Here is a 50,496-nt window from a genome sequence, read left to right as displayed (position 1 = left end):
GGAATTTTACAAATGTTTTGTTTTGACGTTTTCCTCGCTGCGGGATTTAACACATGTTATGTTTTGACGTCTTCCGAGCCACGATATTCCGTCTCCGCGAACGGCGTGAGCCGTAGGGGCGTGAGGAATCACGTGCCGCCGTTTGTCTTCGGACTCCTGACGTGGCGTGGGATTTCGCCGCCCGTCGTTTTTTTGATATGAATCATCGGAAAAACCGCATGGTGTTTTCCAATCATCGTCATTTTGCATTCCCGACGCAGGGGGCGTGATGAGCACTGCTTGGGTTTCCGGTTTGATGTGCCTTTTCATTTTCGTTTTACTGAATATTTAAAATTGAATTTAAAATATTTCTGTTTTCCGGTTGTCTCACGTCACATTCCTGTCTGCCGGGTTTCGCATGTCGGATGGTTCTTTTCCGAGCAATTCCACAAGAAACATTTGTGTGAAAACTGCAAAAAAGCTATACAAAAATAAGAAAAAGCGAGTTGTGATTTTCAAAATTTACAAGAGAAAGGCCATTTTAGATGTATCATTACACCCTAAAAGACTTAATTTCCCCCTAAAAACGCTTAATGAAAGCTTGGAAAAGAGCAAGTAAAAACGTATCTTTGCATCCATTATAAAAAAAATGAAAACGACAAGCATGAACACCCGTCATCTCACCGAAAAGACTTCGGCCTTTCTCTGGTCGCGCGCCGAGAACACCATCGCCCGGCATCGCGTCATCGTCTATTTGCTCCACTCCGTCCTCGTCGTTGCCGTCGTCTCGATGCAGTTCTTGGGCTTGGGCGGCTCGCACGACCCGCTGCCGCTTTCCATGAGCGGCATACATCTTGTGGTGTGCCTCCTTTCGCTGTCGCTCTATCTCGCGCGGCGGCTCACGCTTTCGCAGGCCTTTTCGCTCACGGCACTCGTGGCGCAGTGTACCATCGCCGTGCGCTTGTTTTATTTCTCCACCGTGCGTCCCGAGCATTTTCAGCAGCTCATCCTCATCAATCAAATAACGTCGCTGCTGGCGGTCTTCTTCCTTGTGATGAGCTTTGTACGGTTCACCCCCTTTGTCGTCTCCGCCATCAGTCTGGTCGACTACGGCTGTGTGGCGGCCTATCTTCACGAAGCTTCGCTTTGGCGCCTGTTCGGCTTCTTCCTGTCCGTGCAGCTTTTCCTCTGTGTGCTGGGCGAACTGCTGCGGCGCAACGTGATGAGCGTGTCGAAGGAGAATGCCGACCTGCGCTACCGTGAGACGGCGCTGATGCACGCCGTCAGGCTGAACAAAGGGGAGATAGAGGCCTATCTGCGCATGAGCAGCAACGACCACCCGTCGCCCGAGAACATCGACCGCCTGTTTTCCATGCTCAAGCCCGTTTCGCAGCGCAACCTCGTCAACGCCGTGCGCCTGCATCTGAAGAACCACTTGACGGACGACGGCGACCTCGCCCAACACTTCCCTTGCCTGACCAAATCGGAGACGGACGTCTGCCGCCTTGTCCTTGCGGGGAAGAAGCGCCGCGAAATCGGCCTGCTGCTCGGCAAGACGGAAAACAACGTCGACGTGACGCGCAACCATATCCGCAAGAAGCTCAACGTGCCCGCCGACCAAGACTTGCAGAAGTTTCTCACAAATTTATTGATAGAAAAGGGATATTTGGACAAGGGGGGAAAGGAATGAATGAAATGTCCCGAGATTCCTTCTGATCGTTACATAGCAGCGTGGAGTGCGGCCGCACCCCACGCTGAAATTAAATTGATTGTATGGACGGCAAACATGAAAGTAGGAGGTAAAACACCTGTGATTGGTGTTTACCTCCTACTCTATTTATGTGCGGAAAATGTTTGCCGAACAGTAATATCTACAAATATAAGGAATTGACAAGCGTTCTTCAATCTTCATCCTTGCTCTCTGCTTCGTGCTCGGCAATGAGCTTCGTCTGAAGCTCATTGGGTACAAGCTCATAGCTGGCAAACTTGGTTGTAAAAGATGCACGACCACCAGTCAACGAGCTCAAACTGATGGAGTAATTGGCCAGCTCTTTCAGGGGAATCTTGGCTTGGAGCTTCTGGTAGCCGGCCTCGCTGTCCATGCCCATAATCAAAGCGCGCCGACCTTGGAGATCGCTCATCACATCACCCATGAAGTCGGAGGGAACAAACACTTCCAAATCGTAGATGGGCTCCAGAATCTTCGGGCCGGCAGCCTTGAACGCGTCGGCAAAAGCATGACGGGCCGCCAACATGAAGGAGAGTTCGTTGCTGTCTACGGGGTGCATCTTGCCATCGAAGACGATGACACGCACATCACGGGCGTAACTTCCCGTCAATGGGCCATGTTCCATGCAATCCATCACACCTTTCAGGATGGCCGGCATGAAGCGTGCATCGATAGCTCCACCAACAACAGAGTTGATGAAAACAAGCTTTCCGCCCCACTCCAAGTCGATTGCTTCCTTGCCTTTGATGTTCATCTTGAACTCCTGGCCGCCAAAGTTGTAGGCAACCGGATCGGGCATACCCTCGGCGTAAGGCTCTACGATGAGGTGGACTTCACCAAATTGGCCTGCACCACCACTTTGCTTCTTGTGGCGATATTCGGCCTTCGCGCCCTTGGTGATCGTCTCACGATAAGGAATCTTGGGTTCGCCAAACGTGACATGAAGCTTTTCGTTGTTCTCCAAGCGCCATTTCAGCGTGCGGAGATGAAATTCTCCCTGCCCATGAACAATGGTCTGACGCAGTTCCTTGGACTGTTCTATAACCCATGTAGGGTCTTCCTGACGCATCTTGAGGATGGCAGCCATCATCTTTTCGGTGTCTTGCACATTGTCGGCCTTGACGGAACGGCTGTATTTCGAGTTGGGATACTTGATGAAGTCGAAGCGCCATTCCACATCTTTCCCATTCAAAGTGTTGCCTGTCTTGACGTCTTTCAACTTCACGGTGCACCCTATGTCGCCAGCCATCAGCTGTTCGACAGCGATTCGGCTTGCACCGGCACTGGCATAAATCTGTCCCATCCGCTCACGACTTCCTCTGTCGGCGTTGAACAAATCGTCTCCAGGCTTGACACTGCCACTCATCACCTTGAAGTAGCTCACTTCTCCGATGTGCGGCTCCATACCCGTCTTGAAGAAGTAAAGGCTTTCCGGACCGGCTGCATCGACGGCAATCTCCTCGCCCCTCGTATTGTGCGGCTTGGGCATTTCGCTGACAAACGGCACCACGTTGCCCAGAAATTCCATCAACCGCTGCACGCCCATGTCCTTGCCTGCACATACGCAGAAGACGGGGAAGATGGAACGAGTCACCAATCCCTTGCGAATACCTTCTCGCATTTCATCCTCGGTCAGAGCCTCTGTCTCGAAGAACTTTTCCATCAGGCCTTCGTCGTTCTCGGCTGCCGCCTCGACCAATGCCTTATGAAGTGCCATGGCTTTGTCCATTTCCTCTGCGGGAATGTCTTCGCGCTTCGGCTCGCCACCGTCAGGCGACCATGTAAGTTTCTTCATAATCAGGACGTCGATGATGGAATTGAAGCCCGGCCCGGTGGAAACGGGATATTGCACCTGCACACATTTGGGGCCGTAAATATCCTGCATCGTCGATATGATGGTGTCGAAATCGCATTTTTCCGTGTCCAGCTGATTAATCAAGAAAATCACCGGCTTCTGCAGCTTCTCCGTATAACGGAAGTTGTTCTGCGTACCGACTTCTGGGCCATATTGCCCATTGATGACTATTACAGCCTGGTCGGTAACATTCATGGACGTTATAGCCCCACCTATAAAATCGTCACTGCCGGGGCAATCGATGATATTGAGTTTCTTGTTGTTCCACTCCACGTGAAAAACCGTGGGGAATACAGAGTAGCCATACTCCAGCTCTACGGGAAAATAGTCGCTGACCGTATTCTTGGCTTCAACACTTCCCCGACGCTTAATAATGCCAGCTTCAAATAACATACTTTCGGCAAGGGTGGTCTTGCCGCTGCCCGCACTGCCAAGTAAGGCAATGTTTTTAATCTCATTTGTTTGATAAACCCTCATATCAAAAGATTTAAAGTGTTAGTAATATTATGATTCATGGCTAAAGCTACCTGCTGATTGCATGCCCGGTAGCTGCTCGTGACGTCTAAGTTATACTTTTTAACGGCATATCCCAAAGAAATGAATTTAAAAAAAGCGATATTTAAAACATATTAGTATTTTTGCATGGTTTTTCTCCAACTCGCATCATTTATACCTTATATAATATAATGGCAGGACTTTATATTCACATACCTTTTTGCGCCAGCAGATGTATCTATTGCGCTTTTTATAGCACTACGTCTGTCGCTGTTGCGGAACAATACGTAGAAACGGTATGCAAGGAGATGCAACTCAGAGCGCACGAAATAGAGCGTGTCGACACCATTTACCTGGGGGGCGGGACGCCAAGTCTCCTTTCTGCCGACAGTCTTCACCTATTGTTCACAGAAATAGCGCGGACTTTCAAGATGGGAAACGACGTGGAAGTCACCATGGAATGCAATCCCGATGACATCACACCCGATTTTGCAAACACATTGAGAAGCCTTCCTGTCAATAGAATTTCGATGGGTGTACAGTCTTTTGACAATGCACGGTTGAAGTTTCTACATCGCAGACACAACAACGAACAGGTGTATTCGGCCGTTGAAAGATTGCATGAAGCAAAAATCGACAACATCAGCATTGACCTCATCTTTGGTTTCCCTGGCGAGACGCTGTCCGATTGGGAGAACGACATCGATGAAGCTCTTCGCTTGGATGTGCGGCACATCTCTTCGTATGGTCTGACATACGAAGAGAAGACGCCGCTAATCAAGTTGAAACAAAAAGGCCTTGTCAAAGAAATCGATGAAGAGACAAGCATTCGGATGTACCAGCTGCTCATCGACAAACTCGAAGAAGCAGGTTTTGAACACTACGAAATCAGCAATTTTGCAAAAATAGAACGGCAAAGGGATGGCAAACTCAAATCATACCATTCCCGCCACAATTCAGGCTATTGGAAAGGGATTCCTTACTTAGGATTGGGAGCGGCTGCGCACAGCTACGACGGGAGTAACAGAAAGTGGAACGTGGCCGATTTAAAACAATACATGGTCAATGTCAATCAGGGGACAATACCCTGTGAAAAGGAGAGCCTGAATACCGAAGCACGATACAACGACTGCATTACGACCGCCCTTAGAACAAAAGACGGAATAGACCTTGAATGGTTGCAAAACACATTTGGAAGAAATTACCTACAACATCTGATGAAGGAAAGCAAAACATATCTCGACGCAGGTCAGTTGGCTCTGACAAGCAATCGGCTGAGATTGACTCGAAAAGGAATCATGATAAGCGACATGATCATGAGCGACCTTATGTACATAGACTAATCCCCTTTCATCCTCACGAATCTTGGAAAAATATTGTATTTTTGTTCCATCAAACAGCCATAATATATATTAGAAGGTATGCAGAATAAATTTTCACGGACTCAAATGCTTCTTGGAAAACCAGCCATCGACACATTGAAAGGCTCACGTGTAGCCGTTTTCGGCATTGGAGGTGTTGGTGGATATGTCGTGGAGGTGCTGGCTCGCAGCGGAGTTGGAGAATTGGATTTATTTGACGACGACCTGGTCTGCGTCACAAATTTAAATCGCCAGCTGATCGCTCTTTTGTCTACTGTTGGCAAATACAAAGTAGACGTGGCAGCCGATCGCATACACGACATCAACGAGAAGTGTATCGTCCACAAACATCGCTTTTTTTATTTGCCACAAAATGCGGATGAAATCGACTTGTCGAAATATGATTATGTAGTTGACTGCGTTGATACCGTTTCGGCAAAACTGGAATTAATCAAACGTTGCCACGCACTTGGCATACCTTTGATGTCAAGCATGGGGGCGGCTAACAAACTCGATGCGGCAGCCTTCGAAATAGCGGACATCAACCAAACGGAAATGGATCCGTTAGCCAAAATCATCAGAAAGAAACTGCGCAAACTGAATATTCCAAGACTTAAAGTGGTTTACAGCAAAGAAGAGCCGTTGAAACCGATAGAAGACAATACTTCAGCCGGCTGCCATTGCATTCAACCGGACAGCGACATGAGAGCGGGGACGAAGCGTCGCAGCATTCCGGCCAGCAACGCATTCGTTCCTGCGGCAGCCGGATTGATATTGGGCGGCGAAGTAGTAATGGACCTCATCAAAAAGGCCAACACGATGAGAATCCTTCCGGAAGAAGCGGAAACTAATGGGTATGCCCACCTTGCTTCTGAAAAGGCCCTACGACAAGAACAAAGACACCGGGAACTGGAAGCAAAAGGCATGGAGATTGATTGAAAAAGACTTCTTGTATTTCAAGCCGCTTATGGTGAAAAATGCAGGCTGTCCGCCGCGCATGATTTAATATAAGAAGAAAAACAATACGAAAAATTTGGCCAATCAAAATAAATCCCATATCTTTGCACACGCAATTTAGGGAAGAGCTCTCTTAGAGCAAACGGGGTGTAGCGCAGCCCGGTAGCGCTCCTGGTTTGGGACCAGGCGGCCGCAGGTTCGAATCCTGTCGCCCCGACTTCGCATAATTTTGGTGTCTTAACCGAGCGGTTAGGTAACGGTCTGCAAAACCGTGTAGAGCGGTTCGACTCCGCTAGACACCTCAAAAAAAGGAACCATCATTGGTTCCTTTTTCTTTTCCTATCTTTTGGCAAACTGAATACAGACGGGATGCGGCAAGTTGATAAGCCTGCCCGTATCCTCCAACATCCCAGACCGCTTGTCGATGCGGAATATTTGTATCATGTCGCTGTCACGACATGCTGCCAACAAATAACGACCATTCGGTGTTATGTTGAAGTTTCGGGGATGAATGCCTGTCCGCTGATAGCCGACTTTTCGTAATTTTCCATTCGACAACACTTGAAATATAGACAGGCCGTCATTCTTCAAACGGTTGCTTGCATACAGGAAACGTCCGTCTGGAGTAAGATGAATGTCAGCTCCTCCGCGTGCAAACGCACTGTCAGACAAAACAGACTGAACCAGCTTCACACGTCCGGCATGATACTGAAAGACCGTTACTGCGCCCGACAGTTCACTCATCACATATACAAGCCGCCCATTGCGAGACGTAATGATATGCCTCGGTCCTGAATCAAGAGGCAGCCTACCGGCTACACCACGAGGTTTCAGGACATTGTCTGCGGTATCAAGCCTGAAAGCCAGAAGTTGGTCTGCGCTAAAATCAGAAGCCAATATATAGCCGTCGTTCATTTTCTTGACGCAATGAATATGCGCCTGACCTTGCCGTGACGAGTCGGGGCCGCCTACATGTCCTTCAAACCGAGTTTTCAGCTTGGACAAAGTGCCATCACGATTGATGACAAAGGTGCTCAACGAGCCGCCACTATAATTTGCAGTCAGCGCCATACGATTGGCAACTTCCACATAACAAGGGTCTTCTCCATCGGTGGCCACCGTGTTCAACAAACGCATCTGTCCCGTTTTCGCATTGAAGCCAACAGAATTTAAAGAGGCATTTTTATCCCCCAGCTCACTGACGGCGTAAAAGACTCTCGAATCTTTGCCAAAAGTCAAGTAAGACGGATTGACAAGAGCCAGTGAATCCAATAAGACATAAGTACCAGTTTCTTGATTGAAACGCAAGGAATATATGCCATGGCTGCCCGTGTCTGTATAGGTTCCGACGACAAGTGCCAACTCCTGAGATTCGTTCTCGGAATATCCCGTTCCCCAAGAACTACACAGCAATAATGCTGCAACAATGGACTTCAACATAAAATCATCCTTCCATATTCTTGCCAATAAACGAAAAAGGCAACATGTCCTTCACAGAACTTATCACATAGACTCCGTTCGTCCCGTAAAGATAGATTTTCAAGTCAACCCCATAACGGTCTTCCATTTCCATCATCACCTGGCGACAAGCTCCGCAAGGTGTTATCGGCTCCTTCAAAAAGCCATTCTGATTTCTTGCAGCAATGGCTATTTGCGTTATCGGATGCTCTGGAAACTGAGCCTGTGCGGCAAAAATGGCAGTACGTTCCGCACACAACCCCGAAGGATAGGCCGCATTTTCCTGGTTTGCCCCCTGCACAATACGTCCATCTTCCAATCGGATAGCTGCCCCCACATGGAAATGACTATACTTTGCGTAAGAGTGATTTGTCGCACGTTTCGCCTGCTCTACAAGTTCAATCTCGTCGGGAAGAAGTTCTTCAAGCTGGCAACAACGAAACTTGATTTCTATTTTCAAATTCTTCATATACAGAAAATTAATTGTCAAAAAACTCTACGGCTCCAGCCGCAGGACGGGCTCTTCTCTTTCGCCCATACACATCAACCTGCGGAGTAGACAAAGGATCAGCCACACCAATAGCTTTCGACAGCTTGTTCAAATTGAAACGATAGAAGAAGAGTTCTGTATTGATTCCGTCGAATTGTTTGATTCCAACGCCAATTGAATCATCTGCGTCTTCAAACACTACCTCTTGGAAATGTTGCAAATCCTCGGGCTCGGAAGGCTTGGCCAAACGTATCAGGCTATTTCTGAAATTGTAATTGAACGAGTATGGTTTGTTTGTCTTGTTGAAATCTATTTCAGAGTTGCCGTAGCCCGTAATGATAGAATTAGATGCTTGAAAATCAAGCGAACTGCCATTTGACAACAAAAGAGCCTTTCCCTGTCCCCCGCTGAAGGGGTAGAATTGTGCAGCGGTAACACCATTTAAGCTGATTGTCCCTCCATGAAATTCCATACAGCTCTTTGCAGAATTGGCAAAGACACAGTTTTCCATATCGATATTGGAATTTGATGCAAAAAGCCCATAGCCGTCATTATTATATACTTGGCATTGCCGGATCGAGAGTCGACGGCGATTGTTGTCTTGTGCAGAATCGCAATACAGCGCATCGTGAGCGGAATGAATGTCCACGTACTCCAGCATATTCTCATAGGACAATTCTCCAAAGCGAATGCCTTGCCACTGCCCGCTGATTCTGTCATAGGGGATTCCCTCGGCAATTTTGTCAAATCGGCTCCCTCTGAATACGACAAGTCTGTCGGGAGTTCCCTTACATATCAATCTCCCATCCACCTTCAAACATGCTCCCGATTCAAAATAAAACTTCGTTCCTGCATCAAGTGTCAAAGTCTTGTCCTTATGAACGACAATACTTTCTTTGACCAAATATGGAACATCACCCGCCAATACTGTATCTCTGTCAAGTGACAATGACTGAATCACTATTGCCTTCAATACATGAGCGCGAAGCACCACCGACTGCTTAAAGCCATTGGAAAAGCCAAATGTCAACAGGTCGGTCAGCGACGTCTCTAATGCCGAACTGACATTTTCGGGGGTGACTTCTACATAAATTCTCAAGCTGTCATTTCGTTTCAATTCGACATCATGCAACCGGCTTCCAATAAGAGGGCTCAAGAAGCGGCCATTTGCATTGACCCTAAACCCTTGCTGATTTCCGCCTACAAGATCTATATCGAATCTAAGATTCTCTTTAGAACGATTATAAACCCACATGGACTTAGTCGTAGACGGGGTACTTGTAAAAATCGTGTCAAGAGAGACCGTATCTTCAGAAAAGGCCAAACCGACATTTGTTTCTGAAGAGTAGCTGTCATCCACCATGCAAGAAGCCAAGCTTGAGACAGCAACAATACCAATCAAAAAGAGGAGCAACTTACGCAACATCAATATGAGAACGCAGATTATCTGTTTTTATTTTTCAGATACCATGTATGTGTATAAAATTGATAGATCAATAACGAAATGCCAGCAACGGCGACGGCAAACTCTTCTAAAAGTTCTTTCCCATGGGGCAACATGAAACATCCCAAAGCGACGCCTGCCACCAGCCCAGTCTCCCAACTCAGGAAAAATGAACTTTGGCTGGTTCCTCGCTGACAATGATTGCTTAATTTGATAAAGAACAATTGAAATCGCGCACCGACAATACCAACGCCAAGTCCCAGCAATGCGGGCTCTATGTAGGACAAGGCCTTGTCGTCATGATTCAACAACATGAGCGCCAAAGCCATGACAATGAGCAAATGCCCGGTGACGATTTCACTCTTGAGGTCGGCATTCAAAAACACAAACCTTGCGGAAACGACCGCCAGCAAACAACCGGCAAACAGCATCGCGAAGAACAAAGGAGTGAAGTTGCCCACAAGCAACAGGCCTATAGACAATAGAATCAATGCCTGGTTGCAAAACAAGACGATTCCACGAGGCAGAAAAAAACGATCAAGGCTTAATGAAGGAACATGATCTTCCGGTGCCTTGAATGGAAACCTGACGATGGACATCAGAAACAATGCTACAAACGCCAAAGCCATAGGAACGAGACCGCCCCAATTCTGCCGTTCGTATCTGATGACCAGCAAGGCGAAAAGCGGTCCCAACGGGAGTGCAAACCTTGTAAACCATCCCGATACATAATTTGCCTCCGTTCGTCGGAAAGACTCACAGACGTCTATCACAAGGGTCGAAGCAATCACCATGAGCGACAAGCCAAAGAATGCACCCAGCAAGAAGCTCAAACAAACAAACAGGATGAAGAACGATTGTTGGGGGATATTCAAATTGTTGTTTTCCAAGAACCACATCACTCCCAATACGGACATGGTTCCGACGACACCTCTGATGCAAACAAGATTGCGCCTGTAGGTCTGAACCCAAAACGAGCATTTTGCTCCCAAGGCATATAACCCTACCCCATACGCAACCACTACTGCCGCAATTTGCCACGTCAAAAAGCCTTTTTGAACAAGCACAATGGGGATTAGAGACAAGCGCATGTACACGGCAGAAGTCAAACAAAAGCATGCCAAGGCTATCATCCAAAAGGCCGAATGCCAAAGTTTTGCGTGGACAGGGGTGTTTTGCGTATCCAAAAGAATCTTAATTATGCAGTTATAAAACCAATTTGAGCATATCCTCAAACTCCAATCCCCTATAACAGGGTATCACCAAATCAGCCAAAGGAGCCACAACGTCTATGGGATTGGTTGTCGACAAGCCAACCACCGTCATGCCCGCGGCTCTTACGGCCTTGAGGCCGTTGACGCTATCTTCGAATCCGACACATTCCTCAGGGGAACAATTGAAGTAGTCTGCCCCCAACAGATAGCATTGTGGATGTGGCTTGCTTTCCGTGACATCCTCACTCGTGAATATCCGATCGAATAAAGCCTTGAATGTAGGGTGCTGTCGATACACCTGCTCCATCTTTACGCTGTTGCTGCTTGTGACCACAGCCGTCTTCATGCCCTTTGCACGAATCCTTTCCACAAAGGGAACGAATCCGTCAATATACTCATAACGCATCGACTTTTCAAGTTGATTCAGTTTATCTACCACAGAAAGTCTGGCGTTTTCCTTATCCTGAAAATACGCTTCAAAAATCTGATTGAGCGTCTGCCCTTTGATTTTGTTTTCTATTCCAGGGACTTCCGGCAAATATTCTGCTCCTATCTCTTTCCAAAACGTTGAATATTGAGATTCGGTATTGAATATAACCCCATCCAAATCAAAAAGAAAAACTTTTTTCATGAACTATCCAAATTTTGTGCAAAAATACAAAAAGTTTATATATACAAAGATAGATATGATATAAAATGATGTAATTTTGCGAGATAAATAAACATGATGTCAGTTGTCAAAATTCATCCTTCACAACCATATAACCATCATATTCAATCAAGATGAAATAGCCCCGCACGGAGCGGGAGCCGTCAAGATTGACATCAAAAGATACACGCATGGAACTGATTCATAAATACTTTCAGAAGCTCACAGACCTGCAACGCTCTCAATTCGAAGCTCTGGAGCCGCTTTACAAGGATTGGAACGCAAAGATCAACGTCATTTCACGCAAAGACATTGACAACATCTATGAGCACCACGTACTCCACTCGCTGGCCATCGCGAAGGAATTTCATTTCGTAGATGGTAGCCGCCTGTTGGATTTCGGCTGCGGTGGTGGTTTCCCAGGGATTCCGCTCGCCATCATGTTCCCCAAATGTCATTTCAAACTGATTGACGGTACGGGGAAAAAAGTGATGGTGGCACGTGAAATCGCGCAATCCATCGGCCTGGAGAATGTAGAAGCCGCCCATCTGCGCGGTGAAGAAGAAAAGGGGAAGTACGACTTCATTGTCAGTAGAGCTGTCATGCCCTTGTCCGACATGGTCAAGATTGTACGCAAGAACATCAGTCCAAAGATGACAAACGCCCGTCCCAATGGGATGATAAGCCTGAAAGGCGGGCAGCTTGCCGGTGAAATCAAACCGCTCGGCAAACATGTCGAGACCATCTCCATCAGCAAGTATTTCGAAGAGGATTGGTTTAAAGAAAAATATATAGTTTATTCTTATTGACATGATAACGGTAAAAACATTTGTTTGCAACATGCTCCAAGAGAATTGCTACGTCGTCAGTGACGAAACGGGGTGTGCGGCCATCATCGACTGTGGGGCTTTCCATCCCGAAGAGAGGCAGGCGGTCGTCAACTATATCAAGGACAACGACCTGCATCCCCTCTACCTCTTGGCAACTCACGGACATCTTGACCACAACTTCGGCAACAATACTGTTTTTGAACAGTTCGGTCTGCGTCCCTGTGTTTCGGCCAAAGACGGCCATCTGATGGAGACTTTAAAGCGCCAGGCCCACAAGTTCTACAACATGGAAATCCCTTACGACTTTCCACAAGTTCAACGACATCTGGAGAATTACGAGACTCTGAAGTTGGGAAATCATGAAATCCAAGTCATTGAAACACCTGGCCACTCCAAGGGGAGCGTATGCTATTACATAGCGTCCGAGCATTTGCTTTTCAGCGGCGACACGTTGTTCCGCCACAGCATTGGCAGAACGGATTTTGCGGAAGGAAGCATGTTTATGATCATCAACAGTCTCCGTCAACTGGCCCAACTTCCCGACAATGTAAAGGTTCTTCCCGGACATGGCGGCGAAACCACTATCGGTGAAGAATTGGCTCACAATCCATACATGGGCCGCTAACACCTTCATATAATACGGCAAGAATACATTGGATAAAACAGAAAAAATCATATTGGGAATCGACCCCGGGACCAATGTCATGGGGTATGGTGTCCTAAAAACAGCCGGAAATACTGCACAGATGGTTGTCATGGGCATAATCGACTTGCGTAAAATCAAAGATCCCTATCTGAGATTAGGCAAGATTTTCGACCGTGTGACAAGTATCATCGACGAATATTTACCGGACGAGATGGCCATCGAGGCGCCATTCTTCGGCAAGAACGTGCAGTCCATGCTCAAGTTGGGACGTGCCCAAGGGGTTGCCATCGCGGCCGCCATCCATCACGATGTTCCCATCCACGAATACGCACCTCTCAAAATAAAGATGGCGATAACGGGACAGGGACAGGCCACTAAAGAACAAGTCTCGGGCATGCTGCAGAGATTGCTGAAACTCGACCGTTCGGAAATGCCCAAGTTCATGGATGCCACGGATGCGCTTGGCGCAGCCTACTGCCATTTCATGCAGATGAAAAATCCGGAAATAGAAGGCAGACATTACCGCAGTTGGAAAGACTTCGTCACGAAAAATCCCGGCAGATCGGGCTTATGATTAAAACTTACAATTAAATATAAAGAGATGAAACAGACTTTTATCACACTTTTACTGCTCTGTCTTTCCTATGCGGAGAGCAAAGCCCAAGATGTCTACAATGAAATATTAAAGACATCGACCGCGGTGGCCAACGACACAAGCAAAGACTTGGAAGTCCGTAAAATAGCGACTTTCAAGGTGGATGCGCTGAAATACATGCTGATGAAAACCAATGAACTCATGCCCGACAGCAGCATGCACATGGTGGACGTGCAGGCCTACGCCATGTATGCGTTTGTAAACAGCTTTCTCGAATCGCTGGCCCAGACCAAGAAGAAAAAGGACAAGGATTTCATCATGATGGTCTACAAAGAGGCTACAATACATTGCCCGCGATTCAACGACATGGACAAGGACCTTATCCTGTCTTATTACAACAACGACAACTTCCTCACCCAGTTCTCCCTCGACTGCGATTGGGAGAAGGCGCAGCAAGAGGTTGACAACGTAAAGCAAGCGGCGCAATGAACGGCTCCATACTCATAGGATAAAACAAAATCGGTTTTTATCACCTTTTGCTGGGATAAAAACCGATTTTCATTCATGCCGCGTCTTCGGCTTTACATCACTCCGTCTTCACGAAGCTTCTTCTGCCATTTCCAGGCACTGGCAAGCACGTCGCCCAGAGGCGTGTCGGCCTTCCATCCCAACACCTTGTTGGCCTTTGTGCAGTCGCCCCAGATTTTTTCAATGTCTCCTTCGCGACGCGGCCCGTACTTCCAATTGAGTTTCACGCCGGTGGCCGCTTCGAACGTTTCGATGATTTCCTTGGTCGAGTTCCCCCTGCCCGTTCCAATGTTGAAGTAATCCAGACTTTCGGAATCTTTTTCCAACACGCGTGCCATGGCAGCCACATGCGCCTTGGCCAAATCCACCACATAGATGTAGTCGCGGATACATGTCCCGTCGGGAGTGTCGTAATCATTTCCAAAGACGGTCAGCTCCTTGCGAATGCCCATCGCCGTTTGTGTGACGAACGGAATCAGATTGTTGGGCACCCCGTTTGGAAGCTCTCCTATCAATGCCGACGGGTGGGCGCCTATCGGGTTGAAATAGCGCAAGATGACACTCTTGATGGGGGCGTTGCTGTGGATATAATCAAAGATGATCTGCTCGTTGATTTCCTTCGTGTTGCCATAGGGCGACACGGCCTTCTGGTGGGGCGCATCCTCCGTCACGGGCAGATTCTCGGGCTTGGGCTGCCCATAGACGGTGCAGCTCGACGAGAAGATGAGGCCTCCCACCTGATATTTGGGCATGAGCTCCAGCAGATTCACCAAAGAAACGACATTGTTTCGATAATAAAGAAGCGGCTTCTCGACGCTCTCCCCTACAGCTTTCGAAGCCGCAAAATGGATGATACCGGATATCTCCGGATATTTCTTGAAAACATTTTCGGTGGCCTGGCAGTCCTTCAAATCCACTTTCTCGAACGCAGGCCTGACTCCTGTGATTTTTTCTATCCCATCCAGCACTTCTATCTTCGAATTGCTCAGATTGTCGACAATGACCACTTGATAACCGGCCTCAATAAGTTCTACGGTGGTATGGCTGCCGATAAAGCCGGTGCCACCTGTCACTAATATAGTCTCTTTCATATATCTTGAAAAATTAACATGTTTTCTATCGCCAAATCGACCCAGATTGCCTCATGAATCAATAGATTGAACAAAGTTATTGATAATATTCCGTATTTTCAACACTTGACACAAACTTTTTAGGGAATAAACGTTCAACAAATGCTCCAATGCTTCTACGACAGTCTTTCCCGCCACCTGTTCCGGCTTGCATCTTCACGCCACTACGGCTCACGCCATACGCAAAATTGAAAAACCGCAGCACGGAAAACGTCAAAACATAACATGTGTTAAATCCCGCAGTGAGGAAAACGTCAAAACAAAACATTTGTAAAATTCCAAGGCCGGGAAAACGTCAAAACAAAACATTTGTAAAATTTCGAGGCCGGGGAAACGTCAAAACAAACGGTGGGAGACTTTCCGAGGCTCGGGAAACGCCAAAACAAACGGTGGGAGACTTTCCGAGGCCGGGGAAACGCCAAAACAAACGGCGGGACGGAAAAACGAAGACAGTCTTTGACCATTCAATCACATGAAAAGCAATCTGTCATGGCGAATGCAAGGTCGATTGGTCTTGGAACCACTGGATCCGGCATCTCCAAAATAAAAAAAAAGCAGCAAACTCGACTGCTTTTGAAGGAATTGGGCTAAATTTGCCTTATGACAAGAATTTTATCATGCCTCATGGCAATGCTCGTATCGGTCTGTTTGCATGCCCAACAGACCTGTATCCATCAAGAAGACATCGCTTCCGTCACGGTCGTTGCCGGCAACGACTGGCGGTCGTTGCCCATCATCAGGCTTGACGGGGGCCAGTCCGTCGACTTCGGATTCGACCGGTTCGGACACGATTTCCAACGCTATCAGTATAAGGTCGAACACTGTGAAGCGGACTGGAGCGTGTCGACAGGCCTCTTCCCCACGGATGTCGGAGACGGTTTTCTTGCAGACCTCGACATCACCGATGTCGAAAAATCCGTCAACACCAATGTGCTGTACACCCACTACGCGTTCAGCCTGCCCAATCCCCAGCTCCGTTTCAAGCTCGGCGGCAACTATAAAGTGACGGTCTACGAGGCCGGCTCGCCCGACCGGATCGCACTTGTCTGCTATTTCATGATTGTAAATCCCAGGGTGAAGGCGTCGCTGACGGTCAGCTCCAACACGGACATCGACATCAACCGTTCGCACCAGCAGGTGGCATTCTCGATTGATTACGCCTCCTTGCCGGTTTCCGACCCGCAGAGGCAGTTCAAAACCATCCTCTTGCAAAACCAAAGATGGGACAACGCCGTGATGAACGCACGCCCTGCGGCGTCCGGCGCCCACATGCTGCTATGGGAACATTGCCCTGAACTGATTTTCGATGGAGGGAATGAATACCGAAAGTTTGAAATCCTCGACACCGACCATCCCACCATGGGTGTCAAGGAAATCGGCTGGAACGGCGACATGGTCACGGCCGACCTCTGGACGGACGAGCCTCGGCCCAACTATGTCTTTGACGTAAGCGGCAATGGAGCATTCCTCATCCGCAACAGCGACAACCACGATGTCCATACCACGGCAGACTACGTCGATGTCAATTTCAGTCTGAAGTCGCCCTTCCAGAAAAATCCCATCTATATAAATGCCAACTTCACCCATGGGCACTTCTCCCCACCCTACCAAATGGAATACGACGCCGCGGACCGACTCTACCATGCCACCCTCCGCCTCAAACAAGGCTACTACTCCTATCAGTACGTGGAAGAGGACGAAAACGGCAGAATGAAACCATTGCCATCGGAAGGCAACTTCCATCAAACGGCCAACCGGTATCAGCTGCTCGTGTACTATCGTGGGCTTGGCGGTCGGACGGACGAGTTGGTCGGCTACGCCGCAAGCCAACGTTAGGATGCGCTTATATAATAATGTAGGCGAATGTCAAAACGTTTGTATTTTATGAAATTAACGACAAAATATCACAAACAAACGCGATAATCAAAACATTTTGTCTCATAACCCAACATTTTACTATAACTTTGCAACGAGAGACTGACAAGAGGCGGCCGATTTGTGTGCGACAACAGCATTGGCGGGCCTATAGAAGATTACAAAATTATAGAATTTATGAGAGCAGTGGATGTTGTAGAGAATCTGAAGCAACGATTCCCCAATGAGCCTGAGTACATTCAGGCAGTGAGTCAAGTACTGAGTACGATTGAAGATGAGTATAACAAGCACCCGGAATTTGAGAAAGCCAATCTCATCGAACGGCTGTGCATCCCCGACCGGTTGGTGGAATTTCGCGTGACATGGGTCGATGACAAAGGAAACGTACAAACCAATATGGGCTACAGAGTTCAGCACAACAACGCCATTGGCCCCTACAAGGGGGGATTGCGCTACCATCAATCCGTCAACTTGTCCATTCTCAAGTTCCTTGCCTTTGAGCAAACATTCAAGAACTCGCTGACGACGCTGCCGATGGGCGGGGCCAAGGGCGGGTCTGACTTTTCTCCACGCGGCAAGAGCAACGCCGAAGTCATGCGCTTCTGCCAGGCTTTCATGACCGAGCTCTATCGCCACATCGGCCCCGACGAGGACGTTCCGGCCGGCGACATCGGTGTGGGTGGCCGCGAGGTGGGCTTCATGTTCGGCATGTACAAGAAACTGACGCATCAGTTCCAAGGCATTCTCACCGGCAAGGGGCAGGAATTTGGCGGTTCACGCATTCGTCCCGAAGCAACCGGTTATGGCAATGTCTACTTCCTACAGAACATGCTGCGGACGAGAAACATTGACCTTGCGGGCAAGACGGTGTTGGTCTCGGGCGCAGGAAACGTTGCCCAATATACGATAGAGAAACTCATTGAACTTGGTGCCAAACCCGTCACCTGTTCCGACTCGGACGGCTATATCTACGACCCGGACGGCATAGACTCCGAAAAGCTGGCCTACATCATGGAACTCAAGAACATTGAACGCGGCCGCATCAAGGAATATGCCGAGAAATACGGCGTAAAATACGTGGAAGGGGCCAAGCCGTGGTTTGAGAAGGCCGACATAGCCACACCTTGTGCCACACAAAACGAAATCAACGAAGAAGCCGCCCGCGCCCTCGTCGCCAATGGTGTCATTGCAGTGAGCGAGGGGGCAAACATGCCGACGGTGCCGGAAGCCATCAAGGTGTTCCAGGACGCGAAGCTTCTCTATTGCCCGGGAAAGGCTTCCAATGCAGGCGGTGTGGCGGTGTCCGGACTCGAAATGACGCAGAACTCCGAACGGCTGCGCTGGAGCCGCGAGGAGGTCGACGCCAAGCTTCACGACATCATGGACGACATCCATGCCAACTGCGTGAAATACGGCACGCAGCCCGACGGCTACATCAACTATGTGAAAGGAGCGAACGTAGCCGGCTTCCTCAAAGTAGCCAAGGCGATGATGGCCCAAGGCATTGTATAAACAGCATTAAACCGGCTGTTCAAAAATAGATGCGAACGGATAAAAAGAATAAGAGGATGTACCATATTATGATACATCCTCTTTTACATCGTAGCATTAAGAATGCCTATTGCTTGAAATAACGCTTGTACAGTCCGGCGAAGCCTGCGGCATGCCGAGCTTCGTCCTTGGCCATTTCATGGATGGTGTCGTGCAAGGTGTCGTTACCTTCCGCCTTGGCTTTCTTTGCCATGGCAAACTTTTCGGCACAGGCGTCCTTTTCGGCGGCGATGCGCGCCTCAAGATTGCTCTTGGTGTCACCCAGAACTTCACCCAGCAATTCTGCGTAGCGTGAAGCATGGTTTGCCTCTTCGTAAGCATAATGCTCGTATGCGCGTGCAACTTCAGGATAGCCTTCACGGTCAGCCTGCCGAGCCATTGCCAGATACATGCCGACTTCTCCGCATTCTCCGGCGAAAGTGTCTTTGCAATGCTGAATCAGCTCTTCGCTCACACCTTCCTTGTAAGCAGCACCGAGATAATGTACGGTGGCAAGCTGCAAATCGTCAGCAGCTACATCTTCCATCTCCTTGAATTTGCTGGCAGGAGCTTTGCAGATGGGGCACTGCTCGGGAGCTTCCGTTCCTTCATGGATGTACCCGCATACGGTACAGATAAATTTCTTTTTCATAAGTCTTTGTATTAAATATAAAATAATATGTAAAATCGTATACGAAGATACGCTTTTTTGCCTTGTCGATCAAGCAGCGGCTTTTAGTTTAGCTTTTCAGCTTGTCATACAGCTCTTCTGCCGTCAATTGCTGCTGCTCACCAGTCTTCATATTCTTGAGTGTAATCCTGTTTTCCCGCATCTCATTTTCGCCAACCAAGGCGACAAATGGTATCTGCTTTGCATTGGCGTAACTCATCTGCTTCTTCATTTTCGCCGCATCGGGGTAGATTTCCGTTCTGATTCCCGCCTGTCTGCATTTAACCATCACCTGCATGCAGTACATGGCTTCCTCTTCTCCAAAATTGATGAAGAGGACTTTGGTCGAGCTGACGGTCTCCTGAGGGTACAGATTCAGCGTGTTCAAGACGTCATAAATGCGGTCTGCGCCGAAGCTGATACCCACACCGCTTAGTCCTGGCATGCCGAATATGCCGGTAAGGTTGTCGTAGCGACCACCTCCGGTAATGCTGCCCATTGGCGTATCAAGGGCTTTGACCTCAAAAATGGCCCCCGTATAATAATTGAGTCCGCGCGCCAGCGTCAAGTCAAACTCTATTTCATTATTCAGTCCTATCGTCTTCAACGTCTGAAGGATATACTTGATTTCCTCTGCGCCTTTCTGTCCGATTTCCGAACTTGCCAATGTTTCTGCCACAACTTGCAGTTTTTCTTCATTGGTGCCGGCCAGTGTGATGAAAGGCTGGAGCTTTTCTATGGCTGCATCGGAAATCCCCTTTTCATGCAGTTCCGCATAGACATTCTCCAATCCTATTTTATCCAACTTGTCTATGGCCACCGTTATGTCGACAATCTTGTCATCTTCACCGATGATTTCTGCAATTCCCGACAGGATCTTTCGATTGTTTATTTTAATCTGAACCCTGATTCCGAATTTCGTGAACACGGTGTCGACAATCTGCATGAGTTCAACCTCATTCATAAGAGAGTCGGAGCCGACCACATCCGCATCGCACTGATAAAACTCGCGATAACGACCTTTCTGCGGTCGGTCGGCACGCCATACTGGCTGAATCTGATAGCGCTTGAAGGGGAACTGCAACTCGTCGTGGTGCATGACCACATAGCGGGCGAAAGGCACCGTCAAGTCGTAGCGAAGTCCTTTCTCACAAAGTTTGGATGCAAGGTGCAGACTGTTGCGCTCCTGCAATTCTTCATCAGAAACCTTGCTCAGGAAGTCGCCGGAATTAAGCACCTTGAAAAGCAATTTGTCGCCCTCCTCTCCATACTTGCCCATCAGCGTCTGAAGGGTCTCCATGGCAGGGGTTTCTATCTGCTGGAATCCATAAAGTGCATAAACCTCTTTTATCGTGTCGAATATATAGTTGCGCTTGGCCATCTCCTGCGGGCCGAAGTCACGCGTACCTTTTGGTATGTTTGTTTTCTGAGACATTAGTTGATTGTTTATTTGCGAATGATAGTCTGGGCCCTGTCCGGACCGATAGAAATAACTTTGATGGGCGTTTCCAAAAAGCCTTCCAGGAAGTCGACATAGTTGCGGAATTTCTCTGGGAACTGCTCTTCCGAAGTGAAATGCGTCATGTCCGTGCACCATCCATCAAACTCCTTGTAGATGGGCTTCACGCCGTCAAGTTCATACGGCAAGTCGGTCGTTTCCTCGCCGTTGGGCAACAGATAGCCTACACAAGCCTTGATGGTGCCAAAACTGTCCAGGACGTCGCTCTTCATCATGATCAATTGTGTAACGCCATTGAGCATGACAGAATATTTCAGTTGAATCAAGTCGATCCATCCGCAACGCCGCTCGCGTCCGGTCACCGCACCATATTCATGGCCGAGGTCTCGGATTTTCTTCCCCGTCTCATCAAAGAGCTCTGTCGGGAAAGGACCTGAACCAACGCGCGTGCAATAGGCTTTCATGATACCGAACACCTCGCCGATTCTATTGGGGCCTATCCCCAACCCCGTACAGGCACCGGCACAGATGGTGTTCGAAGAAGTTACGAATGGATATGAGCCGAAGTCGACGTCGAGCATGGTGCCCTGGGCGCCTTCGCAGAGGATTCGCCTGCCATTGCGGAGGACAGCATTGATCTCATGTTCGGAATCAACAAGACTGAACTGCTTCATGAACTCGACGCCTTCCATCCATCTGGCTTCCGCTTCCTTCAGCCCTGTCAAGTCAGTCCATCCAAGCGCATGCAACATCGCGAGGTGGCGTTCTTTGTGAGCCCGATACTTTTCTTCAAAACGGTGGAGGATATCCCCTACTCTCAATCCGTTTCTACTGATCTTGTCCGTGTAGGTCGGGCCAATCCCCTTGCCTGTAGTCCCCACCTTGTCCTTGCCTTTGACCGCTTCATTGGCCCGGTCGAGAAGCCGGTGGGTCGGCATGATCAGATGCGCCTTCTTGGAGATATGGAGACGCTCTTTCAGCGGATGGCCTGTCTTTTCAAGTTCCAACGCCTCCGCCATGAACAAGTCGGGGGCGAGCACGACGCCATTGCCGATGATGTTGGTCTTGCCGCCTTGGAATATACCCGACGGAATGGAGCGCAACACATATTTCTCTCCTTCGAACTCAAGTGTATGCCCTGCATTGGGGCCTCCCTGAAATCGTGCCACAACATCATACATCGGTGTCAGCACGTCGACAACCTTTCCTTTACCTTCGTCGCCCCACTGCAATCCCAGAAGGACGTCAACTTTACCCTTTGTTTCCATTATTATAGTTTGGTTTTTCGATTTTCCAATTTGTTCGTTCCCACGTTCTTTCTCGCCTGACGGGCCTGACACTTGGCACATACGCCATAGATGTAGAGGGCGAAGGTGTCATGGTGAAACTTTCTGAACCTTGCTTCGTTGACCGTTCTCGCCAAAGCGGGAATCTGTATCTCCTTGACCGCTCCGCAGACGGTGCACACTTGATGGCAGAAATTCTGCCTGAGCAGGCCGGCCGAGTATCGGGTGCCGTCCATAAAGCGATGACGCACCACAAGCCTGAGCTTCAGAAAGAAGCGGATGTTGTTGTATATGGTGGCGCGACTGACCCTGAAGTTGTTCAGTGCCAGCATTTCGCTGAGTTCATCGAGCGCGAACGCGCCCTTTATGTTATAGACCGTTTCCAATATGGCATATCGCTCTGGGGTTTTCCGCAATTGATTTTCCTCCAGATAGCGATCCAGTATTTTCCTGGCCTTGGTGTGAATATTGTCTTCCATGCACCTTGTTCTCCACTTTGTGGACTCATTCAACATGCTTGTATGCCTCCGCCAGCAAGCCGACATGCGGCAAGCGCTTGGCGCTGTCTATTCGTGGACGTGCTCCATGACCTTCAGGGCCAGCTGCCTGTATTCCTCGTCCAGATCTCCGAACTTGTTCAGGCAGTTGCAGGCAGCATGCTTCACCATGACATTGTCGCCGCTCATGGCCACAGTGGCCTGGTCCAGCAATTCGTTTATGCCACGTTCGTTCGGCGCCATCCCTCTCTGGAACAGACGCCCCAGCAAAGTATAGGCACACAACTCGTAGAGCGGCTTGTCCGATGCGAGCCATCTGAAAGCCAATTCAGGAGCGTAGTCGGTGTCCTGAAGCAAATTGAAGGCAAGCATGTTGGCGATTTCGGGCGTCTGCACCTGCTCCATCCAAATCTCGGCCATCTCCTGCGGAAATTCCTCCGCGGGCATAATCAGGCAAGCCAATATCTGGCATTCACGTATGTTCTGCTTCCATAGTTCCACGGCAAGCAGCCTGTCCTTGCCATATTCCTGTGCCATGTCTTTCAGGTCGGCGAACGACACGCCCCAGTTGAGCTTGTAGCTGACCCCCTTTTCACGCATGGACTGCGAAGCAGGCCCGTTCATCATCAGCCGAAAGCTCTGCTTTATCTTGTTGAGTTTGTCTTTTATCTCTTGATTACTCATAAATATTCCGTTCCTTTTACAAGATTCCATACTCACGGCCATACCGCAACATCTGGTGCGTATAGCTTTCCTCATAGTCCACTTGGATGTCCACAATGCTCCCTGTTTCGTCCATGACGGGAGTCATCCGTGGATTGATGAATCCTTTGTAGGGTGCGAGATGGAGTTTCTCGTAACGTTTCAAGACCTCCTTATGCAACTCCGGAGCTATTTCAATGCCATAAGTCTCCACCAACTGCCTGGCGGCCGCATAGTCTCCTTCGCTCTTGATGCGTTGAACTTCGGCAAGCAACGTGCCGAACAGTCCCCGAAGCGCTTCATAGTCGTTCACGACAATGTAATGTTTCCCATCGCGCTCCTCGATTCGGGCAACGTCCCCCTCGTGTCGAAGCACCCAGCGGGCTATCATCGCCCGGTTCTGCATGTGAGCTTCCTCAATACGGTCTCCCGGCTTGATGCGGACCAGCTGCGTCATCGCTCCATTCATAAGATAGGTGTAATAGAAGCTCTTGTACGCCTCTCCATTCGGCAGCAAGCCCAATTCAACCAGCTTTGCGTCGGCCATATAGTGGAGTCCGAACAGATCGGCCCTGGCCTCCTCGATGGCGTTGCCATAGTTCTTGAGCGCGTTGGGGTCTGTCCCTTCCAGCAGCTTCCCGCTGCCATGGCCCAAGCACTCGTGCAGGTCGGTGTGCAGGTCGTCGCAGACGTCTCCATACTCCTTGACGGCGGCGAGCATTTGCCGGTCTGCGACAAACTCCTCCAGCAGTCCCGACGTTCGCGAAGCCTCGTGATAGGCGTCGGTGAGGTTGGAAATGCTCACACTCTTGGAGCCGTGGGCGGCACGAATCCAGTCGGCGTTGGGGAGATTGATACCGATGGCCGTAGACGGATATTCGTCGCCACCGAGCATGGCCGCGCACACGACATTCGCAATCACCCCCCTGACCTTCTCCTTGCGGAAGCGTGGGTCGACCGGAGAATGGTCTTCGAACCACTGCGCATTCTCGCTGATGAGGCGGGCGCGGCCTGTCGCCTTCATGTCCTTGTATTCGACAATGCCCTCCCAGGAGCCTTTCAGCCCCAGCGGGTCGCCATACACTTCTATGAAACCATTGATGAAGTCGACTTGCCCCTCCGTCGCTTCAAGCCATTTGATGGAATATTGGTCGAAAACGGACAAATCGCCGGTTTCATAATATTTGACAAGCAAGTCGATCGCCTCCTGCTGTCGCCCGTTCTCGGCGTACTCCCGCGCTTTCGACAGCCACAAGACAATCTGCTTGATGACGCTTGCGTAACGCCCGGCAGCCGAACAGACCTCCTCCTGAAGCACCCCGTTTCTCTTGACCAAGCGGCTGTTGAGCCCCCACGAAGGTTGCGTATGTTTCAAATCAGGGTGCCGAAGCGCGAAGTCTTCGCTCTTTTTCCTGTAAAAGTCTTCGGCTTCAGCCTGTGTCACCCCTTCGTAATAATTGCATGCCGACGTAGCGACCAAGTCTGCCCCATCCGCCTTGTTGACGCGCTTGGGCAGGAAGTCCCTGTCGAAAAGCACCCGACAGAGGCACGCCCGCAGCTCTTCTCGCGTCTGGCCGTCGGCAAGCGGAAGCTCGTTTGTCGGCAGCTTGTCGTATTCCGACACGAAGAAGGCTTCCGAAAACGCAGGTATGAACTTGTCAGAGGAATAGTGATGGTATATGCCGTTGGCGAACCACACTTGTCGGAGATAGGTTTCAAGCCCCAGAAAATCAGGCGCCGGGCGCCGACCTTGCCAATGGAGGTAAATGCCTTCCAGCGTTTTTCTCACCAGCAGGTTGTATGCACCAAATTGGTCGGTCGTGATGTCACGCCCGACCAGTGTGGCTTTTGCCAGATAGTATATGAAGATTTTGTTTTTTAGCGGCAGTTCCTCAAATCCTTTGAGGCGATAACGCAACATCTGAATGTCGGCAAAGCGCATGTCAGCGTCGTCTGAAACATACTCCATAGTTTTCATTTTTCGTTTGAAGTCTTCGGCTTTCGACCGCGTTTCTTCGGCTTCGATTCGCCTGAAGTCTGGTGTTGCACCTTGTAGTCGCGCGGCGTACATCCGTTCTGTTTGAAGAAAGAGGCGTAGAAAGACTGCCGGTTGGAAAAGCCCACGATGTCGGAGATGTCCTCCATGTTCAAGTCTTTGTAACGCTTGTCGCGCAGCAGCGACATGGCCTCTTCGATTCTGAATTTATTGACAAAGGCCGTATAGTTCATGTGGAAGCGGACGTTGACCACGGCGGAGATGTAACGGGTGTTGGTTCCGAGGTCTTCGGCCAGTCGTTTGGCCGAGTAATCCTTGTCCTTGTACTTCTTCTGAATGAGGATTACGTCCAAGATTCTCTCTTTAAGCCCGTCCATCAGCTTCGGACTAATCAGCGTGCGGTAAACCGCTTCCTTCTCGGTCTTTTCTATGATATTATACTTTGCCATAATCAATCCTATTTAGAATCCCGCCTTTGATGTTGCAAATATAACCAAAAACGATGTAACTGTCAAGTATTTCATTAAAAAAAATTCATAAAAAACAGTGCTCTGATTTCCTGTCAAAACAGCTTTTATTCCACGCGAGTTCAACGGGAAGACGGTGCTTGGACCGGGAATAAATGAGAAAAGATGACTTTTCTGAGGCCGATTTGCCGCTTTTTACGCGTCCAAAAGCAAGCGAACACGAGCGGAACGTCATGCTTTCTGCGGGCAAAAGCAGCCCTTTTGCGGCGCCAAAGGGCTGCTTCGGCGAACACACGGCGGTGCTTTTGCCGAGTATTCGCAGCCAAATGACTGATTTACAACGCGTTGCTGTGATTCAAAAATACGGCATCATTTCGAGCGAGTGTCGGTTTTGTCAAAAACAACGGCACTTTTCCAGGGTGATTTGTAAAAACCTTTGACAATTTATTTCCTGCGCAAATGATTCTCGTTTCGTTCATGCGAGTTTTTGATTTATTATGTCTAACTTTGCAAGAAAAGCAAAACGGATGATCAATTACGACTTAAGCAAAATACGGGCGGTCGTTTTCGATGTCGACGGCGTACTTTCCGCCGAGACCATCACGCTGGCTTCCAGCGGCGAACCTCTGCGAACCGTCAACATCAAGGACGGCTATGCCATACAGCTGGCGGTGAAACAGGGGCTTCGGGTCGCGATTTTGACAGGTGGAAAGACGGAAGCTGTCAGAAAACGGTACGAGGGATTGGGCATGACCGACATCTATATGGGATGCGCGGTCAAGACGGTTGCGTATCGTCAGTTCAAGCAGAAGTATTCGTTGGCCGACGAACAGATTCTGTATGTCGGCGACGACATTCCCGATTATGAAGTCATGCGTGAGGTGGGGTGCGCCTGTTGCCCGGCCGACGCCTGCCCCGACATCAAGCAAATCTGCTGCTATGTGAGCGGGCGCGACGGCGGACACGGAGTCGGTCGCGACGTTTTGGAACAAGTGTTGCGGGCTCAAAGCAAGTGGCTCGACGGCGAAGTGGCCTTCGGATGGTGAGGAAGCACACCGGCGTGCCGGCTTTTCAATTTTCTGCAAACCAGCATGTTGCAGCATACTGTAAAATGAAACATTTATGAAATTCAAACGAATCGTACTGGCAAGTCATTCCCCGAGGCGCAAAGAGTTGCTTGCGGGGCTGGGATTGGATTTTTGCGTAAACGTAAAGCCCGACATCGACGAATCATACCCGGCTGGTTTGGAGAGTCGGGAGGTGCCTCTGCACATCGCCAAGAAGAAGGCCGATGCGTATCATGACGACCTTGATGAAGACGAACTACTGATTACGGCCGACACGGTGGTCATCGTGGACGACTGCATACTGGGCAAACCGCATGACGCCGCCGAAGCTTTCGGCATGCTGCGGCGGCTCAGCGGACGGACGCATCTGGTGACTACGGGGGTGTGCCTCATGACGAAGAAGGCTCGGCGGTCGTTCGGCGTCACGACCCGGGTGACCTTCAAGGAACTGTCCGACGAGGAGATAGACCGCTACATCCGCGATTGTCAGCCATTCGACAAGGCCGGTGCCTATGGCATACAGGAGTGGATAGGCTACATCGGCGTCACGAATCTGGAGGGAAGTTTCTACAATGTGATGGGACTGCCCGTGCAACGAATCTACGAAGAGATGAAACTACTGTAACCAACCATGACCACAGCAGACCAAGACCTTATGAAACAGCTGTTCGCATTGATTGTCTTTCTCGCCTTGAGCGTCCTGCCGACTTCGGCACAGCAATTCACTTTGCAGGGACGCGTGCTGGATGAAGACATGAACGGCTTGGAGTTTGCGATGGTTTCGGTCGCAAGCCAGGGCAAAACGGTGTTCACGACAATCCACGGCAACTTCAGCATGACGTTGCAAAGCGCTGACAGCGTGTCCGTCAGATTCTCCTTGCTGGGCTATAAGCCCAGGACGAAGGTGTTGCGAAGGCCCAGGGGGAAGCAGACGCTGCAGATCGTATTGCAACCCAACGAAGCGTTGGCGGAGGTTGTGGTCGAGGGGCAGAAGATTCAGACGTCGCAAAGCCAGGAACTGAAAAGCCGGGACATGCGGTTTCAGGCCTCGGCAAGCGGCAATGCTGTGGAAAGCCTGATACAGACGCAGCCGGGTGTCAGCAGTCACGACGAGTTGTCCTCTCAATACAATGTCAGAGGCGGCTCCTTCAACGAGAATGTGGTCTTTCTGAATGACGTGGAGGTCTATCGCCCGTTCCTCGTCAGGTCGGGACAACAGGAGGGACTGTCGATCATCAACCCCTACATGGTCGACCGGATTGGTTTCTCCACCGGTGGATTTGAAACGAAGTACGGCGACCAGATGTCGTCGGCGCTCGACATACAATACAAGACGTTGAAACCGGGCCGCGTCGAAGGCGCTTTGACCGCAAGTCTGCTGGGGGGCGACGCCTACCTGGGCTTGGCGACAAAGAAACTGACGTGGCTCAACAGCGTCAGATACAAGACCAACCGATACCTGCTGGGTACACTCGACAACAGCGGTGAATACCATCCTCGGCATTTGGACTACCAGACATTCCTGAAGTATTACCCCAACCGGCGGTGGGAGCTGAGTCTCGTCGGCAATGTCAACGACAGCCATTACACCTTCATTCCGGAGAGTCGGAACACGGCCTTCGGGACAATGGACAACGCGCTGAAATTCAAGGTGTATTTCAATGGACAGGAGAAAGACTTGTTCACCACTTATTTCGGCAGCGTGGCCCTTACAAGGTACTGGGGGAAGGGTGCTTCCCTGTCGCTTTTGGCTTCGGCCTACTCCACTCGCGAACAGGAAGCCTACGACATCGAGGGGCAATATTGGCTCCAACAGACGAGCTTGGGCAACGACATCGCGGTCGGAACCTATTTTGAACATTCCCGTGACTATCTGACGGCCCGTGTGGGGGCGTTGAAACTGATGTATCGGAACAAGACGTCCAGACACGACGTTCAGGCGGCGGTGTCGCAGAAATGGGAACACATCAAGGAAAATGCCAATGAGTATGAGATGAGAGACTCCGCCGGCTACAGTCTGCCCCACACGGGGAAAGACCTGAACATGATTTATGCCGTCAGCGGCAAGAATGAGTTGCGCTCACGGAGAACGGAAGTCTACTTGCAGGACACCTATCGGTTTACGGACGCCTCGCAAGAAACGTATTTCACGCTCAACTACGGCATTCGGATGGGATACTGGAACTACAACAAGGAGACTATCGTCAGTCCTCGTGTCGCCTTGGGCGTCGTCCCGGCCTTTTCACCCAACAGCACATTCCGCCTGGCAGCCGGCGTGTATTATCAAGCGCCGTTCTACAAGGAGTTGAAGGATACCGCGATGGTGGGCGGTGTTGCCCGCATCGGGCTGAATCGGAAAATAGAAAGCCAGCGTTCAATCCACCTGATTCTGGGCTACGAGAATCGCTTCATCATCAGAAACCGCAAATACAGATTCTCAGCCGAAGCCTATTACAAGGCTTTGGACCGAATGACACCCTATTCTGTAAACAATGTGAAAGTGGTCTACTATGGTTCAAATCAAGGGAAAGGACATACGGCGGGGCTGGACTTGAAGCTGTATGGAGAGTTTGTGCCAGAGACTGATTCGTGGCTCAGCGTGTCACTGATGAGCACCGGGATGAAGCTGGATGGCAAGAGAGTCGTCCTGCCGACCGACCAGCGGTATTCCGTCAATCTCTTTTTTACAGACTACTTCCCCATGACCGACAGATGGAAGGCCAGCCTGAACCTGGTGTATACGGACGGACTGCCCTTCTTTGCGCCACACCGTGAACTGGAAGCCACCAACTTCAGGGCGCCCGCCTACAAGCGTGTGGACTTGGGGGTCAGTTACCGGCTCTACAACAATCAATTTCGTGAGAGGAAGTCGGTGCTCAAGGACATCTGGCTGAGCCTGGAAGGGCTCAACCTCTTTGGCGTCAACAACGTGAACAGCTACTATTGGATCACAGACGTGAGCAACGTTCAATACGCCATCCCCAACTATCTGACAGGACGGAGGGTCAACGCGAAGATAAGATTCGACTTCTGACCTCAGGCATTCATATAGTAAAGGACGACCAGAATGGCAAGAATCAGGAAGGCAAGAATGCTTTTTATCAAGCAGCCGGTCACCTTCTTGACGACAAACACCCCCACGACTACGGCTACGAGGATGTAGATGAAATAAGTTATACTGGAATTCATAACAAAACAAGCAACTCTATTACTTAAAGACTTTCATGAACGCAGGAGGGATGGGGGCATCGAACTCCATTCGCTCATGCGTGATGGGATGATAAAAGCATAGTACGTAGGCGTGGAGACACAGGCGTCCACAAGGATCGTCGCCGTTCCCATATTTGGTGTCGCCGCAGACGGGATGGCCCATGTCCGCACTATGCACACGTATTTGATTCTTCCGCCCTGTCTCAAGTCGATATTCGACCAAGCTGTGATAGGGACTCCGCTTGAGAACACGAAAATGGGTGACGGCATACTTGCCCCCATTGTCCACCGGCGAAGAGAACGTGATATAGGCCCGGTTGTCCTTGAGCCAGTTGGCGATGGTGCCTTCGTCGTTTTCCACCTCACCCGATACGACGGCGACATACCTGCGGTCATAGACGACATTGTGCCAATCATGTTCCAGGAGTTGTTCCGTCTGGATGTCCTTGGCATATATCATGAGACCACTGGTGTCGCGATCCAGTCTGTGTACGACATGAGCAGTGCAATTTTGTCGGCTTTTGTGCAGGTAGTTATCCAATACGGCTTTGACCGTAAGCGACGAATGACCGCCGGCCATCGAGAGGATTCCGATGTTTTTTTCGATGACGAGCAGATGGCGGTCTTCGTAGACGATTTTCACGTAACGACTCTTGAACATGTCGTTGCGCTTGCTCTTGCTGACAGAAATCTTCATGCCCTCCGTCAAGGGGTAGTCAAACTGTGTGACTATCTTGCCGTTGACCTTTATGCCCCCACCTTTGAGCGTGGCCTTGATTTTGGACTTGCTCTCATGCAGATGGGCAAGCAACCATTCCAACAACGGGAAGGGTTCCTGCACGACATATCGCTCATAATCGTTGGATTGAGTATTTCTATTGGTCTTCATAGCCTGCAAAGATAATAAAAGAATGTCGAAACATGGTTCGTTCGTGTATTTTTGTTATCTTTGCCCCATGAAACTATCCGTTATCATACCTGTATATGACACCGCCGCAACCTTGGAGCGCTGCGTCATGAGTGTTGCCGAACAGGGGGTTGACGAAACGGAAATCATCATTGTCAACGACGGGTCGACGAATCCACAGTGTGAGACGCTATGCCGCCGGTTGGCGACAAATGTTCCCCGCATGATATACGTGGCCCAACGGCATGCGGGACTGAGTGCGGCCAGAAACCACGGACTGGAATTGGCGTCGGGCGATTTCATTACCTTTGTGGATTCCGATGATTATTTGGAACCTTCCACCTACAAGGAAGTAATGTCGCCGCTCCTTCGAGACCCAACGATTGACATGGTAGAGTTTTCATATATTGAGAAAGAGGGGCATGACCGGCTGGCGCGTTTAAACCGACTGACGTCTCGGACGTATGACTCCTTTGCTGCCTTTTGGCTGGAAAACAAGGCGTATCGGCATGCCTACATGTGGAACAAGGTCTTCAGACGGCATGTTTTTGAAACCGTCAGATTCCCACTGAACCAGAACTTTGAAGACGTCGCCGTTCTGCCGGCTTTGCTCAAGCTGTGTCGCAAAACCATGACTACCTCGCAAGGTCTATACCACTACACCTGGAATGGCGCGGGGATTACGGCCAAGGCGACAACAGAAGATGTAGCCCATCTGCTGGACAGCCAGATAGCGGTGCTGAACGAGATTTCCAACAGGGACTTTTACAAGTGTTGCCTGAACATCCAGCTGGATTTGTTTGAGTTGGGGGACGAGGTGTTGAAGCTGCCCGTCCTCCCCTATCATGGAACGCTTAAATTATCAATATTACATTTGTTTGGTCTTGAAAGGTTATGCAGACTGAATCGGTTTTATCGCAAAATGGTGAAAGCTTCAAGGTAAGCTTCATCATTCCCTACTACAACGAGTCCACGACAATCCTGAAGGAGTGCGTGGAGAGTATCCTGAAATTGCGACTCTCGCCAGAAGAGCGCGAGATAATCATTGTGGACGACGGAAGTGACATATCTCCTTTGGACGACCTGATGGAATTTCAAGACCTCCTTATATATATAAGGTGTAAGAACAAGGGAACGTCCGCAGCCCGCAACTTGGGGATGAAAGTGGCTTCGGGCAAGTATATTCAGTTTATAGACGCCGACGACTACTTGATTCCTGTGGCTTACGACCATTGCGTGCAAATCGCCAAACGAACAGATGCGGACATGGTTCGATTCGAACCTACGGACAACGAGGCGAGCGATTATGCTCTTGACATGAACGGGCCCGTTAGTGGCAGCGAGTATATGAAGTCGTTCAACCTGAAAGCCTCTGTTTGCAACTATCTTGTCAAAAGGGTGCTGGGCTGTAGCTTGATTTTTTCCGAAGAGTTGACATACGCCGAAGACGAAGAGTACACCACCAAATTGCTACTCTCTACAAAAGAGGTTTATTATACGGAAGCCAAGGCTTATTATTATCGTCAACGCAATGGATCTCTGACACACAAGACGGATAAAATGAGCAAGATTCAGCGTCTGAACAATTCTGTAGAAGTAATCCGCAGGCTGTGTGACTTGTCGACAACCCTACCTAATGTGGAGTCGGAAGCGTTGGAAAGACGCGTCGCCCAATTGTCCATGGACTATTTATATAATGTAATCCGGCTTACGCATAGCGGCAAGCATTTGGAACAAGCTATAAACAATTTGAAAGAACATGGTCTTTTCCCCTTGCCGGAGAAGAATTACACCACAAAGTATGTTGTTTTCAGAAAGGCGCTGAAAAGCAAGTTGGGCAAGGCTTTTCTTTTGGCAGCGATTCGTTGATCACCAAATTTTCTGTTTGCGATGCGCATTTTATTGTTGGGGGAGTATAGCAACGTACATGCAACTTTGGCCTTGGCTTTTCGTCACTTGGGGCATGAGGTCACCGTGGCTTCCAATGGAGACTTCTGGAAGAATTACGAGCGGGACATCGACCTGTCGAGGACTCCCAACAAGCTCGGTGGAATTCGCCTTGCCATCAAGCTCATCACAAGGTTGAGGGCTTTTACCGGCTACGACATCGTGCAGCTCATCAATCCCATGTTCGTGGAATTGCGCGCCGAACGGATTTTCCCCATTTACAAATTCCTAAGAAAACATAATCGCCGTGTGGTCATGGGAGCCTTCGGAATGGACTATTATTGGGTTCGGACTTGCTTGGTGGAAAAACTTCTGCGCTATAGCGACTTCAACATCGGCAACAAACTAAGGACAAACAAAGACGCGCTGAAAGAACGGGCCGATTGGTTGGGGACGACGAAAGAAAAGCTAAACCGGATGATTGCAGAGGATTGTGACGCCATCATCTGCGGGCTTTACGAGTACTGGGTCTCTTATAAAGACCATTATCCCCACAAGACGCACTTTATTCCTTTCCCTATCGTTTGCGACCAGGAAGAAGACGCGTCCACCCCACCTGCCGTGCATCCGCCATCTTCCGACAAAACACGCTTCTTTCTTGGGATAAACAAGGAACGAAGCGAATACAAGGGAACAGACATCATGTTGCAAGCCGCCTTGGATGTCAAACGGGATTTGCCCGATTTGGTGGATTTGAAGGTTGTGGAAAGTGTCCCTTTCCGAGAATACCGCCAGCTGATGAGAGGTGCCGACGCCATTTTGGACCAGTTGTACAGCTATACGCCATCCATGAACTCGTTGGAAGCCATGAGCCATGGCGTCATCTGCATTGGTGGCGGAGAGCCGGAAAACTATGATATATTAGGAAATGAAGACTTGAAACCTATCGTGAACGTCCTTCCCTCTTATCATAGCGTCTATAGCCAAATGGCCCGCTTGGCAAAGAATCGCGCGTTGGTCGCCAAATTAAAAAAGGAGAGCAAGGAATATGTCAACAGGTATCATGAATACAAGAAAGTGGGGCTTCGCTACCTGTCAATCTACTCATTTTTGTTGGAAGGCAAGTAGTCTGTTAAGGCAAACGGAAATATTTAACATTCGTTTGACGTTTGTAATATACTACAAATCAAACACTTATAAAAAAGTTACAAATGGCGCATAAAAAAAAACGCAAAAAAGAGAACAACATATAGAAAAAATACTTACCTTTGCAACGTTTTAATAAACAAATGATTGTTTTACAGATTTAAAAAGCAAAGAAAATGAAGAAATTAGTTTTGATGTTCGTAGCTATCGCTGCTATCTCTTTCGCATCTTGTGGTCAGAAAACTCAGGCTAACGCCAATGGCGCTGATTCTGATACTGCTGTTGTAGATTCAGCTGCTGACTCTGCTGCCGTTGATACTACTGCTGCTGATAGCGCTATGTAATTTTAGCACGAACAAGTAATGAGAGAGCACCGCTAAGTGATACTTGGCGGTGTTTTTTCATGCCATTAAATCAAAGTCCATGTGTTTGTGACAGTAAACGCATGGACTTTCGGATTTACAGAACAACTTCTGCTTGGCGGCCTTCCTGCTCCAGGAATTTGTCGATGACGGCAATCCCTTCCTTTGTGGCAAAGCCACGAACGAACACGATGATTATATTTCTGAAGATATGCTGCAAGTCATAGAGACGATAAAGTTCTTTCTCCATGACGTTTCTCGTCATCTCTTCACAAAGCCGGGAGATGAGTTCATAGTCTAAATCATTTCTGAACAGCCCTTCCTTCACGCCCGTCTTGAAAAACAGAACAGAGCGCATATTACGTTCTTTATGTATCTTTTCCAGAAAAGAAACGATGAGATCATATTTGTGCAGCTCGACAAAAAAACAAGGATTGACCTGCGACAAGCGCTTCATTTGCATTTGGAAGAATTTCATGACGACCTCCATCACATTCCTTTTCTTGCTTTGCGTGAATTGTTGGAGTTGGCTTTCAAACCGAGCTTCGTCCCGCATCAATCCTTCCAGAAGCAACTCCTCTTTGTTTCCATATATCTCATAAAGTGTTCTTTTGGATATCTGCAGTTTCCTTGCGATGTCATCCATCTTTACATTTCTTATCCCGTTGGAATAAAACTCTTGCATCGCCACGTTCAGAATCATGACTTTAAGATTCTGTCTATAAGCTGTTTGGGTATTCTTATCCATATATAATCTTTATGCCGCAAAGTTACAAAAAAATATAAAAACCAGCTGCTTTCAGTGGTTTTTTAGTAACTTTGCTTCAATGATACATGTTTTAATATATATATTATGGTAAAGATTACAAAAGAAGCCGCCCTTGAATATCATTCTAATGGTAGGCCTGGCAAAATAGAGGTCAAACCGACCAAACCCTATCACACGCAAACGGATCTCAGCTTGGCCTACTCTCCGGGCGTAGCCTACCCATGTTTGGAAATTCAAAGTGACCCGGACGCGGTCTATAAATATACGGACAAGGGAAATCTCGTTGCCGTCATCAGCAATGGTACCGCCGTTTTAGGCCTTGGCGACATCGGGGCGATGAGCGGCAAGCCCGTTATGGAAGGAAAAGGACTGCTGTTCAAGATTTATGGCGGCATTGACGTGTTCGACATTGAGGTCGCGGAGAAAGACCCTGTAAAGTTCTGCGAAGCCGTTGAAAAGATTGCCCCGTCTTTTGGTGGAATCAATCTGGAGGACATCAAAGCCCCGGAGTGCTTCTACATTGAGAAGCGATTGAAAGAGACGCTCGACATTCCGGTGATGCACGACGACCAGCATGGCACGGCCATCATATCTGCCGCCGGTCTGAAAAACGCCCTTGAAGTGGCCGGCAAGGACATCAAGAAGGTGAAGATAGTCGTGAATGGCGCCGGTGCCGCAGCCATCAGTTGCACACAACTGTATTGCGCACTTGGAGCAAAACGTGAAAACATCGTCATGCTCGACTCCAAAGGCGTCATCACAAAGAGCCGAGAAAACCTCACGGAACAGAAGAAATTGTTCGCCACGGACAGAACCGACATCCACACACTGGAGGAAGCGATGAAGGGTGCCGATGTTTTCGTGGGCTTGTCAAAGGGAAACATTCTGACCCAAGACATGATTCGCTCGATGGCCCCCACGCCCATTGTGTTCGCGCTTGCCAACCCTGTGCCGGAGATTTCCTACGAAGACGCGATGGCAAGCCGCCCCGACATTCTGATGTCGACGGGGCGCAGCGACTATCCCAACCAAATCAACAACGTCATAGGCTTCCCCTATATATTCAGAGGCGCACTGGACGTACACGCCCGTGCCATCAACGAAGAAATGAAGATGGCGGCCGTACACGCAATCGCCGACTTGGCAAAGCAGCCCGTGCCTGATGTTGTCAACGACGTCTATCGTGTCAACGACCTGACCTTCGGTCCCAAATACTTCATTCCCAAACCGGTAGACCCACGACTTATAACGGAAGTAAGCGCCGCCGTCGCCAAAGCGGCTATGGAAAGCGGCGTGGCCCGCAGGTCGATAACGGACTGGGAGGCCTACAAAAAGAATCTCATGCAGTTGCTGGGACAAGAGACAAAGCTGACCCAGAAGCTGCACGAGACCGCAAGACGCCACCCACAGCGGGTCGTCTTTGCGGAAGGTGGACATCCAACGATGATGAAAGCGGCAGTACAAGCCAAGCAGGAAGGAATCTGCCATCCTATTTTGTTGGGCAACCCCGACCGTCTCAACCGATTGGCACAGCGCCTAAAGCTCAATCTCGAAGGCATTGAAATCGTCGACATGCGTGCAGACCCGGAGCAAGGAAGACGCGCTACATTCGCAAAACATCTGGCGGAGCGTAAAGCGCGGCAGGGCTACACGTTCGAAGAGGCTTACGACAAGATGTATGAACGCAACTACTTCGGCATGTCCATGGTGGAACAAGGCGATGCGGACGCCTTCATCACAGGCCTCTACACCAAGTATTCGAACACCATCAAGGTTGCGAAAGAAGTCGTCGGAATCCGTCCCGGCTACAAGACCTTCGGCACCATGCACATCTTGAACACCAAGAAGGGCACTTACTATCTGGCCGACACGCTGATCAACCGTCATCCCGACGAGAACGTCCTGTACGACATAGCCAAGCTGAGCGCGCAGAGCGTCCGATTCTTCAACGAAGAACCTGTCGTGGCCATGATCAGTTACTCCAACTTCGGTACGGACGAGGCAGGATCTCCGCTCAAAGTCCACCAGGCAGTGGAACATCTGCAAAGAGACTATCCCGACATGGCCATCGACGGGGAAATGCAGGTGAACTTCGCGTTCAACAAGGAATTGAGAGACGACAAATATCCCTTCACACGTCTTAAAGGCAAAGATGTCAACACGCTCGTGTTCCCCAACATGTCTTCGGCCAACAGTTCCTACATGCTGCTGAAGGCTCTCGACCCCGACGTGGAAATCATCGGTCCGATTCAGATGGGGCTGAACAAGCCCATCCACTTCACCGACTTCGAAGCTTCCGTTCGCGACGTAGTCAACATTACGGCCGTGGCCGTCATCGACGCATACGTTGACAAGATTACCAAAAACAGGCATTAGTTTTCGATACGCTTGTCTACAAACAACAAAAGGCAATCCAATCGGATTGCCTTTTGTTGTTTGTAGAGCGTCAATCAGTCCAAGTTCAGACTTGCTTTGATGGTCTCTATCTGTTTCGTACTCTGCTCCATGAGCGACTCATATTCGGATGGATCGGTCATGTTGCCCTTCACTTCGAGGTAGAACTTTATCTTCGGTTCGGTTCCCGACGGGCGTACACTCACCTTGGTGCCATCTTCGCAGAACCACTGGAGCACGTTGCTTGTGTCAGGCATGTCCATCTTTTCCTTCGTTCCGTCGGCACGGACAGCTTCGAGCGTCTGGAAATCCTTCCACAGAACGACCTTGGAGCCACCCAGTTCCTTGGGCGGATTGGCTCTGAAATTCGTCATCATCTGCTTGATTTCGTCAGCCCCCGTCTTGCCCGGTCGAACGACGTTGATCGTGAACTCGCACGAGAATCCATATTCCATGTAGATGTCCATGAGCACCTCATACAAGGTCTTGCCCTGGTCTTTGGCCCAAGCGCAGATTTCGGCCAACAGGCTCATTGCAGAAACGGCGTCCTTGTCGCGGACGAAGTCTTGAGCCAGGAAGCCATAGCTCTCCTCTCCTCCACCGATATACTTCTGCTTGCCTTCGGAAAGCCTGATTTCGCGGGCAATCCATTTGAAGCCGGTATAGCAGTCGCGCATTTCAATTCCTGCCTTGTCGGCCACCTTCTTGATGAGTTCGGTGGTCACAATCGTCTTTACGATGAAATCTGACGGCTGCAAAAGCCCTTTCGCCTTGCGGTTGGTGATGATGTAATACAGGAACAGCAGGCAGGTCTGGTTGCCGTTGATCAACACCCACTCGCCCTTGTCGTTCTTGCAGGCCATGCCCACGCGGTCGGCGTCCGGGTCGCTCGCCATCACGATGTCGGCATCCAATGCCTTCGCGTCGCGGATGGCCAACGCCAGCGCTTCGCCGTTTTCGGGATTCGGGCTCTTGACGGTCGGGAAATCACCACTCCTCACCATCTGTTCCTTCACACAATGCACATTGTCGAATCCCCAAAGCTTCAACGACTGCGGGATGGACATCATGCCAGTTCCGTGCAATGGGGTGTAGACAATCTTCAGGTCGTGCTGCCGCTTGATGACTTCGGGGTCGATGCTGAGCGTATGGATTTGCTCCAGATAAGGCTTGTCGATGTCCGCTCCAATCAACTGGATGAGTTCCTTGTTGCCGGCAAACTTCACGTCGTCTACGGAAACCTTGCCCACTTCGGCGATGATACCCGCGTCATGGGGGGCCAACACCTGCGCGCCGTCTTCCCAATAGGCCTTGTAGCCGTTATACTCCTTGGGGTTGTGGCTGGCGGTGATGTTCACACCTGCCTGGCAACCCAGTTTCCGGATGGCGTAGGAGCACTCCGGCGTGGGGCGCATGTCGTCGAAGAGATAGACGTAAATGCCGTTGGCCGAGAAGATGTCGGCCACCGTCTCCGCAAACTTCCGGCTGTTGTTGCGGCAGTCATGGCACACGACAACCGAAATGCGGTCGCGGTCTTTGAAATTCAATTTCAGATAGTTGGCGAATCCCTGCGTCGCCATGCCCACGGTATAGACGTTCATCCGGTTGGAGCCTACACCCATGATACCGCGAAGGCCGCCCGTTCCAAACTCCAAGTCCTTGTAGAAGCTTTCTATCAAGTCGGTCTTGTCATCCGCCTCCAGCTTTTGGAGCACTTCCCTGCGCGTCTCTTCGTCGAAGGCCGGGGCCAGCCATTGTCTGGCCTTCTGCTCACATTGAGCAATCAGTTCTGTATTGTTGTCCATAATAAAATAGGTATTGATAATTGATATAGATTCAAATTCTCTGACGGAAACGGCCACGGGCCATCGGTTCGTCCCGTATGGTATCATTGCAAAGATAGTCAAATTAATCAATACATGTCCGATTAATACGTTATTTTTTGTAACTTTGTCTCCAAAAACAAGCCTATATGCACTTCACGGGTATCCTAATAGCAATTTGCACCTTTCTCATCATCGGCGTATTCCACCCCATTGTCATCAAGACGGAGTATTATTTCGGGACGAAACCGTGGTGGATATTTCTTATAACGGGTATCATGGCAGTCGTTGCCGCCCTGTTCGTCGGCGACATTTTCCTGTCTTCGCTGCTGGGCGTCTTGGGCGCGTCGCTGCTGTGGAGCATAGGAGAGTTGTTCGAACAGCGCAGGCGGGTGGAAAAGGGATGGTTCCCCAAGCGCGAAAAGAAGCAGCCATGAAGGTGGAATTGATTCTTGTCGGCAAGACCACCGACCGACATTTTCAGGCCGGCATTCAAGACTATACGGAGCGAATCAACCATTATCTGCCATTCAAGATAACGGTCATTCCCGAAATCAAGAACACGAAGAACCTCTCCGAAGAGCAGCAGAAAACGAAGGAGGGCGAGGAAATCCTGAAGATTGTCAAGCCCTCCGACGTCGTCGTACTGCTCGACGAGCACGGCAAGGAATACCGCAGCGTGGAATTTGCCGCGTGGATGCAGAAGAAGCAAAACAACTCCAGAAACCTTGTCTACATAATAGGTGGCCCCTACGGCTTCTCGAAGGAAGTGTATCGGCGGGCCGATGAACAGATAAGCCTCTCCAAGATGACATTCAGCCACCAGATGGTGAGGCTCATCTTCACCGAGCAGCTGTATCGCGCCTGCTCCATCATCAAAGGCGAGCCTTATCACCACGAATAGTCATGCGCTGCCGTCTTGGAAGACTTCGACCTCATCGACTTTCTTCACGATTCCTCTGCGACAGACCGTCGGCCAGGCACTCTGCCAAAGCAGCCCTTTCGCGTTGTCATCGCTGCCTTTTCGTCCTCCCGTCGCAGCCCTTTTACGAGGTGAAAGCAGTCCTTCGGGCGGATCAAAGGGCAGCTTTCAGAAATCCGTTGGACAGCGTCGCCCCGCAGACGCCGACTTGCGGCGCACAATCCATTCAATACAGATGAACATTTCAAACCATATCGCAGTGATAGGCGGTGGCGCGGCAGGCTTCTTCGCCGCCATAACCGCAAAGCAAAACTGCCCGAGCGCGTCGGTCGCGATATATGAAAAGACCGGCAAGGTGCTTGCCAAGGTAGGCGTTTCGGGCGGCGGCCGCTGCAATCTGACCAACAGTTTTGCGAACGTCAGTGACTTGCGACACGTCTATCCCCGAGGCCACAAGCTCATGAAGCGTCTCTTCAATCAATTCGACTATCGACAGGCATATCAATGGTTTGAAGAGAAAGGCGTTGAACTTGTGACCCAGGAGGACCAATGCGTATTTCCGAAGGCGCAGGATTCGCAAGCCGTCATCAAATGCCTGACCCACGAAGCCCGCAGACTGGGTGTCGAAATTCAGCTCCACCATTGTCTGTCCGGAATCACGCCCACGGAAGACGGGCGTCTCGAAGTGAGTTTTGAAGACAAGCCCGCACGGCGGTTTGACAATGTCATCATCACGACAGGTGGCTCGCCGCAACTCAAGGGATTGCAACAACACGCACAGACAGGGCACGAAATCGTGGAACCCGTTCCTTCGCTGTTCACGTTCTGTGTCGAAGACAAAGCGTTCACCAATTTGACGGGGGCCGTGGTCGACCCGGTCGGCCTGTCAATACCTTCGACAAAGTTCAAGAGCGAAGGCGCGCTGCTCATCACCCATTGGGGCATGAGCGGGCCGGCGACACTGAAACTGTCGGCCCATGCCGCCCGCCATCTGCATGAACAGGCGTATGAAGTCGACGTAGCCATCAACTGGGTGGGTGAAACCAACACGACCATCGTCCAACAGCGGCTTTCAGAACTTGCACAAGGCAATCTGAAAAAGCAGCTTGGCAGTGTCGCCCCCTTTCGACTGACCTCACGTATATGGCTCTATCTGCTGGAACGGACCGGGCTTGACAGCAAGAAACGATGGGGGGAACTGGGGCGCAAAGGCATGAACAAACTGACGGAAACACTCACCAACGACGTGCATGCCATCCACGGAAAAGGAAGATTCAAGGATGAGTTTGTGACCTGCGGGGGTGTCAGCCTTCAAAGCGTCAACCTCTCGACACTCGAAAGCAAGGCATGCCGGCACCTCTATTTTGCCGGCGAAGTGCTCGATGTCGACGGCATTACAGGCGGCTTCAACCTGCAAGCCGCCTGGACGACAGGCTATGTGGCAGGAAAAGCAGCGTCGGAATCCATCGAAATATGAGCAAGAAAGTTGCAATTCTCTCAAAGTCTCGTCAATGAACTTGGCAATATTCCACGTCATGGTTCTGTTCCGAAGTTTTCAAATTTGGAAATGGCTGCATTGCCGCAGGCAGCCAAGCCTGAAAGTATTGATGTGCATCCTTCCTATTGGCTAAGGCAAAAAAAGGATCGATACTTTCTTCCCACGGCAGACGGGCCTGTCTGGGGTTATAAGAAACGGCGTGAAGATATCGGAGTAGACTCAAGCACGCACTAAACAAACCTGAATCAGCATTGAAAGATTGTCATAGCATACTCGCAGACAACCTCGAAGATGTTGCTGGCAAGCAATTCTTTTGTCCCAAATTGTACAATTTTCTCTCAAATCGTACATTTTTTTCGTTCAAATCGTATTTTTTCTTCAATTATTGCAAAAAACATTTGCATGTTACCCTTATTTTGTATAACTTAAAAGCCGATAATTTAACCAAGTAAGCATTCATAGACCTCTTGAAACATTTGATTGAAACATCCAATCTGTAACATTCCGCTCCGTCGGTAAGCATTCATAGACCTCTTGAAACATTTGATTGAAACATCCAATCTGTAACATTCCGCTCCGTCGGTAAGCATTCATAGACCTCTTGAAACATCTGATTGAAACATCTGACGTTATGATAACAAAACCACCAACCATTTTGTCTCAGGGGCGAGCCAGGGGCGCACGCTCATATCTACATGCTCTCTGGAACGTTGGAGGCTCAACATCGTTTAGCCCCAATCGACCATTGGTATTTAAAATGCAAATCTTTATCTCCAACCGGCCATTGAAACTCCGTCATGGTGCACAGTGCATGCAACCGCCAGGCGGTTGGTCTTTTTATAGAGCAGGGGTGCGGGCGCAGCGAGCTACCCTGTCCAAGCTTTGGTGGTGGAGAACCAGGCCGAAGGTCTTGGTCTTTTTAGCCCAAACCGTTCATCGGGACATGGACATTTTAGGGTTGGACAATGGCAAACTAAAAATATAAGACAAAGGTAAGGTAGATTCTCAACGCTCTCGTCAAACAACTCTATAGTGCACACACAGGAGTTGGATTCATGCAAACAAGTAAAACAAAATCAATAACAAGATGAATAGGATTAAGCTAACAGTAACACTGCTTCTTGCCACGCTGTTGCCCGCAACAACAAGAGCGCAAGGCGTGAGCCGCAACGAGGCTCTTCAGATTGCAGAACGTTTCTTCGCGCGGCAGCCGCTGCCGTCAGAGGCTGCCGCTGCCAAGGCAAATGCGCGACGCAGCGTAAAGAGAGAGACAATGAGAGTGGCTTTCGCCGCAACGCGCGACGACGGCAAGGCTGCACTCTATGTAGTCAACTGTGGAGAGGATGACGGTTTCGTGATTGTCTCCGCTGATGGCAAGACCAGTCATCCCGTGCTTGGCTGGAGCGACAGCGGAACTTTCAATTACGACGAAGCGCCCATACAGCTCAAGGACATGCTGGAGGCTTACGCCCATATCGTAGGGCTGCCTGAAGTTTCCGCTTCGACCGGCGCGTCCGATTCAAATCTCGTGACATTGGCAGACCGGCGCGTGGCAAGAAAAGTGACAGCCGGACAGCGACAGATGCTGGTGCTGCTGCCTGACATTCCTGATATGCGTGCCGCTCCGCGTAGGGTGGAGACTATTCCCAACATTGTGGTACACCCTCTGGTCAAAGTGCAGTGGAATCAAATTGGAACATACGCAAAATATGTCGACCCCTATTACGACTCTTTCGACGGGGTTGCCGCCGGCTGCGTACCGACAGCCATGGCACAGGTGATGGCATTCTGGAAATATCCAGCCCGCGGACGTGGCTTCCACCTGCACAATATCTTGGACACTCCCGCCGAAATAGATTTGGAAAAGTTGATAAGGGAAAGCGCAAACGGTATAAGCGATGAGTTGGAAAAAGTCATCAAGCAGTATTCCCGCCCCTACAAAGTCAATTTCGCCGAGTCGGTCTATCAATGGGACGCCATGGGCGGCGCCCAGCCTTCAACCGATGCGGAGTACGACCATGTGGCCAAGCTCATCTTCGACTGCCATGTGGCTTGTGCTCCTGCAAAAATGCCAAATGGACGCGGCACGGGAGCAAACAATAAAACTGCCGCAGCGTCTTTGGTGCGTTATTTCGGCTACAACCCAGGCATGCAGCATATAAAATGCAGCGGCAACGAGAATCTGATGCGGGCGGAGCTGGACGCCGGGCGGCCTGTGCTGATGGAGGGCAATCCGAAAAAGCAAAACGAAGACGGTCATTCCTTCGTGTGTGACGGCTATGCGGAGGAGGGCTACTTTCATTTCAATTTCGGATGGGGTGGAAAGGGCGACGGCTACTATCAGCTGAGTAAGGTGAATCCACTGACGTCCGACTTCAGTCTGGGGCAGAGAGCCTGCATAGGCATTCAGCCTTCGCTGGCCACTGTCGAAGTGGGACAAGCTTTCATCAACGTCACACCCGAAGGTATGGGAGTGGTCGTTGGTGGTTATGGCGACGTGACAGTTCCGGCCACGGTGGAGAAAGACGGCAAGTCCTATCCTGTCACGAAAGTCAACGGCTACGCGTTTGGAGTACTCGGGTCACCGTTCAACACTTCGTTCGAAGAGGGCCGCAAAGAGTACCTGACCCGCATCACGCTGCCTGAGAACGTCACAGAGATAGGCGAGTATGCGTTTCAAAGCCATTATTTCACAGAAGTGAACCTGCCGGCCAGCATACGCAAGATTGGGGCCAACGCTTTCTACCAAAGCCGCAGTCTGAATAAGGTGAGCATACCGAGCGTTGAGGCGTGGCTCAACATCGAGTTCGTGCCCAAGAAGTTGGAGTCCGGCTTTGAGCAATATATGTCGAATCCCATTTGGAATACCGACAACAAGTACGAAGGACGACTCTACATCGGCGGCAAGGAAGCCACCGACATCGTTATCCCCGCCTGTGTAAAAGAGATCGGGGCCATTGCATTCTGCGGCTACCAGTTTCTGAACTCTGTCACCATGGAGGAGGGTGTCGAGAAAGTGGGCGCCAGCGCATTCGAGCGCGTTCCTCTAAAGGAACTCCACTTGCCGTCCACGCTCAGGGAGATTGGCAACAAGGCTTTCTACAATCATCAGCTGTCGACCGTCGCCATCCCCAAGAGGCTGACAAGGATAGGGCGCGATGCACTGAGCGGCAACAAGATCTCAGAGTTTGTGGTTGATGGCGACAATGCCAAGTACAGTGCCTATCAAGGCATTCTCTACGACCGTCCGCGCCGCACCCTGATCAACTGTCCCAACTATCGCCCTGGGTTTGAGACGGACAAAGTGCGCAACACGGTAGGTGTTCCGCCATCGGTCACCTCAATCCGCAGCAATTCCTTTGGCAGCAATTTGAGAAAGCTTACGCTGCCGTCTTCGGTCAGGAACATTGAAGACGGGGCTTTTGTCAGCTGCGCCCGTCTCGAAGATCTCTACGTCTATACCCAAAAGCCCCTGCCCCTTAGAACATCGATGTTCAACATCAATATCGTATCGAAGTTCAGTAGAGTCAAGGTACATGTGCCCGTAGGGTCAGGCAAAGCCTATAAGGCGGCACCCATCTGGCAGGAAATGGAGATTGTGGAGGACCAAGCCGAGGGAAGCCTGCCGCCTGCGCATTACGACTACACCACCGACTTCAATGCAATTGAGATGACGGAATGGGTGAAAATGGATGGAGGAGGCTCTATTCCCCAGCGCACCTATTACCTGTTTGACACTCAGCCCGTCATAACCTTTTCAGGTATGACAATGCTGCTCACCACAGCTGAAGGCAACTACTCGTTTGAGCTCAACGGATCTCTTCCGGGAATGCGCTTCGTACACCACGACATTCCCACAGGCATTGAAGAAGTGAAGTCTGCCAACTCCGGTGTTGTATTCCGTGTCAGCGGCAGTCAGCTTATCATCAGTGGGCTTGATGCGCACACGCGGGTTGTGCTCTACAGCCTCGACGGCCGGCTGCTCACCACCGGCAAGACTCCTGCGCAAGGTGATTTCAGCATCAATCTTCCACGCGCTGCCATTATTGTCGTCAAGGCTGGCAGACATTCATTCAAGATTCACACCAAATGACAACGCTATGAAAAAGATATTATCCCTGCTGGTTCTGCTGCTGATGGTCGGCAGCGCAGCACACGCCCAGTATATGCTCAAAGTGAAGTATAAGGATGGCACGCACCACTTATATGAAATCGATTGTACGGAAAGTGTGGACTTTGAGAAAGACTTCTCTAATCCCCAAAAAGTGCTCATGTCGGTTCGTGGGCGCCTCGCGGGAAAGAAAAACACCTGGAGCTTGAGCAATACGGTCGACAATATAGAGCAAATCTCCGTCGTGGGCACAGAGCCTGTGACCCCAGCTGAAGAGCAGAGTACCTTCGTTGTCGACGAACAGACATCGTCGATAAACATGGTGAACTACAGTATACAGTTTTCAGGCAGCACCATCAACGGACAGAAGACGCTCACCGTGCACCGCATCGACAACGCCATGCCACCGGCGGATTTCACTGACGGCGTGTCCTACATGGCAACCTATGACTTTGACCTGGAAGGCATACACGACCTGAACGGCACCGTGGAAATACGTTTCCCCATGAGTAACCGCTGCTTTGCCGCCTACCATAACAAAGAGACGGGCGAATGGGAGCCCGTGCTCAACTACTATGATGACAAGACAAAGGAAATGGTCATCATCTCTGACCACCTCTCCGAGTTCTGTGTCTTTGATGTGACCGACGAGCATAAACGCACGGCAAAGCTGAAATACTGGGGATTCGACCCTGTCGTACCAAAGGACATTGAGAAAGTGGCGGAGACGTTTGCCAAAGTGGCGCAAGCCGACGACCCTGCATACGCTGCCATCGACGCTTTTGCGAATGACGAATTTTCCAAATACAGCCTCGGACTAAGCGTGGGTATGACACCGATTGCAGTCGGAGGCTTCGACTCGAAGCTTCTCAACGGATATTCCGATCTTATCGGCAAGATGGGGCAGGCGTGGTGTGTGGTGCAGTTTGCCAACACGCTTCGTGGCGATGACAATGCCGAAAAAGCTACAGCCGCAGTAAAAACAGTCATCGAACTGGTACTGAAACCTGCCCTCGAAAAGAAACTTTTCGCCGGCAATTTCCTCTTCCCCGCCTGCATGACGGCAATGGCGGTACTCGAATTCCAAATCAACTGGTTTGCAGAGGAAGTTCACAATGCGGCTACAACACTCTATGCCGATGCCTACAAAAAGTATTTCTATCCCGGCAGCACATACCCCAGCATTGGTGGATATGGTTACCGCTCCGCCGTAAAATGGTATGAGCTCATTTCTGGAATGTTCACAGACAACAGTCTTGACCACGACGACATGAAAGCAAAAATAGACGAGCTCGTGAGCGACTATGTCAACCAGCCGTGGAACGACACCGACGGCTTCACATGGGCGGTGAGCGACTGCCGGGGACTGTGGCCCTTCTGGGCAGAGATTACCAACGCCGATAGAAAAATGATTGCCGAAGAGCACCGCAAGGAACTCTACACGGGCAAGCTGAAGAGTGTCATCACCGCCATCAACAACAAATATCTCTGCAAAAGCAAGGAAAAGTTTGATGAGGTATACCGGCAATATGCCAATATGATGAACAAGGTGGTGGTCCTGAAATTCAAGGACTCTGCAATGAAAGAAGGTGAAAAGAGCCGATTCGCAGGCTGCACCATCCGGTTTGCCACAATGCCCTCCACCGTTGTCGATCCCGAGAAATGGGAATGTGTGATTAAGGACAACGGCAATGCCTCCATTCAGTACCGCATGTATCCTTATCTCGTCGAAGGGTTCAAAAACATACTGGAAGTGGTCGATGGGAAAGGTGACGTAGTGGGCAACATCGACATCGAAGGCATTCAGGATGTGGGAAAATACTATGAAGCCACTTTCGACCTCTCCAATAACGAGGTGCTGGCACTGGAGGATAAATGGGACATATCGATAAAGCCTACACTGGCTACTCGGGCAACTCCGGATGCAAGTGGCCGTTACTATACGTGGGGACCGATTGTCTTTAAAGACAGCAAGGGCTTTGAAAGTCATGCCCGAGGCATTGTTCCTGGTGACATATACAACATATACGGCGGAATTACCAACGCGTTTGAGAACCGCACGCTGAGCCTCGATGCCGAAGGCAATTTCTCCATCCAGATCGGAGGGCTCGACATGACGGGCAACGTCAACACACGGACGGGAATGGGCACAGGCAAATTCAAACTGAAGGCAAACTCTTCCGGCAAAAGTTTTGTCACGGAGGAAGAGGCTTTCGACGACTGGTTCGCGTTCAATCAATGGGTAAACGATGGCAACACACCTTATAAATACGTGTGGAAAAACTGGACGGAATTGGAGCACTTCGATGCTGACTTTTCTGTGGAAGGCACGCTCGACATCCGCTATTCCGACCTCATGAAACGCTATATCCTGCATCTTGACGGTATTGGCAGTTTCAAGCTCGACGGCGCAATATACAGTTCTGGCTCTGACATATACTATGATGTAGACGAAAACGGGAAGATTATGCTGAAATACCATTCCAAGTCGATGAAGCTTGAAAACATATTTGTCAAGGACGGCACTTTCACATTCAGCCCCGCACTGATTTATGAATAGATGAAGTTGGCGTGTATTACCCGCTGGCGGAATTAATTCAAGTTGTCAGATAAGCAAGACTCCCCCGTGCCAACGCCGACACGGGGGAGTCTTGCTTATTTTGTCAACCTACGTCTTTCCTATTGGCTGATCACCTTTTTCATCATTCTGCCGTCAACTTTCACAATGTAAACGCCGGGGGAAGGGACGCTAATGCGAAGTAAGCCGCCACGACTCGTTGCCGCTGCAACCAACTTCCCTTTCAAATCATAGACGGAGGCACGCATGCCCGCCGACAATCCCGACAAGAGAAACATCCCGTTTCGTGCTTCTACCGTCACGGCCGTACTGCCGTCGGGGGCCATGGACTGTAGGGCCGTGGGCGTTTGTCCATTGCCTTCAGGTGTTTTCCGCTCGATAAACTGCCGTACACCACTTGTCTTTCCGTCGTGATTCACTTCCCACGTGCGCGTGGTCAGGTTCCCTTCCATGGTTTCCGTGTAAGACAGTTCAACGGAACGCCCATCCACCGTGGCGGTGACATTGGGCTTTGCGGGTAGCGCATCCTGTTCTCCGATGACCATATAGTTCTCCGTGGGCAATCCTTTGAACACGACCTTGGAAGCCTCCACCTCGATACCTCCGCCATTGATGGACTGATTGGTGAGGTCGTAATACTGCATGTCGTCGTCGATGGTCTCCAAACGGAGTATGCCTTTCCCGGCAAACCACACATCGATCCGCTCACCTGTCGTAGGCACGACGATGCTGTAGGTGGCTACTCGCGCCATCAATTGCTGTGGAATGTAGACGTCGCACTCGCCGTCGTTTTCTGTGGAAGGCTCCAGCACGTGGCGGTAGGTCTGGCCGAAGTCGTCCGACATCACCACGCGCACCTTGCTGCCGGCGGGGAAAAAGGTCTTGTCCACCGACCACGTAAGGTGCAGCTTGTCGCCCACCGCATATTTGCCTTTCACCTCGGAAGTGATCTTGAAGGGCGTGGCCGAAACAACATCGACGTCGGCTATGTAGCTGTCGTAAAGCGGTGCCTGACGCTTGGCGATGGCTTCGCTTGTAGGCAGAGCGTCGCTCACAGTCAACCAAAAACGATACTTGCCCACGGGTATCTTCTCGGAATTGGTGACAACACTGCCGGTTCCGTTGTATTTGCGGCCAAATTCAAGCACGTTGCCGTGCTGCGGCGGGTAGACGGGAAAGGTGGCCGGATTCGACTTGGAGTAGCCAAACTGGTTGAAGCTATAACTCAACGCCGTCTGTTCCGCGTCCGAAGCGTAGACGGGGATGGTGAAAAACGTACCTTGAGGCACGCGATAAGTCGCCTTCATTTTGCTGCGGTCAATACGTGGCGCCGTGTTTGCGCTGTTGGGATAAACACCCGGTATGCGGCTGTCAGCCTGGGGCGTAACGCGCAGCATTTCCTTGAGGCATGCCAAAGAGACAAAGGCCGTCTTGGAAGATGTGCCGTAACTCACCACCGATTGTCCAGCCCCCGGTTCGGCGCCAAATCCCCACAAACCTACACTATATGTAAAGGGGTGGTCTGAGCCAAGCATGTGTCCCAGTTCGTGGGCCATGGTGGTCATGCTTTGGGAGGTGACGATGGCATGGCCTTTTGACATTTCATACTTCACGCCGCCCAGACGAGCCAACCCGACTATCCCCGACCCGTCGAAATAATCAAGCAAAAGGCCGATGTCGTAGTTTTCCGTTCCTATGGCGGCGTTGATAAGATTCGTGCCCGAGGTGTATGTATAAACCTGCTTATAACTTTTTTCAACCAAGCGTTCATCGCTGACGACTTCGAATTGTACACCCAAGTCGCGCACGTAGATTTCATTCAGGAACGTTTCGAGCTGCGCCCAAAAGACCTTCACCTTGTTGAAATCGCGATTGAACTTTGGAGAATTAAGTAATGATTAAAAAATAACTTGGTACATTTTCAGGCCAAAGACATCGGCATTGAACAATGTATTCAATTCGATATTAGCAGTTCTCATA

Annotated in this window: 42 protein-coding genes, 2 tRNA genes and 2 pseudogenes; 27 read left to right on the top strand and 19 right to left on the bottom strand. The window is 50.1% G+C overall.

Going from position 1 to position 50,496, the window contains the following annotated elements; all coding sequences use genetic code 11:
- Positions 1-643 precede the first annotated feature (643 nt).
- Positions 644-1,669, top strand: a complete 1,026-nt coding sequence (locus tag K334_RS0111620; protein WP_027445001.1) for a helix-turn-helix transcriptional regulator — start codon at positions 644-646, stop codon at positions 1,667-1,669.
- A 211-nt stretch (positions 1,670-1,880) separates the two neighbouring features.
- Here the strand turns inward: K334_RS0111620 and K334_RS0111615 are convergent, their stop codons facing one another.
- A complete protein-coding gene (locus K334_RS0111615; RefSeq protein WP_021589499.1) occupies positions 1,881-4,040 on the bottom strand; it encodes an elongation factor G2 in 2,160 nt (719 codons plus the stop codon).
- 209 nt (positions 4,041-4,249) lie between these two features.
- Between K334_RS0111615 and hemW the strand changes: the two genes are divergently transcribed.
- The 4 genes from hemW to K334_RS0111595 all read left to right on the top strand — a co-directional run bounded on the left by hemW (position 4,250) and on the right by K334_RS0111595 (position 6,678).
- Entirely contained in the window at positions 4,250-5,401 is a 1,152-nt protein-coding gene (hemW, locus tag K334_RS0111610) for a radical SAM family heme chaperone HemW (protein WP_025881568.1), read from the top strand.
- A gap of 78 nt (positions 5,402-5,479) precedes the next feature.
- On the top strand, positions 5,480-6,358 hold the full coding sequence (locus tag K334_RS0111605) for a tRNA threonylcarbamoyladenosine dehydratase (RefSeq protein ID WP_025881569.1): 879 nt from the start codon (positions 5,480-5,482) through the stop codon (positions 6,356-6,358).
- 161 nt (positions 6,359-6,519) lie between these two features.
- Positions 6,520-6,593: transfer RNA gene (locus K334_RS0111600), tRNA-Pro, on the top strand.
- A gap of 14 nt (positions 6,594-6,607) precedes the next feature.
- Positions 6,608-6,678 (top strand) — tRNA-Cys (locus K334_RS0111595).
- A gap of 37 nt (positions 6,679-6,715) precedes the next feature.
- Here the strand turns inward: K334_RS0111595 and K334_RS0111590 are convergent.
- From K334_RS0111590 to K334_RS0111570, 5 genes are read right to left on the bottom strand one after another with little or no spacing between them, the layout of a single operon-like run.
- A complete protein-coding gene (locus K334_RS0111590; RefSeq protein WP_036890396.1) occupies positions 6,716-7,816 on the bottom strand; it encodes a lactonase family protein in 1,101 nt (366 codons plus the stop codon).
- Positions 7,817-7,820: 4 nt separating this feature from the next.
- Positions 7,821-8,303 carry a cytidine deaminase gene (gene cdd / locus K334_RS0111585; protein WP_021589495.1) on the bottom strand — a complete coding sequence of 161 codons (483 nt, stop codon included), beginning with the start codon at positions 8,301-8,303 and terminating at the stop codon, positions 7,821-7,823.
- 10 nt (positions 8,304-8,313) lie between these two features.
- The gene (locus tag K334_RS0111580) at positions 8,314-9,750 is read right to left on the bottom strand and encodes a hypothetical protein (protein ID WP_154655613.1); all 1,437 of its coding nucleotides are present in this window, start codon (positions 9,748-9,750) and stop codon (positions 8,314-8,316) included.
- 17 nt (positions 9,751-9,767) lie between these two features.
- Complete coding sequence (locus tag K334_RS0111575; RefSeq protein WP_025881575.1) at positions 9,768-10,955, bottom strand: MFS transporter; 1,188 nt, start codon at positions 10,953-10,955, stop codon at positions 9,768-9,770.
- 19 nt (positions 10,956-10,974) lie between these two features.
- A complete protein-coding gene (locus K334_RS0111570; protein WP_025881576.1) occupies positions 10,975-11,613 on the bottom strand; it encodes an HAD family hydrolase in 639 nt (212 codons plus the stop codon).
- Positions 11,614-11,716: 103 nt separating this feature from the next.
- Between K334_RS0111570 and K334_RS15470 the strand changes: the two genes are divergently transcribed.
- From K334_RS15470 to K334_RS0111550, 5 genes are read left to right on the top strand one after another with little or no spacing between them, the layout of a single operon-like run.
- Positions 11,717-11,839, top strand: a complete 123-nt coding sequence (locus tag K334_RS15470; RefSeq protein ID WP_154655612.1) for a DUF3298 domain-containing protein — start codon at positions 11,717-11,719, stop codon at positions 11,837-11,839.
- Positions 11,823-12,440, top strand: a complete 618-nt coding sequence (gene rsmG, locus K334_RS0111565) for a 16S rRNA (guanine(527)-N(7))-methyltransferase RsmG (RefSeq protein ID WP_025881578.1) — start codon at positions 11,823-11,825, stop codon at positions 12,438-12,440. Before K334_RS15470 ends, rsmG begins: the two co-directional genes overlap by 17 nt.
- A gap of 1 nt (position 12,441) precedes the next feature.
- Positions 12,442-13,086 (top strand): MBL fold metallo-hydrolase, encoded by a 645-nt coding sequence (locus K334_RS0111560; protein WP_025881580.1) that lies wholly within the window; start codon positions 12,442-12,444, stop codon positions 13,084-13,086.
- A gap of 28 nt (positions 13,087-13,114) precedes the next feature.
- Positions 13,115-13,681, top strand: a complete 567-nt coding sequence (gene ruvC / locus K334_RS0111555) for a crossover junction endodeoxyribonuclease RuvC (protein ID WP_021589497.1) — start codon at positions 13,115-13,117, stop codon at positions 13,679-13,681.
- Between the two features lie 27 nt (positions 13,682-13,708).
- Complete coding sequence (locus K334_RS0111550) at positions 13,709-14,191, top strand: hypothetical protein (RefSeq protein WP_021589521.1); 483 nt, start codon at positions 13,709-13,711, stop codon at positions 14,189-14,191.
- A 92-nt stretch (positions 14,192-14,283) separates the two neighbouring features.
- Here the strand turns inward: K334_RS0111550 and galE are convergent, their stop codons facing one another.
- Positions 14,284-15,321, bottom strand: a complete 1,038-nt coding sequence (gene galE / locus K334_RS0111545; RefSeq protein ID WP_025881584.1) for a UDP-glucose 4-epimerase GalE — start codon at positions 15,319-15,321, stop codon at positions 14,284-14,286.
- A gap of 639 nt (positions 15,322-15,960) precedes the next feature.
- On the opposite strand from galE, the gene K334_RS0111540 reads away from it, so the two are divergent.
- Both K334_RS0111540 and K334_RS0111535 read left to right on the top strand, forming a co-directional pair.
- Positions 15,961-17,196 (top strand): type IX secretion system plug protein, encoded by a 1,236-nt coding sequence (locus K334_RS0111540; protein ID WP_027445000.1) that lies wholly within the window; start codon positions 15,961-15,963, stop codon positions 17,194-17,196.
- 216 nt (positions 17,197-17,412) lie between these two features.
- On the top strand, positions 17,413-18,747 hold the full coding sequence (locus K334_RS0111535; protein ID WP_025881586.1) for an NADP-specific glutamate dehydrogenase: 1,335 nt from the start codon (positions 17,413-17,415) through the stop codon (positions 18,745-18,747).
- 106 nt (positions 18,748-18,853) lie between these two features.
- Here K334_RS0111535 and K334_RS0111530 read toward each other — a convergent pair whose 3' ends face one another.
- The 7 genes from K334_RS0111530 to K334_RS0111500 form a co-directional block, all read right to left on the bottom strand.
- On the bottom strand, positions 18,854-19,417 hold the full coding sequence (locus K334_RS0111530) for an NADH peroxidase (protein ID WP_027444999.1): 564 nt from the start codon (positions 19,415-19,417) through the stop codon (positions 18,854-18,856).
- An 88-nt stretch (positions 19,418-19,505) separates the two neighbouring features.
- A complete protein-coding gene (hisS, locus tag K334_RS0111525; protein WP_025881587.1) occupies positions 19,506-20,870 on the bottom strand; it encodes a histidine--tRNA ligase in 1,365 nt (454 codons plus the stop codon).
- 11 nt (positions 20,871-20,881) lie between these two features.
- The gene (locus K334_RS0111520) at positions 20,882-22,162 is read right to left on the bottom strand and encodes an adenylosuccinate synthase (RefSeq protein WP_025881588.1); all 1,281 of its coding nucleotides are present in this window, start codon (positions 22,160-22,162) and stop codon (positions 20,882-20,884) included.
- Between the two features lie 2 nt (positions 22,163-22,164).
- Positions 22,165-22,659 (bottom strand): Fur family transcriptional regulator, encoded by a 495-nt coding sequence (locus K334_RS0111515; RefSeq protein ID WP_021589514.1) that lies wholly within the window; start codon positions 22,657-22,659, stop codon positions 22,165-22,167.
- A gap of 87 nt (positions 22,660-22,746) precedes the next feature.
- Positions 22,747-23,361, bottom strand: a complete 615-nt coding sequence (locus tag K334_RS0111510; RefSeq protein WP_025881590.1) for a DNA alkylation repair protein — start codon at positions 23,359-23,361, stop codon at positions 22,747-22,749.
- Positions 23,362-23,377: 16 nt separating this feature from the next.
- Positions 23,378-25,348, bottom strand: a complete 1,971-nt coding sequence (locus K334_RS0111505; RefSeq protein ID WP_027444998.1) for a dipeptidyl-peptidase 3 family protein — start codon at positions 25,346-25,348, stop codon at positions 23,378-23,380.
- Positions 25,349-25,353: 5 nt separating this feature from the next.
- Complete coding sequence (locus tag K334_RS0111500; protein WP_025881591.1) at positions 25,354-25,824, bottom strand: helix-turn-helix domain-containing protein; 471 nt, start codon at positions 25,822-25,824, stop codon at positions 25,354-25,356.
- A 173-nt stretch (positions 25,825-25,997) separates the two neighbouring features.
- Between K334_RS0111500 and K334_RS14910 the strand changes: the two genes are divergently transcribed.
- From K334_RS14910 to K334_RS0111485, 4 genes are all read left to right on the top strand, one after another.
- Positions 25,998-26,282 carry a hypothetical protein gene (locus K334_RS14910; RefSeq protein ID WP_154655611.1) on the top strand — a complete coding sequence of 95 codons (285 nt, stop codon included), beginning with the start codon at positions 25,998-26,000 and terminating at the stop codon, positions 26,280-26,282.
- An 87-nt stretch (positions 26,283-26,369) separates the two neighbouring features.
- Positions 26,370-26,888 carry a KdsC family phosphatase gene (locus K334_RS0111495; RefSeq protein WP_021589529.1) on the top strand — a complete coding sequence of 173 codons (519 nt, stop codon included), beginning with the start codon at positions 26,370-26,372 and terminating at the stop codon, positions 26,886-26,888.
- A 76-nt stretch (positions 26,889-26,964) separates the two neighbouring features.
- Positions 26,965-27,534, top strand: a complete 570-nt coding sequence (locus K334_RS0111490) for a Maf-like protein (protein WP_021589509.1) — start codon at positions 26,965-26,967, stop codon at positions 27,532-27,534.
- A gap of 30 nt (positions 27,535-27,564) precedes the next feature.
- Positions 27,565-29,943, top strand: coding sequence for a TonB-dependent receptor (locus K334_RS0111485; protein ID WP_025881593.1), 2,379 nt, complete (start codon positions 27,565-27,567; stop codon positions 29,941-29,943).
- A gap of 2 nt (positions 29,944-29,945) precedes the next feature.
- Here the strand turns inward: K334_RS0111485 and K334_RS15105 are convergent, their stop codons facing one another.
- Together K334_RS15105 and K334_RS0111475 are read right to left on the bottom strand one after the other, a co-directional pair.
- Positions 29,946-30,098, bottom strand: a complete 153-nt coding sequence (locus tag K334_RS15105; protein WP_169712456.1) for a hypothetical protein — start codon at positions 30,096-30,098, stop codon at positions 29,946-29,948.
- A 19-nt stretch (positions 30,099-30,117) separates the two neighbouring features.
- Positions 30,118-31,008, bottom strand: a complete 891-nt coding sequence (locus K334_RS0111475) for an RluA family pseudouridine synthase (protein WP_025881595.1) — start codon at positions 31,006-31,008, stop codon at positions 30,118-30,120.
- Between the two features lie 67 nt (positions 31,009-31,075).
- On the opposite strand from K334_RS0111475, the gene K334_RS0111470 reads away from it, so the two are divergent.
- The 4 genes from K334_RS0111470 to K334_RS15100 all read left to right on the top strand — a co-directional run bounded on the left by K334_RS0111470 (position 31,076) and on the right by K334_RS15100 (position 34,403).
- Entirely contained in the window at positions 31,076-31,969 is an 894-nt protein-coding gene (locus tag K334_RS0111470) for a glycosyltransferase family 2 protein (protein ID WP_025881596.1), read from the top strand.
- Positions 31,921-32,895 carry a glycosyltransferase family 2 protein gene (locus K334_RS0111465; protein WP_025881597.1) on the top strand — a complete coding sequence of 325 codons (975 nt, stop codon included), beginning with the start codon at positions 31,921-31,923 and terminating at the stop codon, positions 32,893-32,895. Before K334_RS0111470 ends, K334_RS0111465 begins: the two co-directional genes overlap by 49 nt.
- 21 nt (positions 32,896-32,916) lie before the next feature.
- The gene (locus K334_RS0111460) at positions 32,917-34,041 is read left to right on the top strand and encodes a glycosyltransferase family protein (protein WP_025881598.1); all 1,125 of its coding nucleotides are present in this window, start codon (positions 32,917-32,919) and stop codon (positions 34,039-34,041) included.
- A 194-nt stretch (positions 34,042-34,235) separates the two neighbouring features.
- Positions 34,236-34,403 (top strand): PG1828 family lipoprotein, encoded by a 168-nt coding sequence (locus K334_RS15100; RefSeq protein ID WP_169712455.1) that lies wholly within the window; start codon positions 34,236-34,238, stop codon positions 34,401-34,403.
- 115 nt (positions 34,404-34,518) lie between these two features.
- Here K334_RS15100 and K334_RS13975 read toward each other — a convergent pair whose 3' ends face one another.
- A complete protein-coding gene (locus tag K334_RS13975; RefSeq protein ID WP_021589519.1) occupies positions 34,519-35,169 on the bottom strand; it encodes a TetR/AcrR family transcriptional regulator in 651 nt (216 codons plus the stop codon).
- A gap of 105 nt (positions 35,170-35,274) precedes the next feature.
- On the opposite strand from K334_RS13975, the gene K334_RS0111445 reads away from it, so the two are divergent.
- Positions 35,275-37,566, top strand: coding sequence for an NADP-dependent malic enzyme (locus tag K334_RS0111445; RefSeq protein WP_027444997.1), 2,292 nt, complete (start codon positions 35,275-35,277; stop codon positions 37,564-37,566).
- Positions 37,567-37,640: 74 nt separating this feature from the next.
- Here K334_RS0111445 and K334_RS0111440 read toward each other — a convergent pair whose 3' ends face one another.
- Positions 37,641-39,389, bottom strand: a complete 1,749-nt coding sequence (locus K334_RS0111440; RefSeq protein ID WP_025881599.1) for a phospho-sugar mutase — start codon at positions 39,387-39,389, stop codon at positions 37,641-37,643.
- 167 nt (positions 39,390-39,556) lie between these two features.
- Between K334_RS0111440 and K334_RS0111435 the strand changes: the two genes are divergently transcribed.
- The 6 genes and pseudogenes from K334_RS0111435 (at position 39,557) to K334_RS0111410 (ending at position 48,498) form a co-directional block, all read left to right on the top strand.
- Positions 39,557-39,844, top strand: a complete 288-nt coding sequence (locus K334_RS0111435) for a DUF4491 family protein (RefSeq protein ID WP_021590553.1) — start codon at positions 39,557-39,559, stop codon at positions 39,842-39,844.
- Positions 39,841-40,311 carry a 23S rRNA (pseudouridine(1915)-N(3))-methyltransferase RlmH gene (gene rlmH, locus K334_RS0111430; RefSeq protein WP_021590680.1) on the top strand — a complete coding sequence of 157 codons (471 nt, stop codon included), beginning with the start codon at positions 39,841-39,843 and terminating at the stop codon, positions 40,309-40,311. The genes K334_RS0111435 and rlmH overlap by 4 nt, the downstream gene beginning before the upstream one ends.
- 253 nt (positions 40,312-40,564) lie before the next feature.
- Entirely contained in the window at positions 40,565-41,806 is a 1,242-nt protein-coding gene (locus tag K334_RS0111425) for a BaiN/RdsA family NAD(P)/FAD-dependent oxidoreductase (RefSeq protein ID WP_025881601.1), read from the top strand.
- Positions 41,807-41,818: 12 nt separating this feature from the next.
- Positions 41,819-41,918 (top strand): annotated as a pseudogene (locus K334_RS15315) (IS982 family transposase); the annotation flags it as partial.
- 996 nt (positions 41,919-42,914) lie between these two features.
- On the top strand, positions 42,915-45,920 hold the full coding sequence (locus K334_RS0111415; RefSeq protein ID WP_081658095.1) for a C10 family peptidase: 3,006 nt from the start codon (positions 42,915-42,917) through the stop codon (positions 45,918-45,920).
- A 7-nt stretch (positions 45,921-45,927) separates the two neighbouring features.
- Positions 45,928-48,498, top strand: a complete 2,571-nt coding sequence (locus K334_RS0111410; RefSeq protein WP_027444995.1) for a hypothetical protein — start codon at positions 45,928-45,930, stop codon at positions 48,496-48,498.
- A 119-nt stretch (positions 48,499-48,617) separates the two neighbouring features.
- Here K334_RS0111410 and K334_RS13970 read toward each other — a convergent pair.
- Positions 48,618-50,375: pseudogene (locus K334_RS13970) on the bottom strand (zinc-dependent metalloprotease); the annotation flags it as partial.
- Between the last annotated feature and the right edge of the window lie 121 nt (positions 50,376-50,496).

It is taken from the genome of Segatella baroniae DSM 16972 = JCM 13447, from assembly GCF_000426585.1.
Classification (GTDB): Bacteria; Bacteroidota; Bacteroidia; order Bacteroidales; family Bacteroidaceae; genus Prevotella; species Prevotella baroniae.
This window is presented reverse-complemented; position numbering and strand designations above follow the sequence as displayed.

What these genes read in the sequence shown, in the direction of transcription:
- K334_RS15100 (WP_169712455.1), top strand. Translation starts at nt 34,236, where the DNA reads ATGAAGAAATTAGTTTTGATGTTCGTAGCTATCGCTGCTATCTCTTTC.
- K334_RS0111465 (WP_025881597.1), top strand. Translation starts at nt 31,921, where the DNA reads ATGCAGACTGAATCGGTTTTATCGCAAAATGGTGAAAGCTTCAAGGTA.
- K334_RS0111520 (WP_025881588.1), bottom strand. Translation starts at nt 22,162, where the DNA reads ATGGAAACAAAGGGTAAAGTTGACGTCCTTCTGGGATTGCAGTGGGGC.
- K334_RS0111485 (WP_025881593.1), top strand. Translation starts at nt 27,565, where the DNA reads ATGAAACAGCTGTTCGCATTGATTGTCTTTCTCGCCTTGAGCGTCCTG.
- K334_RS0111530 (WP_027444999.1), bottom strand. Translation starts at nt 19,417, where the DNA reads ATGAAAAAGAAATTTATCTGTACCGTATGCGGGTACATCCATGAAGGA.
- K334_RS0111580 (WP_154655613.1), bottom strand. Translation starts at nt 9,750, where the DNA reads ATGTTGCGTAAGTTGCTCCTCTTTTTGATTGGTATTGTTGCTGTCTCA.
- K334_RS0111435 (WP_021590553.1), top strand. Translation starts at nt 39,557, where the DNA reads ATGCACTTCACGGGTATCCTAATAGCAATTTGCACCTTTCTCATCATC.
- K334_RS0111475 (WP_025881595.1), bottom strand. Translation starts at nt 31,008, where the DNA reads ATGAAGACCAATAGAAATACTCAATCCAACGATTATGAGCGATATGTC.
- K334_RS0111550 (WP_021589521.1), top strand. Translation starts at nt 13,709, where the DNA reads ATGAAACAGACTTTTATCACACTTTTACTGCTCTGTCTTTCCTATGCG.
- K334_RS0111440 (WP_025881599.1), bottom strand. Translation starts at nt 39,389, where the DNA reads ATGGACAACAATACAGAACTGATTGCTCAATGTGAGCAGAAGGCCAGA.
- cdd (WP_021589495.1), bottom strand. Translation starts at nt 8,303, where the DNA reads ATGAAGAATTTGAAAATAGAAATCAAGTTTCGTTGTTGCCAGCTTGAA.
- K334_RS0111570 (WP_025881576.1), bottom strand. Translation starts at nt 11,613, where the DNA reads ATGAAAAAAGTTTTTCTTTTTGATTTGGATGGGGTTATATTCAATACC.
- K334_RS0111410 (WP_027444995.1), top strand. Translation starts at nt 45,928, where the DNA reads ATGAAAAAGATATTATCCCTGCTGGTTCTGCTGCTGATGGTCGGCAGC.
- K334_RS0111615 (WP_021589499.1), bottom strand. Translation starts at nt 4,040, where the DNA reads ATGAGGGTTTATCAAACAAATGAGATTAAAAACATTGCCTTACTTGGC.
- K334_RS0111605 (WP_025881569.1), top strand. Translation starts at nt 5,480, where the DNA reads ATGCAGAATAAATTTTCACGGACTCAAATGCTTCTTGGAAAACCAGCC.
- K334_RS0111500 (WP_025881591.1), bottom strand. Translation starts at nt 25,824, where the DNA reads ATGGCAAAGTATAATATCATAGAAAAGACCGAGAAGGAAGCGGTTTAC.
- K334_RS0111590 (WP_036890396.1), bottom strand. Translation starts at nt 7,816, where the DNA reads ATGTTGAAGTCCATTGTTGCAGCATTATTGCTGTGTAGTTCTTGGGGA.
- rsmG (WP_025881578.1), top strand. Translation starts at nt 11,823, where the DNA reads ATGGAACTGATTCATAAATACTTTCAGAAGCTCACAGACCTGCAACGC.
- K334_RS15105 (WP_169712456.1), bottom strand. Translation starts at nt 30,098, where the DNA reads ATGAATTCCAGTATAACTTATTTCATCTACATCCTCGTAGCCGTAGTC.
- K334_RS13975 (WP_021589519.1), bottom strand. Translation starts at nt 35,169, where the DNA reads ATGGATAAGAATACCCAAACAGCTTATAGACAGAATCTTAAAGTCATG.
- K334_RS0111415 (WP_081658095.1), top strand. Translation starts at nt 42,915, where the DNA reads ATGAATAGGATTAAGCTAACAGTAACACTGCTTCTTGCCACGCTGTTG.
- K334_RS0111425 (WP_025881601.1), top strand. Translation starts at nt 40,565, where the DNA reads ATGAACATTTCAAACCATATCGCAGTGATAGGCGGTGGCGCGGCAGGC.
- K334_RS0111620 (WP_027445001.1), top strand. Translation starts at nt 644, where the DNA reads ATGAACACCCGTCATCTCACCGAAAAGACTTCGGCCTTTCTCTGGTCG.
- K334_RS0111460 (WP_025881598.1), top strand. Translation starts at nt 32,917, where the DNA reads ATGCGCATTTTATTGTTGGGGGAGTATAGCAACGTACATGCAACTTTG.
- K334_RS0111510 (WP_025881590.1), bottom strand. Translation starts at nt 23,361, where the DNA reads ATGAGTAATCAAGAGATAAAAGACAAACTCAACAAGATAAAGCAGAGC.
- K334_RS0111505 (WP_027444998.1), bottom strand. Translation starts at nt 25,348, where the DNA reads ATGGAGTATGTTTCAGACGACGCTGACATGCGCTTTGCCGACATTCAG.
- galE (WP_025881584.1), bottom strand. Translation starts at nt 15,321, where the DNA reads ATGAAAGAGACTATATTAGTGACAGGTGGCACCGGCTTTATCGGCAGC.
- K334_RS0111560 (WP_025881580.1), top strand. Translation starts at nt 12,442, where the DNA reads ATGATAACGGTAAAAACATTTGTTTGCAACATGCTCCAAGAGAATTGC.
- K334_RS0111495 (WP_021589529.1), top strand. Translation starts at nt 26,370, where the DNA reads ATGATCAATTACGACTTAAGCAAAATACGGGCGGTCGTTTTCGATGTC.
- K334_RS0111535 (WP_025881586.1), top strand. Translation starts at nt 17,413, where the DNA reads ATGAGAGCAGTGGATGTTGTAGAGAATCTGAAGCAACGATTCCCCAAT.
- K334_RS14910 (WP_154655611.1), top strand. Translation starts at nt 25,998, where the DNA reads ATGAGAAAAGATGACTTTTCTGAGGCCGATTTGCCGCTTTTTACGCGT.
- rlmH (WP_021590680.1), top strand. Translation starts at nt 39,841, where the DNA reads ATGAAGGTGGAATTGATTCTTGTCGGCAAGACCACCGACCGACATTTT.
- K334_RS0111470 (WP_025881596.1), top strand. Translation starts at nt 31,076, where the DNA reads ATGAAACTATCCGTTATCATACCTGTATATGACACCGCCGCAACCTTG.
- K334_RS0111540 (WP_027445000.1), top strand. Translation starts at nt 15,961, where the DNA reads ATGACAAGAATTTTATCATGCCTCATGGCAATGCTCGTATCGGTCTGT.
- hemW (WP_025881568.1), top strand. Translation starts at nt 4,250, where the DNA reads ATGGCAGGACTTTATATTCACATACCTTTTTGCGCCAGCAGATGTATC.
- K334_RS0111515 (WP_021589514.1), bottom strand. Translation starts at nt 22,659, where the DNA reads ATGGAAGACAATATTCACACCAAGGCCAGGAAAATACTGGATCGCTAT.
- K334_RS0111490 (WP_021589509.1), top strand. Translation starts at nt 26,965, where the DNA reads ATGAAATTCAAACGAATCGTACTGGCAAGTCATTCCCCGAGGCGCAAA.
- hisS (WP_025881587.1), bottom strand. Translation starts at nt 20,870, where the DNA reads ATGTCTCAGAAAACAAACATACCAAAAGGTACGCGTGACTTCGGCCCG.
- K334_RS0111445 (WP_027444997.1), top strand. Translation starts at nt 35,275, where the DNA reads ATGGTAAAGATTACAAAAGAAGCCGCCCTTGAATATCATTCTAATGGT.